The organism is Alteromonas sp. 009811495, from assembly GCF_028865455.1.
Lineage (GTDB): Bacteria > Pseudomonadota > Gammaproteobacteria > Enterobacterales > Alteromonadaceae > Alteromonas.
In genome coordinates this window covers 807,402-864,136 of sequence record NZ_CP113972.1, presented here as the reverse complement: position 1 = coordinate 864,136, position 56,735 = coordinate 807,402, and the positions used below count along the sequence as shown (strand labels likewise).

General features: G+C 43.6%; 63 protein-coding genes and 1 other RNA gene. 37 read left to right on the top strand and 27 right to left on the bottom strand.

Going from position 1 to position 56,735, the window contains the following annotated elements; all coding sequences use genetic code 11:
- Positions 1-305 precede the first annotated feature (305 nt).
- From OZ660_RS03940 to OZ660_RS03925, 4 genes are all read left to right on the top strand, one after another.
- A complete protein-coding gene (locus OZ660_RS03940; RefSeq protein WP_274742624.1) occupies positions 306-662 on the top strand; it encodes a VOC family protein in 357 nt (118 codons plus the stop codon).
- A gap of 286 nt (positions 663-948) precedes the next feature.
- Entirely contained in the window at positions 949-2,043 is a 1,095-nt protein-coding gene (locus OZ660_RS03935; protein ID WP_274742623.1) for an MBL fold metallo-hydrolase, read from the top strand.
- A 162-nt stretch (positions 2,044-2,205) separates the two neighbouring features.
- A complete protein-coding gene (locus tag OZ660_RS03930; RefSeq protein WP_274742622.1) occupies positions 2,206-2,763 on the top strand; it encodes a hypothetical protein in 558 nt (185 codons plus the stop codon).
- A gap of 104 nt (positions 2,764-2,867) precedes the next feature.
- Entirely contained in the window at positions 2,868-3,785 is a 918-nt protein-coding gene (locus tag OZ660_RS03925) for an alpha/beta hydrolase (protein WP_274742621.1), read from the top strand.
- A 101-nt stretch (positions 3,786-3,886) separates the two neighbouring features.
- Here the strand turns inward: OZ660_RS03925 and OZ660_RS03920 are convergent, their stop codons facing one another.
- Complete coding sequence (locus OZ660_RS03920; RefSeq protein WP_274742620.1) at positions 3,887-5,179, bottom strand: HAMP domain-containing sensor histidine kinase; 1,293 nt, start codon at positions 5,177-5,179, stop codon at positions 3,887-3,889.
- On the bottom strand, positions 5,176-5,874 hold the full coding sequence (locus tag OZ660_RS03915; RefSeq protein WP_274742619.1) for a response regulator transcription factor: 699 nt from the start codon (positions 5,872-5,874) through the stop codon (positions 5,176-5,178). Before OZ660_RS03915 ends, OZ660_RS03920 begins: the two co-directional genes overlap by 4 nt.
- Positions 5,875-6,022: 148 nt before the next feature.
- Between OZ660_RS03915 and OZ660_RS03910 the strand changes: the two genes are divergently transcribed.
- From OZ660_RS03910 to OZ660_RS03900, 3 genes are all read left to right on the top strand, one after another.
- Positions 6,023-6,742, top strand: coding sequence for a hypothetical protein (locus OZ660_RS03910; protein WP_274742618.1), 720 nt, complete (start codon positions 6,023-6,025; stop codon positions 6,740-6,742).
- Between the two features lie 18 nt (positions 6,743-6,760).
- On the top strand, positions 6,761-7,441 hold the full coding sequence (locus OZ660_RS03905; RefSeq protein ID WP_274742617.1) for a DUF2306 domain-containing protein: 681 nt from the start codon (positions 6,761-6,763) through the stop codon (positions 7,439-7,441).
- 133 nt (positions 7,442-7,574) lie between these two features.
- Entirely contained in the window at positions 7,575-9,149 is a 1,575-nt protein-coding gene (locus tag OZ660_RS03900; RefSeq protein WP_274742616.1) for a formylglycine-generating enzyme family protein, read from the top strand.
- A gap of 659 nt (positions 9,150-9,808) precedes the next feature.
- Here OZ660_RS03900 and OZ660_RS03895 read toward each other — a convergent pair.
- The 6 genes from OZ660_RS03895 to OZ660_RS03870 all read right to left on the bottom strand — a co-directional run bounded on the left by OZ660_RS03895 (position 9,809) and on the right by OZ660_RS03870 (position 17,134).
- Entirely contained in the window at positions 9,809-10,858 is a 1,050-nt protein-coding gene (locus OZ660_RS03895) for a DUF4365 domain-containing protein (RefSeq protein WP_274742615.1), read from the bottom strand.
- A gap of 522 nt (positions 10,859-11,380) precedes the next feature.
- Positions 11,381-11,732, bottom strand: an RNA gene (rnpB, locus tag OZ660_RS03890) — RNase P RNA component class A.
- 79 nt (positions 11,733-11,811) lie between these two features.
- A complete protein-coding gene (locus tag OZ660_RS03885; protein WP_274742614.1) occupies positions 11,812-13,275 on the bottom strand; it encodes a potassium/proton antiporter in 1,464 nt (487 codons plus the stop codon).
- 19 nt (positions 13,276-13,294) lie between these two features.
- Positions 13,295-15,838, bottom strand: coding sequence for a protein translocase subunit SecD (secD, locus tag OZ660_RS03880; RefSeq protein WP_274742613.1), 2,544 nt, complete (start codon positions 15,836-15,838; stop codon positions 13,295-13,297).
- An 86-nt stretch (positions 15,839-15,924) separates the two neighbouring features.
- A complete protein-coding gene (locus tag OZ660_RS03875) occupies positions 15,925-16,290 on the bottom strand; it encodes a hypothetical protein (RefSeq protein WP_274742612.1) in 366 nt (121 codons plus the stop codon).
- Positions 16,291-16,477: 187 nt separating this feature from the next.
- Positions 16,478-17,134, bottom strand: a complete 657-nt coding sequence (locus OZ660_RS03870) for an NAD(P)H-dependent oxidoreductase (protein WP_274742611.1) — start codon at positions 17,132-17,134, stop codon at positions 16,478-16,480.
- A 266-nt stretch (positions 17,135-17,400) separates the two neighbouring features.
- Here OZ660_RS03870 and OZ660_RS03865 point away from each other — a divergent pair, with 266 nt between their 5' ends.
- The 8 genes from OZ660_RS03865 (at position 17,401) to nrtS (ending at position 21,596) form a co-directional block, all read left to right on the top strand.
- Complete coding sequence (locus OZ660_RS03865) at positions 17,401-17,754, top strand: hypothetical protein (RefSeq protein WP_274742610.1); 354 nt, start codon at positions 17,401-17,403, stop codon at positions 17,752-17,754.
- A 341-nt stretch (positions 17,755-18,095) separates the two neighbouring features.
- Positions 18,096-18,572, top strand: a complete 477-nt coding sequence (locus OZ660_RS03860) for a YHS domain-containing (seleno)protein (protein WP_159623894.1) — start codon at positions 18,096-18,098, stop codon at positions 18,570-18,572.
- Positions 18,573-18,578: 6 nt separating this feature from the next.
- Positions 18,579-18,908, top strand: coding sequence for a thioredoxin family protein (locus tag OZ660_RS03855; RefSeq protein WP_159623895.1), 330 nt, complete (start codon positions 18,579-18,581; stop codon positions 18,906-18,908).
- Between the two features lie 10 nt (positions 18,909-18,918).
- Entirely contained in the window at positions 18,919-19,203 is a 285-nt protein-coding gene (locus OZ660_RS03850) for a BufA1 family periplasmic bufferin-type metallophore (protein WP_159623896.1), read from the top strand.
- A 30-nt stretch (positions 19,204-19,233) separates the two neighbouring features.
- Positions 19,234-20,142, top strand: a complete 909-nt coding sequence (locus OZ660_RS03845) for a DUF692 domain-containing protein (RefSeq protein ID WP_274742609.1) — start codon at positions 19,234-19,236, stop codon at positions 20,140-20,142.
- Positions 20,132-20,881, top strand: a complete 750-nt coding sequence (locus OZ660_RS03840; RefSeq protein ID WP_274742608.1) for an HvfC/BufC family peptide modification chaperone — start codon at positions 20,132-20,134, stop codon at positions 20,879-20,881. Before OZ660_RS03845 ends, OZ660_RS03840 begins: the two co-directional genes overlap by 11 nt.
- A gap of 15 nt (positions 20,882-20,896) precedes the next feature.
- The gene (locus tag OZ660_RS03835; protein ID WP_274742607.1) at positions 20,897-21,391 is read left to right on the top strand and encodes a TlpA family protein disulfide reductase; all 495 of its coding nucleotides are present in this window, start codon (positions 20,897-20,899) and stop codon (positions 21,389-21,391) included.
- Between the two features lies 1 nt (position 21,392).
- A complete protein-coding gene (nrtS, locus tag OZ660_RS03830; protein ID WP_274742606.1) occupies positions 21,393-21,596 on the top strand; it encodes a nitrate/nitrite transporter NrtS in 204 nt (67 codons plus the stop codon).
- Here nrtS and OZ660_RS03825 read toward each other — a convergent pair.
- The 3 genes from OZ660_RS03825 to OZ660_RS03815 all read right to left on the bottom strand — a co-directional run bounded on the left by OZ660_RS03825 (position 21,593) and on the right by OZ660_RS03815 (position 24,293).
- A complete protein-coding gene (locus OZ660_RS03825; protein ID WP_274742605.1) occupies positions 21,593-22,825 on the bottom strand; it encodes an alpha/beta hydrolase-fold protein in 1,233 nt (410 codons plus the stop codon). The genes nrtS and OZ660_RS03825 overlap by 4 nt on opposite strands.
- A 78-nt stretch (positions 22,826-22,903) precedes the next feature.
- Positions 22,904-23,362 carry a DoxX family protein gene (locus tag OZ660_RS03820; RefSeq protein ID WP_202263776.1) on the bottom strand — a complete coding sequence of 153 codons (459 nt, stop codon included), beginning with the start codon at positions 23,360-23,362 and terminating at the stop codon, positions 22,904-22,906.
- Positions 23,363-23,477: 115 nt separating this feature from the next.
- On the bottom strand, positions 23,478-24,293 hold the full coding sequence (locus OZ660_RS03815; protein WP_274742604.1) for an AraC family transcriptional regulator: 816 nt from the start codon (positions 24,291-24,293) through the stop codon (positions 23,478-23,480).
- Positions 24,294-24,397: 104 nt separating this feature from the next.
- Between OZ660_RS03815 and OZ660_RS03810 the strand changes: the two genes are divergently transcribed.
- On the top strand, positions 24,398-25,450 hold the full coding sequence (locus tag OZ660_RS03810; RefSeq protein WP_274742603.1) for a LysR family transcriptional regulator: 1,053 nt from the start codon (positions 24,398-24,400) through the stop codon (positions 25,448-25,450).
- A 7-nt stretch (positions 25,451-25,457) separates the two neighbouring features.
- Here the strand turns inward: OZ660_RS03810 and OZ660_RS03805 are convergent, their stop codons facing one another.
- On the bottom strand, positions 25,458-26,375 hold the full coding sequence (locus OZ660_RS03805) for a PhzF family phenazine biosynthesis protein (protein WP_274742602.1): 918 nt from the start codon (positions 26,373-26,375) through the stop codon (positions 25,458-25,460).
- Positions 26,376-26,465: 90 nt separating this feature from the next.
- Here OZ660_RS03805 and OZ660_RS03800 point away from each other — a divergent pair, with 90 nt between their 5' ends.
- From OZ660_RS03800 to OZ660_RS03785, 4 genes are all read left to right on the top strand, one after another.
- Positions 26,466-27,389 carry a LysR family transcriptional regulator gene (locus tag OZ660_RS03800; protein WP_274742601.1) on the top strand — a complete coding sequence of 308 codons (924 nt, stop codon included), beginning with the start codon at positions 26,466-26,468 and terminating at the stop codon, positions 27,387-27,389.
- Positions 27,390-27,548: 159 nt separating this feature from the next.
- A complete protein-coding gene (locus OZ660_RS03795) occupies positions 27,549-28,496 on the top strand; it encodes a DUF3034 family protein (RefSeq protein WP_274742600.1) in 948 nt (315 codons plus the stop codon).
- Positions 28,497-28,512: 16 nt separating this feature from the next.
- Entirely contained in the window at positions 28,513-28,938 is a 426-nt protein-coding gene (locus OZ660_RS03790) for a group I truncated hemoglobin (protein WP_274742599.1), read from the top strand.
- A gap of 127 nt (positions 28,939-29,065) precedes the next feature.
- Positions 29,066-29,407 carry a hypothetical protein gene (locus tag OZ660_RS03785; protein ID WP_274742598.1) on the top strand — a complete coding sequence of 114 codons (342 nt, stop codon included), beginning with the start codon at positions 29,066-29,068 and terminating at the stop codon, positions 29,405-29,407.
- Positions 29,408-29,471: 64 nt separating this feature from the next.
- On the opposite strand, the gene OZ660_RS03780 is transcribed toward OZ660_RS03785, so the two are convergent.
- Entirely contained in the window at positions 29,472-30,194 is a 723-nt protein-coding gene (locus tag OZ660_RS03780) for a YebC/PmpR family DNA-binding transcriptional regulator (RefSeq protein ID WP_274742597.1), read from the bottom strand.
- 243 nt (positions 30,195-30,437) lie between these two features.
- Positions 30,438-31,535, bottom strand: coding sequence for a cell division protein ZapE (gene zapE / locus OZ660_RS03775; protein ID WP_202263759.1), 1,098 nt, complete (start codon positions 31,533-31,535; stop codon positions 30,438-30,440).
- A gap of 263 nt (positions 31,536-31,798) precedes the next feature.
- Between zapE and OZ660_RS03770 the strand changes: the two genes are divergently transcribed.
- The 3 genes from OZ660_RS03770 to OZ660_RS03760 all read left to right on the top strand — a co-directional run bounded on the left by OZ660_RS03770 (position 31,799) and on the right by OZ660_RS03760 (position 35,032).
- Positions 31,799-32,236, top strand: coding sequence for a ZapG family protein (locus tag OZ660_RS03770; protein WP_159623910.1), 438 nt, complete (start codon positions 31,799-31,801; stop codon positions 32,234-32,236).
- A gap of 88 nt (positions 32,237-32,324) precedes the next feature.
- Positions 32,325-33,686 carry a DegQ family serine endoprotease gene (locus OZ660_RS03765; RefSeq protein WP_202265892.1) on the top strand — a complete coding sequence of 454 codons (1,362 nt, stop codon included), beginning with the start codon at positions 32,325-32,327 and terminating at the stop codon, positions 33,684-33,686.
- A gap of 275 nt (positions 33,687-33,961) precedes the next feature.
- Positions 33,962-35,032: a trypsin-like peptidase domain-containing protein gene (locus OZ660_RS03760; protein WP_274742596.1), complete on the top strand. Its 1,071-nt coding sequence runs from the start codon at positions 33,962-33,964 to the stop codon at positions 35,030-35,032.
- Between the two features lie 124 nt (positions 35,033-35,156).
- On the opposite strand, the gene murA is transcribed toward OZ660_RS03760, so the two are convergent.
- The 7 genes from murA to mlaF all read right to left on the bottom strand — a co-directional run bounded on the left by murA (position 35,157) and on the right by mlaF (position 39,863).
- Complete coding sequence (gene murA / locus OZ660_RS03755) at positions 35,157-36,419, bottom strand: UDP-N-acetylglucosamine 1-carboxyvinyltransferase (RefSeq protein WP_159623912.1); 1,263 nt, start codon at positions 36,417-36,419, stop codon at positions 35,157-35,159.
- Between the two features lie 12 nt (positions 36,420-36,431).
- Complete coding sequence (locus tag OZ660_RS03750) at positions 36,432-36,689, bottom strand: BolA family protein (RefSeq protein ID WP_159623913.1); 258 nt, start codon at positions 36,687-36,689, stop codon at positions 36,432-36,434.
- A 31-nt stretch (positions 36,690-36,720) separates the two neighbouring features.
- On the bottom strand, positions 36,721-37,029 hold the full coding sequence (locus OZ660_RS03745; RefSeq protein WP_274742595.1) for an STAS domain-containing protein: 309 nt from the start codon (positions 37,027-37,029) through the stop codon (positions 36,721-36,723).
- Complete coding sequence (locus tag OZ660_RS03740) at positions 37,026-37,703, bottom strand: MlaC/ttg2D family ABC transporter substrate-binding protein (protein ID WP_274742594.1); 678 nt, start codon at positions 37,701-37,703, stop codon at positions 37,026-37,028. The genes OZ660_RS03745 and OZ660_RS03740 overlap by 4 nt, the downstream gene beginning before the upstream one ends.
- Positions 37,704-37,806: 103 nt before the next feature.
- Positions 37,807-38,280 carry an outer membrane lipid asymmetry maintenance protein MlaD gene (gene mlaD, locus OZ660_RS03735; protein WP_159623916.1) on the bottom strand — a complete coding sequence of 158 codons (474 nt, stop codon included), beginning with the start codon at positions 38,278-38,280 and terminating at the stop codon, positions 37,807-37,809.
- A gap of 9 nt (positions 38,281-38,289) precedes the next feature.
- Entirely contained in the window at positions 38,290-39,066 is a 777-nt protein-coding gene (gene mlaE, locus OZ660_RS03730) for a lipid asymmetry maintenance ABC transporter permease subunit MlaE (RefSeq protein ID WP_159623917.1), read from the bottom strand.
- The gene (mlaF, locus tag OZ660_RS03725) at positions 39,063-39,863 is read right to left on the bottom strand and encodes a phospholipid ABC transporter ATP-binding protein MlaF (RefSeq protein WP_202263754.1); all 801 of its coding nucleotides are present in this window, start codon (positions 39,861-39,863) and stop codon (positions 39,063-39,065) included. The genes mlaE and mlaF overlap by 4 nt, the downstream gene beginning before the upstream one ends.
- Before the next feature lie 535 nt (positions 39,864-40,398).
- Between mlaF and OZ660_RS03720 the strand changes: the two genes are divergently transcribed.
- The 12 genes from OZ660_RS03720 to mgtE all read left to right on the top strand — a co-directional run bounded on the left by OZ660_RS03720 (position 40,399) and on the right by mgtE (position 49,792).
- The gene (locus OZ660_RS03720; RefSeq protein ID WP_202263752.1) at positions 40,399-41,355 is read left to right on the top strand and encodes a calcium/sodium antiporter; all 957 of its coding nucleotides are present in this window, start codon (positions 40,399-40,401) and stop codon (positions 41,353-41,355) included.
- Positions 41,356-41,357: 2 nt separating this feature from the next.
- Positions 41,358-42,338, top strand: coding sequence for a KpsF/GutQ family sugar-phosphate isomerase (locus OZ660_RS03715; RefSeq protein WP_274742593.1), 981 nt, complete (start codon positions 41,358-41,360; stop codon positions 42,336-42,338).
- Positions 42,339-42,887 carry a 3-deoxy-manno-octulosonate-8-phosphatase KdsC gene (kdsC, locus tag OZ660_RS03710; RefSeq protein ID WP_274742592.1) on the top strand — a complete coding sequence of 183 codons (549 nt, stop codon included), beginning with the start codon at positions 42,339-42,341 and terminating at the stop codon, positions 42,885-42,887.
- A complete protein-coding gene (lptC, locus tag OZ660_RS03705; RefSeq protein WP_202263738.1) occupies positions 42,884-43,462 on the top strand; it encodes an LPS export ABC transporter periplasmic protein LptC in 579 nt (192 codons plus the stop codon). Before kdsC ends, lptC begins: the two co-directional genes overlap by 4 nt.
- A complete protein-coding gene (lptA, locus tag OZ660_RS03700; protein WP_274742591.1) occupies positions 43,431-43,985 on the top strand; it encodes a lipopolysaccharide transport periplasmic protein LptA in 555 nt (184 codons plus the stop codon). Before lptC ends, lptA begins: the two co-directional genes overlap by 32 nt.
- Positions 43,986-43,987: 2 nt before the next feature.
- Positions 43,988-44,713, top strand: coding sequence for an LPS export ABC transporter ATP-binding protein (lptB, locus tag OZ660_RS03695; RefSeq protein WP_159623924.1), 726 nt, complete (start codon positions 43,988-43,990; stop codon positions 44,711-44,713).
- 73 nt (positions 44,714-44,786) lie between these two features.
- On the top strand, positions 44,787-46,283 hold the full coding sequence (locus OZ660_RS03690; RefSeq protein ID WP_274742590.1) for an RNA polymerase factor sigma-54: 1,497 nt from the start codon (positions 44,787-44,789) through the stop codon (positions 46,281-46,283).
- 29 nt (positions 46,284-46,312) lie between these two features.
- Positions 46,313-46,600: a ribosome hibernation promoting factor gene (gene hpf / locus OZ660_RS03685; protein WP_012517338.1), complete on the top strand. Its 288-nt coding sequence runs from the start codon at positions 46,313-46,315 to the stop codon at positions 46,598-46,600.
- Between the two features lie 13 nt (positions 46,601-46,613).
- Complete coding sequence (gene ptsN, locus OZ660_RS03680) at positions 46,614-47,057, top strand: PTS IIA-like nitrogen regulatory protein PtsN (protein WP_202263731.1); 444 nt, start codon at positions 46,614-46,616, stop codon at positions 47,055-47,057.
- 58 nt (positions 47,058-47,115) lie between these two features.
- Complete coding sequence (gene rapZ / locus OZ660_RS03675; RefSeq protein ID WP_202263729.1) at positions 47,116-47,961, top strand: RNase adapter RapZ; 846 nt, start codon at positions 47,116-47,118, stop codon at positions 47,959-47,961.
- Positions 47,961-48,233, top strand: coding sequence for an HPr family phosphocarrier protein (locus OZ660_RS03670; RefSeq protein ID WP_159623928.1), 273 nt, complete (start codon positions 47,961-47,963; stop codon positions 48,231-48,233). The genes rapZ and OZ660_RS03670 overlap by 1 nt, the downstream gene beginning before the upstream one ends.
- Before the next feature lie 200 nt (positions 48,234-48,433).
- Complete coding sequence (mgtE, locus tag OZ660_RS03665) at positions 48,434-49,792, top strand: magnesium transporter (protein ID WP_159623929.1); 1,359 nt, start codon at positions 48,434-48,436, stop codon at positions 49,790-49,792.
- A 19-nt stretch (positions 49,793-49,811) separates the two neighbouring features.
- Here the strand turns inward: mgtE and OZ660_RS03660 are convergent, their stop codons facing one another.
- Positions 49,812-50,549, bottom strand: a complete 738-nt coding sequence (locus OZ660_RS03660) for a response regulator transcription factor (protein ID WP_226432879.1) — start codon at positions 50,547-50,549, stop codon at positions 49,812-49,814.
- 208 nt (positions 50,550-50,757) lie between these two features.
- Between OZ660_RS03660 and OZ660_RS03655 the strand changes: the two genes are divergently transcribed.
- Entirely contained in the window at positions 50,758-51,573 is an 816-nt protein-coding gene (locus tag OZ660_RS03655; RefSeq protein ID WP_198814517.1) for a spondin domain-containing protein, read from the top strand.
- A gap of 11 nt (positions 51,574-51,584) precedes the next feature.
- A complete protein-coding gene (locus OZ660_RS03650; RefSeq protein ID WP_226432877.1) occupies positions 51,585-52,424 on the top strand; it encodes a spondin domain-containing protein in 840 nt (279 codons plus the stop codon).
- Positions 52,425-52,589: 165 nt separating this feature from the next.
- Here the strand turns inward: OZ660_RS03650 and OZ660_RS03645 are convergent, their stop codons facing one another.
- From OZ660_RS03645 to petA, 5 genes are all read right to left on the bottom strand, one after another.
- Complete coding sequence (locus OZ660_RS03645; protein WP_198814515.1) at positions 52,590-53,066, bottom strand: ClpXP protease specificity-enhancing factor; 477 nt, start codon at positions 53,064-53,066, stop codon at positions 52,590-52,592.
- Positions 53,063-53,695: a stringent starvation protein SspA gene (sspA, locus tag OZ660_RS03640; protein ID WP_012517332.1), complete on the bottom strand. Its 633-nt coding sequence runs from the start codon at positions 53,693-53,695 to the stop codon at positions 53,063-53,065. The genes OZ660_RS03645 and sspA overlap by 4 nt, the downstream gene beginning before the upstream one ends.
- A 111-nt stretch (positions 53,696-53,806) precedes the next feature.
- Entirely contained in the window at positions 53,807-54,541 is a 735-nt protein-coding gene (locus OZ660_RS03635; RefSeq protein WP_159623934.1) for a cytochrome c1, read from the bottom strand.
- Positions 54,538-55,803: a cytochrome b gene (locus OZ660_RS03630; RefSeq protein WP_159623935.1), complete on the bottom strand. Its 1,266-nt coding sequence runs from the start codon at positions 55,801-55,803 to the stop codon at positions 54,538-54,540. Before OZ660_RS03630 ends, OZ660_RS03635 begins: the two co-directional genes overlap by 4 nt.
- 1 nt (position 55,804) lies before the next feature.
- The gene (petA, locus tag OZ660_RS03625) at positions 55,805-56,437 is read right to left on the bottom strand and encodes a ubiquinol-cytochrome c reductase iron-sulfur subunit (RefSeq protein ID WP_159623936.1); all 633 of its coding nucleotides are present in this window, start codon (positions 56,435-56,437) and stop codon (positions 55,805-55,807) included.
- Between the last annotated feature and the right edge of the window lie 298 nt (positions 56,438-56,735).

The following is a 56,735-nucleotide window of genomic DNA, read 5'->3' as shown; positions in this document are numbered from 1 at the left end:
GACTCTCGTAATCCGAATATGTGAAGCTGTATTTTCGGCAGTCTAAACATAGTTAAATCACGACGGCCTAACAATCATCACAAAAATCCTAAATCCCCCCTCATGTAACATAACGTAACAATGAAATGTCTTCCGTTGTATTCGGAATCTCATCTCAGTAATCTCTTCCGGCGATATGCTACAACGCTGTTGATGTTAATACTCTCTTAAAATCAGAGAGATATGAAAAAGAAAAACATGGAAAATCACCTCAAAAACTTTGAATTAGCCATTTAGGTTAGTAAAACTCTAAGGAGCAAAAAAGAATGAAATTAGATTATTGTGTACTCGGGACCAATAACATGGAAGAGGCTATCCAATTCTATAGTGCTCTTTTTGCAGGAACAACTCTAAATCAAGGACTTAGAACTGACAGAATGGCATATTGGGAGAGTAAAGATTTTGCCTTCGCATTGGCGATACCTTTTGACAAGCAGCCAGCTACAAATGGAAATGGGACGATGCTCGGATTGAACGTAGGCACTGAAGATGAAGTAAATAGACTTTATGAAAAAGCGATGGCACTAGGCGGGAGTTGTGAAGGCAAACCTGGAAATCGAGGGCCGAAGTATTCAGCTTACATAAGGGATTTAGACAATAACAAGATCGTATTCTCAGCCTAATTAACGAGTAACCTTTACTCCTATACTGGCCGCTTTTTACTAAAGGGTTAGCGGCCAAACAATTAGTTGTGTGCTTGTCAGTATTCTCCGCTTTTTCGACTACTTATCATCTAGGCGAAGAAGTCATGAGGCTGTAATTCTGTAGAAAGTTTGAATTGCGACTCATTTTATACTTCCGCTAAACATTATGTGTGAGTAATGCTTTTAGACTCCACAGCTCTGGCGTGTACATTCCTTTTTTTACAATTACTGGATGTAAGAATTAATGGCAATAGCTAGGAAATTTGTGGCTCTTATTATCACTTTATTTTTTTGTTTCGGCTGTCAGCCCGACATTACGAGATTAGAAAACTCTCAATTCAAGAGGTCAGGCTCGAAATATCAAAATATATATGTCTCAAAATACCAAGGTAAAGGTCCGCACAATAAATACGACGAAATGGAGTTTTTGTTGCCTGAGGAGAAGAAAAAGGTAGAGAAATCTATCGTTGGATTTGCTTATTCGGGTTTCGATAAAACCGTAGGGTTTAGGTTTGACGATATGCTTTTTCCGAACATTGATATAGATGCAACCCAAGTGAACCGCGTCACTTGGTTAGGCCATGCGAGTTTTTTGATTCAGTTAGGTAATGGAGATGCATTGGTAACAGATCCAGTATTTGAAGAATTTGATGGTTTCGGGTGGCTTGGCAGTATTTTAGATGATTCACTCAAAAGACTGGGACCAGCTCCTATAAAAGCTGAACAGTTAGCATTCGTAAGTGGTGTGGCGATATCTCACAATCACTATGATCACTTAAATAGCTCATCTTTGGATGGATTTAATGATGGAACCCGACTTTATTTGCCGCTGGATAACGCCGATGACGTAAATTTTAATAAAGGCTCTATTATCGAAATGGATTGGTACACAAAAACAAGTCACAATGCTACGACAATCCACTTTTTACCAGCAAATCATATGTCAAACCGCAGTTTTTCCGATATTGATGAAAGCCTGTGGGGGAGTTGGCTGTTTGATGATGGTGTTACCCGTATTTATTTTGCTGGAGATTCGGGCTATAGCCCCATATTTAAAGACATAGCCCAACACATTGGCAATATTGATATATGCTTGATGCCGATAGTTGCCTATCCAGGACCAGCTAGGTATATGCACATGTCCCCAGAAGACGCAGTAAAAGCGGGACAAGACCTCGGGTGCAAATTATTTATTCCCTGGGGTTACGGTACTTGGTCTCTTGGGTATGAACATGTAAACGAACCCCTGAGACGGCTGGCAAAAGTTGTAGAAGATGTACAGCCCGATTTTATTATTCAACCTCTGAAAATCGGAGAGCATGTTGATTTTGTAGAGCAGTTTACAGGAGTTCGTAATTAGCGAGTCCGCCTACACTGCGATTAAGCAGTATTAATGTAAAGTCTCTTAACAAGAGAAATGTTGAAGAAGATACTCACATGTCTATCGTGATCTTCTCTTTAAATAGATCTTCTAGACACTGTGTGTAATTTAACATACATAGCAGATGAAACAGATTGTAAAATGAAAGTTATTGCTATAAGCGGTATTTCTGGAAGTGGTAAGACATCTTTAATCAATCAATTATCTAAAGAGTTATTCTGTGATAGCTTGTTTTTTGATGACTATGTCAGTGGTAATACATACCCTAAAGCCATGGAGTTATGGCTTGAAACGGGTATCGATTTTTCAGCGATTAAAACGCCGCCACTAACGGAGGAACTACAAGAACTAAAGAACTCTACCAACAGAGATTATTTGTTTATAGAAGAGCCATTCGGCAAGTGCAGGAAGGTCATGTCTTCACTAATTGATAATGTAGTCCTTTTAGAGCCTCCTATGGAAGTGTGTTTATCGCGAGTCATAACGAGGCATCTTAATTCCTCACCTTCTTACTCCACCGAATCCCTAGCGAACTACTTAAATAAATATAACGATTACCTTAGGGAAATCTACATAAAAGTAAATGATGAAGTTCGTCAAGATAGCGATTTGATTATCAAGAGCACTCAGCAAGTTGAATTTATTTCGATGCAAATTCAGCAATGGCTGAAAACATTATCTAGTCCAACTAGTATCTAGTGAAGCCTAAGAAGAAATCGGCCAGAGTTATGAGAGTCTTAATTTTTACCGCAAAAACTTTTGTTTCGACTACGATCAATACAATTTAATTAAGGATTTAATGAGTGAACGAAAAGTTAGAGGCAGGCATTAAAAGGTTGGTAGATGAATTTCAATCAAATGGGAAGCCTTGTGCATCAAAGCAGTCAGTTTACCAGCGACGCGCTGGCTATATCGCATCCTCGTATTTAGGTGGAGATAGCCCAAAATTAGAAAGTGAGTTTACTGATATTCTGAACGGCGTTCAGGTTAAGATATATAAACCTTCCAGCGGAGTCTGCCTCCCTATAATTATTTATTTTCATGGCGGTTGTTTTATAAGTGGCGGGATTGAAACACATCAACCACAGCTGCGACAGCTTGCCCGTCTTTCTAATTCCATTGTTGTCTGCATCAAATACAGATTAGCGCCGGAGTATAAATATCCAGCTGCACATGACGACGTTTATCAAGCGGTGATAGGTATCAAACAGCATGGAAACAAGTATGGTGGTAACCCACAAAAAATATCATTCATTGGTGACAGCGCGGGAGGCCATTTAGCTCTAGCCACGACTCTTAGACTAAGGCACTTTAGTAGTTGGCTACCGCGAAATTTGATTTTAATTTATCCTATGCTCGACCCAAAAGGCCGCTCACAGAGTTACAAGAAATTCGGTACGGACTATATCATTACCGCAAAAACGTTACTCTCTGGTTTTGAGCTATACTCAAATGTGGATTCAGATGTTATCGAACACGAGTTAGACTTATTAAAATGTGACTTTGGCGGACTCCCCTCCACCACTATAATTACTGCGGAATTTGACCCTTTGTGTGATGAAGGTAAACGACTATATCAACTAATGCAGTCACATGGTGTTGACGTTTGTTTAGACCATTATTTGGGCGTAATTCATGGTTTTTTTCAGCTCGCCGCTATATCTGATTCAGCTAAACATTGTATTAATAAAGTAGCAAAAAAAGTAAATCGATCCACTTGAAGTGACTGATACAAAGATCAGTCTAGCCTGAGATTACAAGTAACCAAATTGGAGTATGGATAGTGGTGCTATTTGAATTCTATTTGTTAACAAGCGGGCTATCAGTTAACTTTGACAGGTAATCGCACAGTAAACGTACTACCTTTTCCCAGTGCGCTTTGCACTTCAATAGCACCATTGTGAGCGAGTGTTATTTGACGGCATAAATACAATCCCAATCCTACTCCGCTGTTTGAACGATTAACTATATTTCCAGCCTGAGAAAATGGCTCAAATATCCTCTCAATTTCCCGCTCATCAATCCCTTTACCAAAATCTCTAATGCCTATTGCGAGCAAGTCGTTCTTTTCTGAGCAACTGATTAGTACAGGAGAATCCACTCCGCTGTGATTCAATGCGTTTTCAATGAGGTTTTTGATCAGAAACTTAAAGCGACCTAAATCTATTTGCAATGCTATTTCAGGTACGTGACCGTCTACTCGTACTTTGGGTTCTTCATTAAACTGGCGTAATATTTCAGACATAACGTTAGGTAAATAGTAGGTATCGATGTTAAGTAAATTTCCCGCATCCTTGAGGCGCTCGCTTTCCAATAACTGCTCTACGATCTCATCCATTTGGTTAATTTCTCTATTAAGCTTCGTTTCCACTTCTCCATTATCTAGTAGTGCCAGTAAAACTTTCATCCTTGCCATTGGTGAACGCAATTCATGGCTTACTGACAGCAATAATTCAGTTTTAGCCGCAAACAATTGCTCTATTTTTTCAGCCATTGTGTTTAACCCTCTGGTTAATGTGCCTAAATCATTATTGGGATGATTATCAATTCGGTATTTAAAATTACCTTCACTGATCTCTGATGCGCTGGTGATAGCTCGATTAATTGGCGCAAGTTGACTCCCCAATAACCAGTAACTGAATCCAAAGACAAAGATTACCCCAACCCAAGGCCAATATATTATCCAACCCGGGAAAACGATTAGGTTTGCTATTTTCGACGTTACAGTGATGCTGTAATCTTGCAAGTCTGCAGAGAGGAAGTAGTTTGAATTTTGCTTTTTAAAATACAACCTACCAATCCTTATCGCACCTTGCCTTAGCTCTTCGGGAGGAGGTAACACCGAGCCTGTACGCCAATACGCCCCATTCTGCTTAATTTGAATCTCTACGCGGTTTTTCTTGGCTTCCTCCGTCAATTTTTCGATATCCAATGGGCCCGAAACCAGGTTTGTCATCATCAGATGTAAAGATGCCTCCCTCTCTCTTATGATTTCCACTGCTTCATCTTCAGAAATCGCAAAACTTCCTAAAATGATTAAAATCGCCAGCGAAATAGTCGTAAAGGTAAATATCAGGAAAAAACGGGCATACAAATTAAGGTGTGAAAAGTTCATAAAGGCGTCCCAATAAAGGTATATCCAACACCTCTAATCGTCTTAATAAATCTGGGAGAGGCCGCTGAATCATTTAGTTTTTGACGCAGTCGACTCAATAATATGTCAACTGAACGCCCATATAAATCGACTTCAACGCCTCTTAAGACCCCTGTAATTTGCTCTCGATTAAACACTTTCTCAGGTTGCAATGCGAGAGCCTCTAAAAGATGAAACTCCATACCAGATAAGTGTATTTCGACTCCATCAATCTTCACAAGTTGCTGCTCACGATAAATCGTTATACCTGCATAGAACATAACGCCTTTCTGTTGAAGAGTGCTTTCCTCCCGAAGTGTACTGCGGCGTAACAAAGCTTGGACTCGTGCCAGAAGCTCGAGAGGCTCAAAAGGTTTGGGTAAATAGTCGTCTACACCTATCTCAAAGCCGTGCACTTTATCTTCAAGTCGTCCTCGGGCCGTTAGCATGATAATTGGAATACTGTAAGTCTTTCTGATTTGTTTACACAGTGTAAAGCCATCAACCGTCGGCATCGTGACATCTAACAATAAAAGCTTTGGCTCCTCGGCCTTTATTAATTCATATCCATCATGGGGGTCATTTGCGTAGATCAAACGATAATGGTGCTTTTGAAAAAAAAGTGAAAGGCTCTGTGTGAGACTTTTGTCATCATCAATCATCAAAAGTTTAGTCATGGGCGTTCAACGTAGCTGTTTGTCCAAAGCAATACTGACCTAGCATAGTGCCAATAACAAATAATAACGTGCGATTGTTACACTGTGTTACCCAGCCTGCATAAATAGTTAAGTATGATCATCTCAAACGAAATTGAGGAATGGTTGTATGTTTGACATATTTGAGCAAGATATATTTAAGAAGTGTACTTCATCTAAGGCCATCGGCTGCTTAATGTTATTGCAAATGGCTTTAGGATTATTATTAAATTTTTATTATCTCAAGCCTATTCTGGCCTATAACAATGAGACACCCATTGAGGTAATCAATACTATCTTGGGCGTTGCCACGTTGCTTGCGCTTGTAGTGAGTGCACTTAATTTAGTATTTGGATTATTCTTACCTAAACAACAAATTAAGCGTCAATTTCGAACTTTTCGAGTTTTGGTGCTATCAGCCACGGCTGGCATTGTTCTGTGTGCGAATGAATACGCACAGCTTTCGAAATACGTAACATTTTTAACAACAGTAATCGATCTTCAACCTGATACCTCTGCTTCCACACTGGAGCTAATTAGAACCTCAATCGCGGCAGGACGAAACGAAGCTCACTTTTTATCTATTTTTATTTCCAGCACAAGTTTGCTTGTTTTTTATATTTTCTTGCTAAGAGGTCGAATGATACCAACGGTTCTATGCGTATTTGCTATCGCTGCCGCCTTTGGCCAGCTTATCGCGGTAGGCCATACTTTTTTTCAAGCAGCGATTCCCAACATTATCCAACTCCCATTATCCATAACCCAATTGATCGTTCCCTTTTATCTGTTGATGTATGGATTTAAGTCAGATGAATTCCTGCTATCACCTGATAGCCAGTCAACACATTAACAGTCAAGGACGAAGAATATGATTTCTATAGCCGTAGTCATTCACATCTTAGCCGGCGCCATTGTATTGCTTTCTGGGTATGCAGTTATCTTGACTCGGAAGGGAGGCGCCTTACACAAAAAACTAGGTAAGCTATACGTGTCGTTCATGCTAATACTTGGAATAAGTGGGACGATTATAGCTGTCGTGAGAGAGGTTCCCATTTCAATCATGAATGGACTGGTACTTTGTTATTTTGTGCTATCGGCAATTAATGTCGTAAGGCAATCGGATAAGCAAACCAATTTGGTTGATAGATTATTATTTGGCTTTTCCATAATGCTTGTGACTGGTTTTGCCTGGTTTGCATACCAGAGCACCCTAAGTCCTGACGGGAAACTAGGTGGCTTTGGGATCTGGGCTTACCTTATTTTTGGTTGCGTACTGGCATTCTGTGCCATAGCAGATTTTCGCTATTTACAAGTAGGTGGGCTATGTGGGACTGACAAATTGGTGCGCCATTTATGGCGTATGTTTTTTCCACTTTTCATGTCTACTGCCGCTTTCTTTTTGGGACAAGCAAAACACTTTCCTGAAGCCATCAGAACAATTGAATTTCTGATTACTCCTGTAATTTTTGTCATTCTATCAGCAATTTATTGGGTGGTAAAAGTAAAGTGGCTATCGTATCGAAAAGCGTCGCAGCATCAAGCGAAATAACACAGTCGTCAGTCACTGCGAAATCTATTTTTTAATTTTCAATCAAAAACCCAGCCATTAGTCCTAATGACTGGACTATCTAGGAAATGCATTAGCAGATATCGCTGATGCCGCTATGTAAAAAGGAGAAAACGTGAGATCTTATCTATCCATTTTGGGGCTCCTAGCGAGTACTGCGGGTGTAAACGCACAGCACATAGAGCCAGTAATGATTCCTATTGTGAATGCCGAGAGCGGCATAAACATTCAGATGGGAAAATATGAAGTCACTGTAGAGGAATACAAACGCTTCATTGCTTCCACAGGATATGAAGTACCGAAGAAATGCATGCTTTTCAGCCCATCTAGTTGGCCTGATCCTGAAACACCTGCCAATTGGGATCATCCTGAACTTGTCGCAAACTCTTTCAACCCAGTCTCTTGTATTGGAGTTAAAGGAGCCAAAGCCTACGCAAGATGGTTATCAGAGGTCACCGGAAAACCCTATCGACTACCTCAACTTCATGAGTGGCAGTACGCAGCCTCTAAAGGTAAGCATAGTCGCTTTGACTTTGGTGAAGACTACTCGCAAACCGAAATATGCAAATACGAGAATACAGAAGACTTTGCTTCAGTAGCAGGAATTTTACGCGATCATGGTCACCGCTACGATATAAGTGCACAATGTAACGATGGCGCTGTATATCAGACAGTGGTAGGCATGTATCGCCCAAATTCACTAGGCCTGTTTGATATGATGGGTAATGTCAGAGAGTTACAAGAATCTTGCGTAAAGTGGGATAATGATCAGTCTGAAAACTGCTTAGAATATGATGTTGCGGGTGAGGCTTGGCATTGGCAAGCTCGCGGTGTGAAAGTCCCTGACACTATACTGGCTGATTTTTATGGCAGTATTGAAGGCTTTCGGCTAGTGCTAGACAGCACAGAAAGATATCCAATAAGCAAGCAAACGGAAATATTCTTGCAAGAGCTAGATGTTGCCCAAAAAAAAGCAAGAAAAACACACGAACAAATGATGACTTTGCCGAATGCACCTAAGCACGTAACAGGCACGATTGTCTCTGATACACAGACACGTATTGAGTGGCAAGAAACTCAACCTGAAGCTGAGCATTACAGTGTCTATCGCAGTTATCTGGACCCCAATGGAGAGCATAGTCGCGATTGGCAAAAAGTTGCAGACAAAATCAAGACTAATTTCTATGTTGATAACCTAGCTGGAAACGGGTTTGTGAGTTACAAAGTTTATGCAATCAACAACCAAGGTGAAAGCCCAGCTAGTAGGCAAGCGCAATTGGGTAATGCACCTGTCTTTTTAGTGGATCAAAAAATCGAAGCAGAGCAATATTTCGCAGAAAAATTTACTTGGATACAAGATAAAGATGATGCATCTGCGGTGGGCTTTATGCACAATCCAAAACACTACGTGACGGGCCAATTTCCGTTTTTGCCTGCATGGCTGAAGTTTGCCTTTACTAGTAAAAAGAGTGGCACTGGCATGATTGAAGTCCGCGTAAGAGGCGAGGATGGAGCAACTTTTGAAATCTGGCAAGGTCATCACCTAGTTGCCCGTATCTCCCTTTCAAACCAAGAGGGTTTTGCTAACATCCGTCAAAAAGCGTCATGGATTGAAGGAGACTATCCGCTAGAGATACGTGCAGCAAATCAAAAATGGTTTATGCTGGATTGGCTGATATTAAAACCCTAACCCAACTTCGGGTAACAACTCTTTTGTGGTAAGAGCATCTCAAAAAACTCCCCCTTCTTTTTTGGGGGGGAATGGGCAGGGCAGCAAGAAAGTCGGCAACTACAGAAGACAAAAGATCACCTGACATCTAGTTGGCCTTTCATAGTGAGGCGTAAGTATTTGCGATGAAGTGCCAATTGAATACTCTAGAAACTTCCTTAAAACAGGTTGAAAGTGAAGTTCAAGTTGATTTAGTAATCTCCATAGTACCCATAATTATAAAGCAATTAAGTGTCTAGAGAAGTCTGGTCGATTCAGCATGCTTAGTGCAACTCATAAGGGTAGCAACTGTTAATCCGTATTAACACGGAGCTACTTTGGTTTTTTACTCTGGTAAATCTGATTCGCTGTGGCTATTGTTAACAGCAACAAATTTCAGTTCTTTTTACTTTGAGTGAAATGACTCGATCTATAGTTAACCATTCATCCTCTTATATTCGAGTAGCTATTTTAAGCGAACTACTGATCTTCGAGTTTTCGACTAATTGCCTTAGTAATACTTCAATAGCAGAGATCTAATCATACGCACAGCTTATTCAGAAACTGATGTTAGAATGTTAGGTGGCTTTCATCATCAAGAAAGCTCATTACTCAGGCATAGATTGGGCTGGTGCATTGCCTCAGCTCTGTAGTTGCAGTCGTCTTGAAGCTGTCCAGAGCCTATCGAAAGATTCAATGTATTTTTTCAAAACTTCACTTTCTCTAATTTCGTAAGTGAATTCGTGATAGTCAGAGGATCTGCGAGCAAAGATATTTACAAATGTCATTGACGTTTCAAAGAGGACTACATTGTCTATTACGATACTCTTGATGTGCATGTCCGAGCCTGATCGCATTTCAATATCTTTTGAATTGACTTTAGGAGATTTGAAATAGCTTTCTATCACAGCTTTTGACGTGTCGTTCGTGATGAGCTTGACTGCCACGAATTGTGATAGTAAGCAAAGTAGTTCAATAAAGTCTTCATCTACAAACGGTGCGCATATATGAATGCAATGCTTGGCGTTTCGCATGCAGTTGAGCATTGGTGCGATCAGAAGCTCTGGCTCATCTAAGCTTGCTTTTGAAAAAAGTTCTCGTTGGTCAATCTCCAAATACGAATGAACTGACGCATCTTGTACATCTGTTGTCCAAGATGGGAAGTTGTGGCCAACAATTACACTATCGGAATTATTAACTACAGTTTCCTCTGCTCTTTGCAGAAGTTGATTGCGGGAGTCTATGGTAAGTCGGTTGGTAAATGGGACAACAACCTTCCATCCCTTCCCTGTATCCAAAACTGTTGACTGGTTTATATGTTGCCAAAATACGAGTTCATTTGTAGGGTGAACCAAAGTAACAATTGTTGGGAGACTGTGACCCAGCCAGTATTGCTTGTGCCAAGTGCTGAAACGGAAAACATAGCCGGTGCCATCAGTCTCTGTGAAGTAAGAATCACCTGTTTTTATCTGCACAGCAATCAGTTGACCCGTAGGTTCGCCCTCGTCCACCTCTTCAAAGTGCGCATCAATGCCATAGTCAGAAGTTGACTGTTCGCGAAAAATCCAGCCTAACTCACTAAAAACGATTTGACCTACTTTGAACACACCAATTCGAGATGTTTGGTCGCTACGAGCCCTATCATTCTTAGACTTTTCCATCGTCATATCCATTTTGTCGTCCTGAGCCATATGAGAGTTGCTCCTTTGATCTGAGTTTTATACAGCTTTTCGGTCTCTTGAGGAAGGCTGAAGTTGATAATGCGCAGCAACAACTCCAGCTCGAGCAGTATGAATAACGAGAGTGTTTTAGCATCCCGCGTTATAGCCTAGATGTAATTGATAGTTCCTTGGGTATCAAAGCCTCGGTGTTCAGACCGCAGTGAATCAGCGTTTTTGTATTATGACTATCTGCAATTGGCACATAGTTGCCTTTAACATTGGAGAGCATACACCAAATTCTTAGTTTTAAGTGATATTCGGATATCTGAGTATATTTTAGTGCTCAGAAAATTGAATCTAAAGTAGTAAGTTTGCTTTCGAAGGAATAGATAGTTGATTCTTTTTACAGCATTCATAAGTGCGTCAGTTCACCATGGTTCATGGTTTTCACTGGCATTTCATGAAGGCGCGTTTGTCACACAATTTGGCACACCTGTGCCAAATTGTGAATCCTACGCACTAAACCGCTTGTACCTCAAGCGGTTAGTGGAAGAATGGAGTCGGCCGGTAAGCCGGGTTCTGTCGTGGGCAACCATTCCTCTAGATCAGCAATCACTCACTGATTCAAGCAACCTACCCGATCCCCATGCGGGCCACACGTTAAGGGATCCTATTTGGTCTTGCTCCGGGTGGAGTTTACCTCGCCACACTCTGTTACCAGAGGTGCGGTGCGCTCTTACCGCACCCTTTCAGCCTTACCGGCATGCGAACATGCTTAGGCGGTCTTCTCTCTGCTGCACTTGTCGTCGGCTCACGCCGCCCAGACGTTATCTGGCACCCTGCCCTATGGAGCCCGGACTTTCCTCCCCTTTCTTACGAAAGCGACGGTTGCCTGGCCAACTCCGCGGCGCATTCTACATGAAGTACTTATTAATAGCGACAATCAAAAAACACTGCGTTGTGTTCATGCTCTAACAAGGCCGCTACTCTTGCCTAGTGAAAAAACACGATTCGACTGCACTTTTATCGGTTAATTTAGTAATGATAAACACATGATCCCCCTCTTTTAATTGGGTTTTGCCTTTTGGCACCAGCGTTTTTTCATTTCTAGCGATCATGGCAACAACGGTATCTGGTGGTAGCGCTAGTTCGCTTATACACTTGCCCAATGCCGTTGATTGAACGCCAAGCTCAATTTCAATTAACTCGCGTTTATTCTTCGCAATTTTGACAATTTCTAGTGTCTTAGAAGATTCGGCCTTTTGGGCTAACACCAAACCAAGTTTTCGGGCTGCAAGGGGTAATGTAGAACCTTGCAGTAGCGCCGATATTAGTACAATGAAGAACACGACGTTAAAGATGAGTTCCGCATAATCCATATTGAAGATGAGAGGGAAAATTGAAAGGATAATGGGTACTGAGCCTCTTAGCCCAACCCATGAAATTAAAAGCGACGCTTTGAAAGAAAATCGAGTAAGTAGTAGTAACGGCATTACAACCAATGGCCTTGCGATAAAAATCAATACAATCGCTATTAGTAGCCCTTCTTTCCAGTTAACAAAAAGCTCTGTAGGTGTAACTAATAGCCCTAGAATAACAAACATCGCTATTTGTCCAAGCCATGCCAACCCATCTAAAAACACAAAGGTGTTGCGTTGATAAGCAAATCGACTATTACCAACAATAACGCCGGTTATAAAGGTTGCCAAAAAGCCGCTTCCGTTTAAGTTAGCCGCCAAACCGAACGCTAATACGCCGAATAGCATTACAAAAACGGGATACAGACCAATTGCCATAAGTGTAATGCGCCGAAATAGCCATACTGCCAATCCTCCGATGGCAAAACCCACCACAGCCCCTACTCCCATTTGACTTACAAAAAGCACCAGTAAGTCGCTTGGCGTTGTACTGGTGTTTTGTATTAGGGAAATAAGTCCTATGGTAAGAAATATAGCCATTGGATCGTTAGACGCACTCTCAAGCTCCAAAGTAGATTTCACTTTTTCAGGTATGCGAATACCAGCATTGCGCAACACCGAGAATACCGCAGCGGCGTCCGTCGACCCCACTATGGCGCCAATTAGCAACCCTTTGTACAGGGGCAATTCAAGCACGTACATTGCCGTAATCCCTGTGATTACCGCAGTGCCCACTACGCCAAGCGTGGCCAACAATGCAGCGGGCTTCCATGCTTGTACAATCGACTTTTTGGACGTCTGTAATCCACCGTCAAACAAAATAAGAATTAGTGCAAATGTACCGATAGCATGAGCAGCATCAGCATTGTCAAAGAATATTCGCCCGATGCCGTCTTCTCCAGCAAGCATGCCAACGCCTAAAAAAAGCACCAGAACAGGTACCCCAAAACGCGGAGACAGCTTACTTGCCAGCACGCCAATGATGGCAAGTACCGCACTAAGTAATAAAATGTGATCTACTGCAAACATTTTGGGGACCTTTGCTTAACTATGGTATGTGCGCCAGTGACGCTTGAATCTCTTCTGACGTAGGTTTTAACTGTGCTTTTCCTTGTTGCTCGCGACGCACTCCTAACATGTACAGCAAAGTTGACGTGATAAACAATGTTGAAGAGGTGCCTATGACCACGGCAAAAACCATGGGTACGGCAAAACTTTCGACTGCATCGCCACCAAAAAGTGCCATAGGTAAAAGCGCAAGTAGCGTAGTGACCGATGTAAAAACGGTTCGACTTAGCGTACTGTTTACTGCGTCGTTGATGGTGTCTGCCAGTGGCTTTGTAGGGTCTATACGCAGCAATTCACGTATGCGGTCAAGCACGACTACTTTGTCATTAATTGAATAACCAATGAGTGCTAAAAGCGCAGCAACAGCGGTTAAATTAAACTCGATGCCTGTAAGCGCGAAAAATCCAACCGTTTTAGTAAGGTCGAGCAATACCGTTAACAGTGCCGCAGTTGCAAAGTGCGCCTCAAATCGCGCCCATAAGTAGACCAACATTCCCGCTCCCGCTATTAGCAGTGCCAAAATGGATAGCTCAGCAAACCCACCACTTACTTTCGGACCCACAACATCTACCTTATCGAACGAAACGTGACTGTCAGCGTTTTGTATCGCGGCTTTAAGTGAGTCAGTATAAGATACCTTGCTACCATCAACTTGCGTGTTACTCTGCGCCTCTGCTAGCGGTGCGCGCAATAAATAGTGATGCTCGCTGCCATACTCCTGGATTGCCACCTGTTCAAAACCGCTGCTTCTTATTGCATTGCGCAGTTCGTCAGTTGACAACTTAGGGGCCGTTAGCTCAATCATGGTACCGCCCGTAAAATCAACGCCATAGTGAAGCCCCGGTTTCGCAAAAAGGCCTATCGACGCCATCGTTAGCACAACAGAGAGTGTCAGCGCTATTTTGCGTTTCGATAAGAAGTTAATGCCTTTTAAACTGTCACTCATTCGTAGCAATGGTGATGAAAACGTTAAAGGCGTTCGTGTGGCCGGCTTACCTTTTCGGTACTTCACAACCCAGAGCATCAACATTTTTGTTAATGCCACTGCGGTAAATACGGAAGAAATCAAACCTAGCGCAATGGTGATGGCAAAGCCTTTTATTGGCCCGCTACCAAACATAAAAAGTAAACTTACTGCAATGAGGGTAGTAAAGTTTGAGTCCACAATAGTGGCAAAGGCTTTATCAAAACCGACATTGATAGCACTAGTTGCAGGGCGCCCTTTTCGGCTCTCTTCGCGGATGCGCTCATTTATGAGGATATTGGCATCCACTGCCATTCCCATTGTTAAAATAATCCCCGCAATACCAGGTAGTGTCAGTGTGGCACCAAATAAGGTGAGAGCGCCAAATACTAAGCCCATGTTAATACACAACGCAAAACTCGCAATAGCTCCCCATCGTCCATAAATCGCCACCATGAACGCGAGCACCAATAAAGCACCGGCCACACCACTTTCTACGCCAGTTTGAATAGCGTCACTGCCCAAATCGGGACCTACTGTGCGCTCTTCTACAATATCAAGTGGTACAGGTAGCGCGCCCGTTCTCAGCATAAGGGCAACATTATGCGCCTCGGGTAACGTAAAATTACCTGTAATTTCACCACGTCCCCCAGGAATCACACTATTGATAACGGGGGCTGTTACCACCTTGTCATCTAGCACAATAGCAAGCACTCGACCTATATTTTCCCGCGTCATGCTAGAGAACTGTTTCGCCCCTGTACTATCTAGCTTAAACGTAACTACAGGTTGGCCTGTTTCACTGCTGAGCACCCCGGCAGCATCAGTGATATGCTCACCTTCTAGAGCAACGCGCTGCTCTAGACGATAAGTATTGCCCGACTCATCTTGTTTTGTCATTGATGCTGTGGACTGGCTATTTGCTTGCCAGTGAAACGTCATTTGTGCAGTGGTACCCAATAGTTTTTTGACCTGAGTGGGATCCGACACCCCAGGCATTTGCACAAGTATGGCATCACTGCCTTGTAGCGTTACGCTTGGCTCTGTAAGTCCTGTTTCATTTAATCGTTTTCTCACCACCTCTACACTTCGATTAAGCGCATCTTTAAGTAGCTGCTGGGTATACAACTCACTTAGTGCAAGATGAACGTTAGCATTGTCGATGCTAACGTCTAACGCCCCATAGCCAGATGGTTGCGCAGATACCTGAAATGCAGTTTCTTTGACCTTTCGCGCATCATCACTATTACGAAGGGTAAAACTGATACTGTTTGATTGATCGCTAGACTTCTTTGAATAACGAATATTGGCGTCTCTTAACGCACTAAACAAATCGCTTGAGAAGCTATCGAGCTGCTTTTTGACAAGTGCATCGGCATTAGCCTCAAGCAGCAAATGAGAGCCACCCTGCAAATCTAAGCCCAAAGATAATGTATGTGAGGTGTACCACTGAGGTAATTGTTGGTTTATTGAATGTGGTAATAGGTTGGGTAATGCGCTAAGTAAGCCAAGTATGACAATAAGCACATACACAACACCACGAATAGGTGATCGTGTCATTGAAAGTCTTCCTAAATTTAATATACGGCACAACGACACTGCGAGTAATTGCACTATCGCCGATGGTGGTACCCGTGAAGTACCTTTTACGCGTTATGAAAATCTAGAAAGTGAGGAGGGCCCCTTGGGCGAGGGTAGTTATAAGACTGTTTGCCTTTGTTATGCGGTATTCCCGCGAAAGGCACTTCAACAATACGCGATGGCACATTGATAAACATGTAGGAAGGTAAAGCATCTACATCATCAGTGCTATCAAGCGTTTGGGCTGTAGCGATAAGCCTTAAGCCATTAAAGCGTAACGAATAGTTATTGCCAGAGTGGTTAAACTGAGCAAGCGGTGATTGAGTAGTAAACCCCACATCTTCGGCAATACTTTTACTTTGAAAACCAGCGCTAAATACTAGGCACGACAACACCCATGCCAAAACAAGCGGCATGTAGTGATAAAACATTGGACGTGAAGCATTTGGTTTCAGAGCAACTACTCTATAAATTTTTTATTGAGTGCGATTGATACTACGCATTAAATGTGGGGAATAAAAGACATTACTCAAGGTAAAGCATAACAATTTTCTTTACCGCCTAAAAAAGCCCTAGTTGTCTAGGGCTTTATATAATTGCCATAAAGCGAAAGCCTCATTATACGACGGCAATCACATCTTCTTTTGCTAATCGGGCTTTTGGCAAGCCATAATTCCAGTCTTCTTCTGTATCTGGGTAACCCATGGCGAGGGCTACTTCACAAACGTGACCATCTAGTTCGTCTTTAAACAGCTCGCCGATAAGGTCAGGGTCTACTCCTTCCATTGGTGTAGAGGCAATACCTAACCGAGCTACGGTGTGAAGTACATTACCCAAAGCCAGATAGACTTGCGCTTTTGTCCACTGTGCATTGTTGCCGTTGTCATCTGTATTCATTTCAGCAAAAGCATAAGCTCCCATGAAATTTTCACGCATAGATTCAGGCAAGTGACCTGATGACACTTCAGCATCTACACGTTTTACAAACTTTTCTTTAGTGAATTTAGGATCGTATGCAAACAAAATAATATGTGATGCTTCTTTTGCATGATGCTGATTGAATTGATGCTTGTTAGCAAAGGTATCATGCAAGCGCTGCTTCGCCTGCTCACTCTCAACAACCACGAACTTCCACGGTTGAGAGTTGATAGAAGACGCAGATAATCTCATTGCCTCAAGGATTACATTGAGGTCTTGGGCATCAATACGCTTGTTGCTGTCATACTTTTTGACCGTATAACGCTTGTTGAGATCTTCGATAATCGGATGAGACATAGCTAACTCCTCTCAATGTCATTTAAGGGTTTTGTAAACTGAGCGCTATGGTAATAAGTTTGTTTTTCAATGATAAGACGGGTAAAAGCGGAATCAGTTTCTGTCATTTTTTGAAAATAAAAACGCGCTGAGTGTCGCTTCTGCGACAGCCATTTATTAATGGCAGCTCGACCTTGAGACGATCAGTTTTATTTTTAGTACGAAATGCCACACACAGTAAACCATTTGCTAATACAGTGAATGATATTGTTCGACAAGAATTTCGTATGATGGAATTAAAAGATTTACATGACGCCACGGCTTTTATATTAAAAAACAAGCCAAGTATTTTTTGGTACAAAATTGCAAACCGAATTTTTAATGGCGCATTGATGGAAAAGATATCGCTATCATTATTCGCGAGCCTCTGTAAAAAGATATATACCGAAAATAACGACAGTACAGTGGTAATTACACTAAAAAAGCAAAAGCATGTAATTAGTCAGAAAGAGTTTATTTTGTTGTACCTTTCTAGTTACCAAGAATTGTGCACAAACCAGATATCAATCATTTTAAAGCAAGAAGTGAGCGATATCGAAACCACATTAGCCAGAACAAAAAGCAAACTTACGAATCAATAGCTTAAGCACTTAAGCCGCCAATTTAAATTTCACGTCAGCATTCACATCAACAATTCAATCATTTCTTTGCGTATGATACTTTCTGTTTTGTTACTTTCTGTGTTGCTACTTTCTGTCTTATTACTCTTTGTTTTTAGTCTCTCTTCTGACCCCGCGCCTTGCACTCATTTACAACACGCTTTTATCCAGCAGTCTCATTTTTTTATTTTCAACTTTGAACAATTTGTCGATCTTTCTAGATGATCGGTTTCATTCGCGCGTTTTGCATTTGCTTAAATATATTTCAGAGATTGAGGTCGTCTCTTCTCTCTAAATTTGACTGGTATATTAAGGAAACGAAAATGAAAGTATCTAAAACGCTTAAGTTAATTGGCGCAGCAAGCGCACTTATCTTCAGTAGCTTCACCTTCGCCTCTGCGGTTAACGTTGAACAGAACGACGTGGCAATCCACGGTTATGACCCTGTAGCTTACTTTGTTAGCAACAAAGCAGTAGAAGGTTCTGCGCAGTACACTGCAACGCACGACGGCGCTATCTACCGCTTTTCTAGTGCTAAAAACCGTGACCTTTTCAAATCAAACACCGATAAGTATGCACCTCAATTCGGTGGCTACTGTGCAATGGGTGTTGCGCTAAACAAAAAGCTAGACGTAGATCCAAGCGCCTTTTTAATCAAAGGTGACAAGCTTTACTTAAACCTTAACAAGCAAGTACAGAAGAAATGGATGGAAGACATTCCAGGTAATCTAAAAACGGCTTACCGCGTATGGGATGGCATCGAAACCCTTACTGTTGCTGAAGCGAACGCTGAGGACTAAGCCAACATGAATTTAGTACCTGATGATTCACATGCAGGCACTACTATCGCAGAGCCTGAATTGGTTCTGCTTTATTTCACTGCTCAGTGGTGTGCACCTTGCAAACAACTTGGTCCATCGATGTCAATGTTAACAGAAGCCTACAAAGCGAAAGTTCGCGTAGTGAAAATTGATGCTGATGAAAAGTTTGAAATGATGAGGGAGCTTGGGCTAAGAGCCATTCCCGCATTAGTGCTAATGCACAGCGATAAACGATTAGATGAACGAATTGGCCTGCAGTCGTATAACGACTTGACTCAATGGCTAGATTCACACATCCAGCTTTTGAAAAAATGAGGAAAAATCAATGGATAACAAGACTAAACTAGCCGCTGCGGCGCTTGCTGTAGTGCTTACAACGTCAATTACCGCGCCAGTGCAAGCTGCTGCAAAAGAAAAATGTTACGGCATTTCAGCAGCGGGCCAAAATGACTGTGGAAACTTAGCTGGCACACACTCATGTGCAGGTCAGTCAACTGTCGACAATGATCCAGGCGAATGGAAGTTGGTTGCAAAAGGTACATGCGAATCATTAGGTGGCATGCTCAAAGCGGAAGCGAAACGTCGCTACCAGCAAAACAAAGAGCAATAAGCGCAAGTTTAAAGGCGGTGGAGACTACTTATGTCAAACAAAGATGAAGCGCAAACTACATCAAATACTCTACCCAATTTTGGTGTTGGCTTGCGTCATCAGCATTATTCCGACGCGTTGAATGACAAAGTAGACTCCACCGACTTTATTGAAATACATGCAGAGAACTTTTTCGCTGAGGGTGGAAAACTTATTGATTATCTCGAGGCTGTAAACGCGCGATATCCAATGAGTATTCACGGCACCGCTATGGGTTTGGGCTCAGCAAGTGGTGTGCCTGTTTCCTATCTACGACCTTTTAAGCAACTCGTGGAGCGAGTAAATCCGATTCATATTTCAGATCATGCTAGCTTCAGTTGGGGCACGATAAACAACCAACCTGTGCATTCCGGTGATTTGCTTCCGCTCACCTTCGATAGGGCCCATTTAGATATACTGGTGAATAATGTTGATCACGTCCAACAAACACTCGGTAGAAAATTGCTGGTTGAGAATATTGTCAGCTACTTAGATCACGCTTACGACCCTATGTATGAATGCGACTTTTTATCTGAACTCGTATCAAGAACACAATGTGGTTTATTGGTTGATATTAACAATATAGTGGTAAATCAAAGAAACTTCGCACGTACTTCAAAAGACGTGATACCCGCAGCAACAAGATGGTTGTCTTCTATTGTGTCAGATGCAGTAGAAGAAATTCACTTAGCCGGCAGCAGTAAACCACCAGCAGGCGAGCTTATTGTTGATGATCACAGCCAACCTGTAGATGAAGAAGGTTGGATGCTGTACCGACACGCAACCACTTTATTTACCAACGCTTCAACCCTTATAGAGTGGGACAACGATTTACCATCGTGGCAGGAACTCAATGCTGAAGCGAAAAAAGCGCGAAAGTTCCATTCAACACTGAGCGAGTTAAAGGACGATGAAAAATAGCGACCTCACTCCACTGCAATACCAAAATGCACTGATCGACTCAATTTTTACAAATGAAGATACCGTGTTACTCAGCGATAAGGCGAAACGGATTTATCGTAGTAACCTCATTCATACTGCTCATAGAGCGTTATCGATAAGCTATCCTATTTTTGAATCGATGGTGGGTGAGCAAGTCACATTGACACTCGCTATACGACTACTCGCGCAGGAAAAGCCACGCCATGGAGATTGGGCACAATGGGGTTCTTCACTCTCTTTGCTTGTTGCAAATAGCGAGCTTAATGACGCCCACCCTTATTTAACAGATGTCATCGATGTAGAGTGGAAACTTCATACTGGCTTTAGAAAAGCACGGCGGCCATTTGACCGCGACAGCTTCAGCGCGTTAGCCAAAGACGATTTAGGCAACGTATTTATCGAGCTGCAAGACGGTGTTTCTATCATTCAAAGTCCATATGCGTTAGACAGCTTTAGGCGAATGCAAACTGACACAACCTATGAGCCTCAGCAGGACACGTTGCTTGCCCCGCAAGGTTTCTATTATTTTATTATTTATCAAGATGAAATGGGGTTAATGAGAGTAGAGCGTACGTCAGAGGTGACTTACTTGTGGCTGCACGACATTCAAAAAAGTCACTCTCTTGAATATTTGCTCGACAAGTATCCTTCATTCGACATGCCCAGTTGGCTTCAAGAAGCTATTCAAAAACATTGGCTTGTTTCATTAATATCATAGTATTGAGAACCCAACATGTTTAACTTAAAAAGTGTTGCTTTAATTTTCTTACTTATTGCTGTCGCATACCCATTCAGCACTTATGCAGAGGCTGAATTCCGCGCTCCAAACTTCACCGTCTCAACCATCAATGGTGAGCAGTTCGAGCTTAAGGACAAGTGGCTAGAGAAACCGACTTTACTCTATTTTTGGGCTACGTGGTGCCCATACTGTAAAAAAGCGACACCTTCATTAGTTACCATTCACACTGAGTTTTATGACGCTATCAATGTTATTGGTGTCAACGTGGGGATAGAAGATGAAGAAGCAGACATAGTCCGATATATGAGCGAATATGACATCGCGTTTCCCATCGTTTTTGATCAATCACACGAGATAAGCAATGCTTATCAAGTCATAGGGACACCCGTTATTGCTATTGTCTCAACCGAAGGTGAATTGTTATACCGCGGTCATACATTACCCGTAGGGTTTATTGATTACCTAAGAAGTATTAAAGAAGGTGACTAGCGTGTTTTCACACATAAGAGACAACTCACCATTGCTGCTTCGCGCCGCGAAAACCGCAATGGTGGTGGGTACAATCTTGTTAATCATAAATCAGTACGAAGCCTTAATTGGCGTAACACCGATTAACACGGTTAAAGCCGTACTGAGTTATTGCGTTCCGTTTTGTGTATTTCTATATGGCAGCAAAACTCGCGTCAATCCTTAAGGTAGCTGCGCCGCGTCGGTGAGCGATGTTTTCAACTGCTTTAGCTTTGTTCTATCTTCATCTGTGAGCGTGGCATTCAGCGATAGACCGGTATTTACCGCTTGCAGTGCCTGTTTGTACTTACCTAACTGTTGAAGTGCTAAAGCCTCGAGATAATAGGCTTTTGGCACCTGCGGTATTTTCTCACTTAACCATTGAGAAACCGACACCGCTTGATGCCAATGCTGTGCGTTTACAAGATATTCGATATGTCCGGTTACACTGTTTTGGGTCCAGTACCCATGAGTAAACGGGCGTATGTTGAATTTGTATTTTTGTTCAAGAACTTGATGAAATTGCGTTAAAAAGGTTAGCGATATTTCTGGTTTCTCGCGCAGTAGAGGGTAATTTGGCCGCCATAGCGACATAGGAAAGAGCGTAGACATGGCTTGAATAATTGCAACAGACGCGTGTTCATAGTGTTCGGTTTCATCATGAATAATGGCATGGAGGCCAAACTGACGTAACGATTTGTCTTTTTGAAGCTCATCGAAAGGGACGGCTCTTTCCGGCTCATTGTCTCGGTCTTCAGAAGCCAGGCTTAGATAGAGAAATCGTCCTTTGCTTTGTTTGGCTTTTCTGACTAGAAGCTTTTTAAGTGACGTCTCACTATGGTTGAATGAGGACGTTGCTAAAAAGTCTGCTGCCATAGCAATATGTGCAGAAAAAAGCGGTGATTCATGCAAATAGTCATAAATGACATTGGTCGATGTAGGTGAAAGACCAATAATCGCGCGATAGTCATTCACGTTAGTGAGGTTTTCAATATAGGGAATGAGCTCTTTGCGCATAAAGTTGTCGAAGACTTCGGGTTTGCTTTGTGAAAACACAACAGCATCCCCGGACAAACGTTTTAACGGCACTGCAAAACCGAATCGTTCATGAGCATCCCGCGCTCTTACTCCCACTATAACGGCTTTGGGGGCTAAACCTCTTTCCCAGCGCAGTTTCAACGTAGAAACCACAACATCAAACAATACGTTGCTGTCGAGAACATAAACCGTTGGCAAAGCGATGGGTGATGCATCTATGTCTTGTGGAATGTAGATGTCAATAACACGCTCTCCTTTCAAATACTCTGAAGTAAAAAGGAATTTCTCGCCCAGCAGGCGTGTTTGTCCATCTGCCAACGCATTGGTGCTTGTTACAAAAAGAAGTATCCCTAACCAAACTACGCTACGAATTTGCATTGTCTTCTCCATTAATAAAAAAAAGCGCAGCTTTCGCTGCGCTTAAAAAGGGAACGGCCTAAAAACAATCAGTCGCGCTTAGTCAAAACGACTGGCTTTTTTCTTAACAAGAAAATCCACAGACAACTTGCCCGCTCCCCAAAAAACGATGTGCAGCAAAATTACGCCCCAAATAATGTGCTCATTAAGTGCTGCTGGCGGCATATCTTCTAAACTCATCACCGCAACTACGTTAACAACACTTAGCGCTAATGCACTAAAACGACTCGCAACACCAAGTGACAGCAAAATTGGAAAAACAATTTCACCAAACGTCGCCAGATAAGCGGCAAGGGTAAAAGGCAGTAGAGGCACTTGGTATTCGTATTCAAACAAGAATAATGTTGATTCAAAGTCAGCAATTTTAGTAAGGCCTGAAGCCCAGAAAACCCAAGCTACATACAGCCTTCCTAGCAGACTAACTAATGACTGAGGCGTTGATAAAAGCGTCGATAGATTCTCGAACAATTGATATGAATTGGCAGTGAGTGACTTCATAAGTAATCTCCTAAACGTGGTGTTTGACTAACTGCGTGCTACCAACAAATATTACTTTTTTCGTTTCAACAAAATGAAACCAAGCGTACTTCGAAAGTGACAATTCGTTTAAATATCACGCATTTTTCAACCATTCTTTAGGCGATAACCCCAAGCGCTTTCTAAAAATTCTTGCCAGTGCAGAGGCATGCTCATACCCCACTTTATTGGCCACAATACTTACCGGCACATTATCTTTTAACATCTCCTTGGCAAGTGCTATTCGCACATCTGTAATATAGTCGTTAGGTGTAGTGCCTACCGTTTCACGAAACAAAGTGGCAAATTTTGAACGAGACATCGCGGCAACATCAGCCAAAGAATCAACGGTCCAACTTTGTTCAGGCGCACCGTGAATTGAGGCAATAACTTTTGATAATTGAGGGTGTGTTAATGCGGCAAGTACACCACCTTGTACCATTTGGTTGTCTAGTACGTAGCGCAACACTTGTAGTAAGAACATTTCACTAAGTTTGTCGATCATGGCAAGCCTAGCCACAGACTGGTTAAACGCTTCTTCAAATAACCAAGAAGCAGTGCGACCAATATCGTCATGCAGAGACAGCGGCAGCACCAAAATATCAGGTACTGCATCGAGCAATAGTTTTTTATCAACCGATTCAATAATAACGTTGGCACATACCAACTGTGGTGCGTCAACGTTGTCAGAGATTATCCTGTGAGTTGTGGGGCCAGGCATGAAAATAACCGAAGGTTTGTCGACAGTAATCTTTCGGTTATTGTCTAACACTAAGGTTAGCTTTCCGCTTTTCAGCAAGTGAAGATGCCCGTTATTATCTCCTTCGAAAGATTGGATGCCGCACAACTTACCACTGAAAAACACATCGGCTTTGATAGAAATTTTGCGAAGAATTGTAGCGATGTTTTCCATTGGATTAAGCACTCAAAAAGTAATGAGACCAAAGCGAAGACATTCACTTGGTCTATTGCACAATAGCGACAAGCATAGCGGTAAGTTTATTTTAGAATGAAACAATGCGTACAAAATACTTGTCCGAGAATACGCAATGTTGCTCATCGGTCTTCCCTAAACCTATAGATAGGATAGACTCAATAAAGGCAACACCGATCAGTAAATGGAGAATAACGTTGGACAGGCTAACGGCAATGCAGGTGTTTGTAGCAGTGTTTGAGAGCGGCAGTTTTTCGGCCGCCGCCAGAAAGCTCAACAAGCCCCAAACCACAATTAGTCGCCAAGTGAAAGATCTTGAAGAATACTTGGGTGTTCAATTGATTTTAAGGACAACACGCACGCTCTCGCTCACCGAAGCAGGCCGAAATTATCTCTCCTGTGCAAAAAAGTTGCTCGACTCATTAAATGAGATGGAACAAGAAGTGAAAGGGGAATTCAAAGAGCCCAAGGGTAATTTAACGATTACCGCCCCCATTATAATGGGAAGGATGCATGTATTTCCTTTGTTAGCTGAGTATATGAGCGCGTTTCCGGATGTATCGGTGAGATTGATATTGACCGATCATAACATGCATCTTTATGAAGACCTTGTCGATATTGCCATTCGAGTTGGTAACCTCCCCAATAGCGATCTTGTTGCAAAAAAAATAGGAGAGGTACATAAGATTTTATGTGCTTCGCCAGAGTATATAGAACGAAATGGTATGCCTGAATCGCCACAAGCTTTAAGTCATCACAGTGTAATTACCTTTGAGGGGCTCGATTCAACAACGCGATGGCGATTCAGTGAGCATGGCAAAGATATTGACGTGCCAGTTATGTCACGAATGAAAGCAAACTCTACTGATATTGCGGTACTCAGCGCCCGAGAAAGCCTTGGTATTGCGCGCGTTCTTTCATACCAAGCCTTACCCTACTTGATGAATAACGAGTTGGTGCGCATTCTCAACGAATATAATCCACCTGCGTTGCCGGTTAACTTACTCTTTATCAGGCATGATCCACTGCCTATTAAACAACGTAGTTTTATTGATTTCATGGTACCTAGACTGCAAGCGCGATTAGCCGACGTTGCGCGCGATTGGCATTCCCTTGACCAGCAGAATGCCAACTGATGATAAATCAAAGTTCTATCTCAATGTCTTGCTGAACCTTGCCTTTCCCGCCGGCCATTAGCCCCGTAATTTTACCGTTTGAGGTAGTAAGGTCCACACTAATCAAACTCGGCGATGGCGGTGCCATGAATTTGCCCTGCTCTATCTGAAATGTTTGCTTCTTTATACCTACAATATCATGCAATACACACGCTAAAGGCCCTGCTGCCATGCCCGTTGCAGATTCTTCTTTTATGCCATAGCGCGGCGCAAACATTCTGGTTGTCGCATCTTTATCTGTAGCACCGGGATTGGTGGTAAAAAGGTAGTAACCAACAAGATCCAGTTTATTACTGATAGTCTCTATTGCATCAAAGTTGGGCTCGAGTTGTTGTAACCTCGTTCCTTCTTTTACACCAATAACGATAAAGCTATTACCGGTGTTAACCAGTAGTGGGCTTACTGTCACGTCCAAGTCTTTTGTCGAAAGTCCAACTGAGTCAAGAACGCTATCTAGCGTAACCCCTTGTTTCAGCCAGTCTGAGGGGGCAGTATACCTTGGGCTTAGTTGCTCCATAAACGCCATTGTACCTTTAATTGAAATAGCTCTTGAGCCATCAACCGTCTCTTTCGATGTCATGCCCTCTTGTACTATCCCCTTCTCAGCCATGTAAGCAAAGGCCGCTACCGTGGCGTGTCCACAATGAGCAATCCGACGCACGGGGGTAAAGAAGTCTAACTTAAAGCCATCACTTGTCGAATTAGAAACAAAAGCGGTTTCAGATAGGCCTAATTGCGCTGCAACTTTTAGCATTTGCGCTTCGCTTAGCGCGTCTGCATCAAGCACCACGCCAGCAGGATTTCCTCCTATTCCGTTGTGAGTAAAACCACTAACAATGTGTGCAGAGATTGTATTTCCCTGCGCCTTAAAATGAGAAATTTTCATTATTTTCACCCTTCACAATAGATTAAAGTCGTTACAGAGAATATGCTTATTTATGTTAACTAAACACTCATATAAACATGTGAAAAACTCATGAATAGAACTCATGTCGATTTGGCCAAACTGGTACAAAGCGCTCCTTTGCTCGCAGCAATTCATAGCGAGAGAAGTTTTACTAAAGCAGCCGAAAAGCTTGGTATTGACCAGTCAGCGGTAAGCCACAGAGTAAAATCAATTGAAGCGTCGATTGGCTTTGCCTTGTTTAGTCGCACAACTCGGCAATTAGCCCTTACTGATGCCGGACGCATTTTATGTGAGGCAGCAACATCGTCTGTTGATCTGTGGACGCAGGCTTTAGCACAGTTAGAGAGAATAAATAAAACTGAACAAATTCAACTGTCTGTTTCTTCCTCTCTAGCAATGAAGTGGCTTATTAAAACACTACCAAGTGCTAAGCAATACGGTATCAGCGTTGCACTTAATGTTGATGATGAGCTTGTTGAGTTTGAGCAAAGTGGCATTGATGCCGCAATACGGTTTGGTGTAGGTCCCTTTCCTGGTCATTATGCTGTGCGTATTTCAAAGTGTGCCTTACAACCTGTAGTAAGTCCCCACTACGCCTCTTCTATCCTTCAGTCGGAGGAAGAAAGTTCAACGCTGTTATTAAACAGCAATACTGTGTTCCTTGCAGACCGAAAAGGAGAGCATGACAAAACGCAGTACAACTGGGAAACCTACATTAAAAAAGCGAAGCTATCGATTGACCACTTCGGTGTTTCTTACGAATTCGACCGAGCGGACTTGTTGCTACAAAGTGTCATTAGTGGCTTAGGTGTAGGGCTAGGCCGCACACTGCTCATCGAAGATGATATTAACCGTGGCTTTTTAAAGCCTATTGGAAAAGCGGTTTCAATTGACGCAAGTTACTGGCTAGTATGCTCTGCAAACTTTGCTCAAACTGAGCGTTTTGAAAACTTACAGCGCTGGCTTAGATCGCTTGTGTGCACAACCAACTAACACTAACCAGTAACAGCCAAATATCACTCTTATGACTATAGGGATCATAATGGGTTGTCATAATGGGGAATCATTGCGGGTAGTCATAGCGTACATAACAACGTACAGTAGACACTCGTTCTACCCACCAGAAAAACAAATATAAAAGGAATGGCGAACATGAAGAAATACGTTTTAGCGCTCGCTGCACTAAGTGCCCTAACAGTGAATGCTGATACGGGCTCGCGGCTTATTGCTTCAGGTGGCATTACTTCGATAGAGGGCGTTGCAGGTGGTGGTATCACGCCTTGGGCTTTTATCGGCGGGTACGCGAGCAAAGAAGAAATCTCTTACAATGCAAATTTGCAATACTTAAGTTTAAACGACTATTCGCTCACCACTGCGGGAGGGAGTATTAGTTTCTATGATCGCGTTGAAGTAAGTCTTCAGCGACAGAAATTAGAAATAGCATCAGGGTTAACCAGCAATGTATTTGCATTACTTACTGACGGCGCTATTACCAACGCTAATTCAGCCACCATTGAGCAAGACATTTTAGCCGTTAAAGTGAAACTATTTGGTGACGGTGTCTTTACTCAAGACTCTTGGATGCCGCAAGTTTCTGCCGGTGCACAGTATAAGAAAAATAACGATTTTGACAGCTCGCTAAGCCTGCCAGATGGCAGCGTACCGCTACCTAATATTGGCGTACCTCAATTACTCGGCGCCAAAGATGACAGCGGTACGGACGTATATATCACGGCCACCAAGCTTTGGTTAGGTGCAGTAAATGGCTACAACTTGCTAACGAATGTAACCGCTCGATACACCAAAGCAAATACACTCGGCCTATTAGGTTTTGGCTCGCAAACTGATGACGACGCAACTTTGGAATGGGAAGGCTCGCTTGCACTTCTTATAAGCCCGACCACTGCAATAGGCGCTGAATTTCGAACTCAATCCAACCGCCTTGGTGGGCTCGGGGAAGAAGATACGATTAGCGATATCTTTGTTGCTTACTTCCCCAATAAATCCATGTCACTAACCGCTGCTTATGTCGATATGGGAAACTTGCCGCTGCAACAAAGTTCAAGTGGTTTTTATCTTACCTTCAATGCCAACTTTTAATAGGGAGGTAAAGACAATGACTTTTCGAACTTATGTACTTAGCGCCTTGCTTCTAGTAGCAATCTTAGGGTGTGCATCAACGTCTCGTCAAAGTCTGTACGATGAGATTGGTGGCCATCAAACCCTAAACACCATTTTTGGTGTATCGATAACCCGTATTTATACCCACCCTGAGATTGGCCACCATTTCAAAGGCGTTCCGAAGCAGCATTTGCGTGAGCAATTAGTAGCACAAACGTGCGAACTCATTGGTGGGCCTTGTGAATACGACGGAAAAAGTATGTTGGAGTCACATAAGGGCTTAGATATAAAAGAACGCGAGTTCTATATTCTTGTTGAAATTGTACAAGGCGCTATGAGAGATGTTGGGCTCACTTACCAACAGGAAAATCAGATTTTAGAAAAGTTAGCTCCCATCAAATACCAAACTATCAATCTGTAGCATTGGTTAAGAAAAAGCATCGAAAAAGCGTCACAAAAAATTTAACTAAAACGCTGAACAAAATATAGCCAAAGCGTAAATTTTAGACTAGCATGATGTTGCAAGTTTGCATCTTTAAAGGATTGATATGAAAAAGTTTATGTTTACGTTGATGGCGAGCGCGACCTTGGTCGCTGGAGTAAATGCACAAGAAGGCACAGGAGGTGCAGATACCAATGGTAGTGGCGCTATTAATGGTAGCTATATCGCTACGGGCCTAGTGGCTGCTGGTGTCATTGCAGGTATCGTCAATAATAACTCAGCAAATGCCCCTGTAACGCCTCCTGGCCCAACACCTCAACCCTCATGTGAAGGCGACGACCCACTTGATGGCGATGTGTGCGTTGGTACAACGATTACGGTTACCGTTTCTGGTACAACAACAATAACAGTACCAGTAACCTTTACCTACGCACCGACAGTTCAATAATTGAATATTAACAACGAAAAAGCCCTCTTGATGAAGAGGGCTTTTTTTATCGCTTATTGCCTAATTAATTAGGTGTAATAGCGTTGTGATATACGTCCTGAACATCATCGCAGTCGTTCAACATATCCATAAACTTTTCGAACATTGGCATGTCTTCTTCACTGATCTCTGTTTCAGTTTGTGGCAACCAACTCATTTCTTCTGCAATAAAGCTAATGTCTGGATAAGCCTCAGTTAATGCCGTTTTCACTTGATAGAATTCAGTGTGCGGCGCGTACACAGTCACTTTGCCATCTTCAACTTCAACGTCAGTAACATCGACATCAGCTTCCATTAGAACTTCTAAAATAGCGTCTTCGTCGTCGCCTTCAAACTGAAATACAGCTTGGTGATCGAACATGTGCGATACCGCACCTTGGGCACCTAGCTTGGCATTTGTTTTTGTAAAGCAATTACGGACTTCAGTGATAGTGCGGTTAGCGTTATCTGACAAGCAGTCAACAATCACCATACAATTACCCGGTCCAAAACCTTCGTAGCGCATAGGCTGGAAATCTTCACCCGCACCACCGGCAGCTTTATCAATCGCTTTTTCAATTACGTGGCTTGGAACTTGGTCTTTCTTCGCCTTTTCCATTAAGCGGCGAAGTGAAAGGTTAGTGTCTGGATCGGTACCACCATTTTTCGCGCATACGTAAATTTCTTTACCGTACTTAGAATACACTTTAGTTTTTTGGCCGGCAGTTTTTGCCATGGCGTTTTTACGTACTTCGAATGCTCTTCCCATCTTAAAATTCTCTTTCTCGCAATACAGAATGCTGCGTTGGGGTTGATTTCAGTTTATTTCATACTCTGAACTATCAAGTGAACGAAAGCATTGAACAGCCCGTTTGTCATGCAAACGCATGGGATAGCGCAGAAAAAAGTGGCGAAATTCTACCTTATTTTATACCCAACAATACAGCCCCAATTCGCTTTTGTTGCTCTATTGCGCCACTTGTAGGCTGATACACCAATTCAAATAGCACTTTTAAGGCAAATGCTCCGTTGCTAAGTAATCGTGCGATTGCATCTCTTTTAAACGGCTTAAACAGCGTCTAAATTCGAAATTCAACAGTCCTTCTGTGTACAACTTTTCCAACGCAACTTCTGCAGAAATAATCAGCTTTACATTGCGCTCGTAAAACTCATCAACCATTGCAATAAAGCGCCGTGCTACATCATCGTTGTGCTGCCCCATCTCTTTTACATTGGCTAGCAGTACAGAATGATAGCAGCGGCTAAGCTCTATATAATCACTTTGACTGCGCGGGCCGCCGCAAAGATCGCTAAAATCAATCATAAGCACACCATCGGCATTGCGCAGCGTTTTGATCTTCCGGTTATTCACATCTATCTCTTCACCTGACGTACCTTCTTCCGGTGCCAGTTGAGCAAAATAGCAATGCAGGTTTTCTGTTGCTTTATCATCCAATGGAAAGTGATAAATCTCTGCTTGTTCGAGGGTACGAAGCCGATAATCAATACCGCTGTCGACATTCACAACACGCGTGTTTTGGTTGAGCAGGTCAATGGCGGGCAAAAACCGTGCGCGTTGTAAACCATTCTTATACAGGTCATCTGGTACAATATTTGACGTGGCCACAAGCACAATACCGTGACCGAAGAGCTCTTCCATCAAGGTACCTAAAATCATCGCATCGGTAATATCTGACACGAAAAACTCATCGAAACAGATAACTCTCGCCTCTTTCGCAAGCTTTGCAGCAACCAGCTTCAGCGGATCTTGGGCGTTTTTCAGCTGCTTAAGTTCATCGTGAATACGATACATAAAACGGTGAAAGTGAACGCGCATTTTCTTTTCAAACGGCAGACAATCGTAAAAGGTATCAACTAGGTAAGTTTTTCCGCGACCCACGCCGCCGTAAAAATAGATACCCTGAATACCAGGTTTAGCATGGCCCTTTCCGAACGCCGCTTTTAACTTCACCCGCCATGTCGTTTTCTTTTCTGGCTGGGTTAACTCATCGTACAAGCGCTGCAACTCTTTAACCGCGTTTTCTTGCGCTGCATCATAATGAAAGTCAGACGACTGTAAATCTAGCTGATATTTTTCCCATGGCGTCATCGCCGAAACCACTCCGTACAAAAGTCAATAGCGGTACTTGCTGCACCGACCTGCTTGAATTTCTCAATTATGACCTTAATTTTACTGGAAATCACGGTAGAATCGCACCTTGAAAATAGACATACACTGTTATCATTGCAATAAATGTCAGTATGTATGCGCTTTTCGGGTTCGACCTTGCTATATTCAAAGTGTGGTCGAAAGCAGCGTTCTGATCGTAATAGTTAGGTCAGCTGCAGATGTTGATTGATTCGGAGAATATAATGGAATTGTTAGTATCTCTTGCTTTATTAGTAGTTGGCCTAATTATTGGCTTTTTTGTAGGTCGCTTTTTTCAGCAAAAGCAAGGTGCAGGTAACACCGCACAAACTGAGAAGCAGGTGAAAGAAATTCTTGCACAGCAGGCGCAACACCATATTCATCAGACCCGTCAAAGCTTGGAAAGCATTGAAAACCAGTGCGACGTGCTTAAACAACAAATTGAAGAATATGAACTGTTGCTAGCGCAAGGCAGCGATGAAGAAGATAGCAAGGTTCCTTTTTACGGGGAACAAGCAACGACTTACTTACGAAATAATCTTAAGAAGTCTGATAAAGCTCGCGTGAAACGCGTATCTGATACGCAACCGAAAGACTTTGCAAATTCTGGTTCAGGGTTATTCGTCGGACGTTCTGAGCAGAATAACGCAGAAAAACAGTAACATCGGGAACTTTTCACAGGCCTCAGACTCTTTTAGTGAAACCATGCTATGTCGCATATAACATGAAGGAGTGTAAGCGAACATGAAAATGTCTTTCCGCCATTGTCTATTGGCGTCTGCCGTTGTTGTTAGTTCATTAGGCTTTACTGCTAGCACACAGGCGGCGTTACCGTTTTTCTCAGACAGCAAGGACGAAGTCCCCTCTCTCGCCCCTATGCTAGAAGAAGCGACGCCTGCTGTAGTCAGTATCGCTGTCGAAGGAACCCAAACCTCAAGACAGCGTGTGCCTGAAATGTTCCGTTATTTCTTTGGTGCGCCTCAAGAGCAAGTGCAAGAGCGCCCATTTAGAGGATTAGGCTCAGGTGTCATTATTGACGCCGACAAAGGTTATGTTGTTACTAATAATCACGTTGTAGATAACGCTGACGAAATCACTGTTAAGCTTACTGATGGCCGTGAATTCAAGGCCAAAAAGCTTGGCGCTGACGAACAAAGCGACATTGCCTTGCTTAAAATCGAACCTGATGACTTAAAAGCATTGCCACTTGCTGACTCTGATAAGTTACGCGTAGGTGATTTTGTGGTGGCGATTGGTAACCCCTTTGGTCTATCACAAACTGTCACCTCAGGTATTGTTAGCGCATTAGGCCGCTCTGGTTTGAGTATCGGCGGTTACGAAGACTTTATTCAAACCGATGCCGCTATTAACCGAGGAAACTCTGGTGGTGCATTGGTAAATCTGCGCGGTGAATTGGTTGGGATAAACACCGCTATATTTGGTCCTAATGGCGGTAACGTGGGAATTGGTTTTGCCATTCCTGCTAACATGATGAAAAGCTTGGCCGACCAAATCGCAGAATATGGTGAAGTTCGCCGCGGTCTTTTAGGTATTTTGGGCAACGACATAGATGCTGGTCTTGCAGAAGCAATGAATGCCGAGGTCAATATTGGTGCGTTTGTGAGTGAAGTACAGCCTGACTCAGCTGCTGAGAAAGGTGGTCTTCAAGCAGGTGATATCATCACCGCTATCAACGGTAGACAGTTAAATAGCTTCCAAGAACTACGCGCTAAAATTGCTAGTATGGGCGCAGGCGCTGAAGTAGAACTGACCGTTATGCGCAAGGGTAAGAAAATGACCGTTGATGTTGTCCTTGATGATGCAACAGATACAACGGTAACCGCTGCACAAATCCATCCTGCCTTAGAAGGTGCAACCTTAACAAATGGCGAAGATAATGCGGGTAATACTGGTGTAGTTGTGTCTGAAGTAGAACGCGGTGCACCTGCAGCACGAATTGGTCTACAAGAGAACGATGTGATCATCGGTGTTAACCGAGTACGCACATCAAGTGTTGCTGAATTTAGGAATGCGTTAGACGAAGCCAAGGGCGTAATTGCACTTAACGTGAAGCGTGGAAATTCCACACTCTACTTGGTAATTCGTCAATAGTTTCCTACTAGAAACCGTTAGCGAAGATAAAAAACAAACAGCGCCCAAATGTGGCGCTGTTTTTTTTACCATTTCATACACAATAAACGGCAAATGCTTACCACAAAATTTGTGCATCATTACGGTAGTTTATTAAATAAAGTGATATCCTCTTATCAATAGTGTAGAGATACTCTACAAAAACTAACAATGTTGCACTTCGCGATTGTGGTGTCGTACTGCTAGCATATAAGTACGAATCGAGTAGATGTGACAGACAACAAGAAAGTGTATTTGTGACTGGCCGTTCAACCTTAAACTTCATACTAAAATCAATCTTCCTTGGCATCACTGTAGCGGTGCTTTTGTTGCTCTTTTTACCAGATTTGCGGCAAGGCAACGGCCTGGCCACCAGCTGGTTTGCAACACCGTCTGTAAGTGCAAATCGAGAAAGTTACTTTGGTGCATTAAGTCGCTCAGCGCCTGCGGTGGTGAATATATACAGTGTCAGTATCGAAAACGACACTGGCTTGTTTAGAAATCAGCCTCGTGAGCGAACAAGTTTGGGGTCCGGTGTAATTATGACCGAAAATGGTTATATATTGACTTGCCACCATGTCGTTCAAGATGCTGATAGCATATACGTAGCGGTTCAAGATGGGCGTGTGCTTGAAGCTCAAATTGTGGGTACCGACCCACTCACCGATTTGGCGGTGTTAAAAGTCACTGCTGATAACCTACATATTATTCCACAGGTTTCGGAGCCAGATACTCACGTGGGCGACGTGGTTATGGCTATAGGCAACCCTTTTGATCTTGGCCAGACCATTACTCAGGGTATCGTCAGCCGTGCAGGTCGTAATGGGCTGTCTAACTACGTCGACTTTATTCAGACAGATGCGGTACTTAACCAAGGCAATTCAGGCGGCGCCTTGGTTGACAGTAACGGTATTTTGCTCGGTATCACTAATGCGAATTTTCAAGTACGTGACTCGCGCAATCGCGTTCGAAATGTAGATGGTATTAACTTCGCTGTACCTTACGAACTCGCTAAGCGAGTGATGGACGAAATTATTAGCAATGGGCGTGTTATTCGAGGTCAACTTGGTTTTATAGGCAGTGAGAATCGCAATAGGCCAGGTATAGATGTGACGGCTGTCGCCAAAGGTAGTCCGGCCGATGTGGCGGGCCTTCAACCCGGCGATATCATTGTTGCGATTGATGGTGTGCAGCTTGAGAGTGCATCGAAAACCCTTGATATGATTGCAGAAACCACGCCGGGAACAGAACTAGACATTGAAATAAGTCGCGATGGACGCTCATTGTCAATAAAGGCTACCGTTGCCGAGTTAAGAACAAATCAGTAACGGCAATAGTACGCAGCACGTCAGCAAGTACAAAAAAAGCGCCCGATGGGCGCTTTTTAGTTGTTGGCTATTTGCTCGTTAATTCACTAAGAATTAACGTAAATTAAGCTGTTTTGGAACGCTTTTATTCTTTTACGCGTTGAATATTAGCCCCTAGCGCACCAAGCTTTTCTTCAATGGCTTCATACCCTCTATCTAAGTGATAGATTCGATTTACGTGGGTTTCACCTTCTGCAATAAGTCCAGCAATAACCAAACTAGCAGATGCTCGCAGGTCTGTTGCCATTACAGGCGCACCTTTCAGTTTTGAGCTTCCTTTTGAAACCGCAGAGTTTGCCTCTAGCGCAATTTCAGCGCCCATACGTTGCAACTCAGGCACATGCATAAAGCGATTTTCGAAAATAGTTTCGGTGATAACACCCGTGCCCTCTGCAACACAATTAAGGGTCACAAACTGAGCTTGCATATCAGTGGGAAACGCTGGGTGTGGCGCTGTTTTTACGCGCACAGCCTTGGGCTTGTTTCCTTGCATATCAAGCTCAATCCAGTCATCACCAGTGGTAATTTTTGCACCGGCTTGCTCAAGCTTGTCGAGCACAGCGTCAAGAGTATCAGGCGCTGCATGGGTACATCGAATTTTACCGCCCGTTGCGGCAGCCGCAACAAGGAACGTCCCCGTCTCAATACGGTCAGGTAACACAGCATAATCACAGCCAGACAGTGTTTCTACACCTTCAACCGTAATTTTATCACTACCAGCGCCGCTGATCTTCGCACCCATTTGAATTAAGCAATTTGCCAAATCTACAATTTCAGGCTCACGTGCTGCGTTCTCTAGTACAGTGGTACCATCAGCAAGCGCTGCAGCCATCAGTAGATTCTCGGTGGCTCCCACGCTTACCATATCCATGAATATGCGTGCGCCTTTTAACCTACCATCAACTTCAGCGCGAATATAACCTTCATCAACTTCAATCTTGGCGCCCATTTTTTCTAGGCCTGTAAGATGCAGATTCACCGGTCGTGCGCCAATTGCACAGCCGCCAGGTAATGACACATTTGCCTTACCTTGTTTTGCTAGTAGCGGACCTAGCACAAGAATAGAAGCTCTCATTGTGCGAACAAGATCATAAGATGCTGTTACACTCTCTAGCGTACTTGCGTCAATTAAGATGTCATTCGGCGCTGGTTGAGCAACCTCCACGCCCAGCTCTCTTAGCAAAGCCATCGTGGTATTTATATCGCGCAGACGCGGTACGTTTGTGTATCGACAAGGAGAGTCTGTTAACAGGCTTGTCATCAACAATGGAAGGGCAGCATTTTTCGCGCCGGAGATTCGCACCGTACCTTCTAATGCCGGGCTCTTCTTTATAACTAGTTTATCCACGTATACAGCCTATTATTGAGGGATATTGAACTGGCGCTCACGCTCCCAGTCTTTAACTGAAAACGTCTTAATCGTAATTGCATGCATGCTGCCATCGGCTATTTTATCTGCAAGTGGTGCATATACGGCTTGCTGGCGCTTAACGCGGCTCATGTCGTTGAACACGTCACTTACAGCGATAATATTATAATGCGACCCCTCGCCTTTCACGTGAACTTCGTGAAGGTCTAAAGCGTCCTTCAAAATTTTTTCGATTTCAGACAATTCCATAACTTACTTCTTATATTCGCTAATGTGGGCTCTATTCTACTGGCAAAAAGCTATCTGCGTCGCTAATTTTTGCAAGCTTGTGCAGCTTCTCAGGCATTTTGTGCAGGGTCATGCTAACACCGTTTTGACCTGCATCCCTAACCGCATTAATTAGCCATGCTAGGCCAGCACTATCCGCGCGCTCTACATCGCTAAGGTCAATTCGACACGCACCACTATTGATTAATCGTTCCCGCTCTTTGCTACTCAAGCATTCCCAAAAGTTTTTGGACAGCGTGTCACGGTCAAGGTGACCGTGAACAACAATATTGCCTTTGTCGTTTACCTCAAAAAGGCTCACTCAGACTCTCCCTCAGCTTCGCCTGAAATCTCAACCGCTTCGCCTTGGTTAAGCTCTACCGGCTGGCCAATCTTGTCACGCATAAGTGCAATAACTGAGTCGATACCATCTTGACGTAAGATAGATTCAAATTCACTACGCTTGCTATTTAGCAGGCTAATACCCTCTGCGACCATGTCATACGCTTTCCATTCATTTGTCTTGCTGTCTTTGCGTACTTTGAAAGCAATTTTGATTTCTGGACGATTTGGATCCTGTACTACGGCGCGCACTGTTACTGATTTCTTGTCATCAAAGCTCGACTCAGGTTCAAATACAACAGTTTGATTGTCGTAGTATCCCATTGCAATAGCGTAGGTAGTAATTAGGTATTGGCGAAAAACACTGATGTATTCACCCATCTTTTCCTGTGGTACTGACTTAAAGTGCTTGCCCAAAACCATAAACGCAGCAAACTTATAATCAATATGCGGTACAAGCTCTTCTTCCATAATGGTACGCAGCATTTCTGGATCAGCTTTAATTGCTTCTTGGTTTGCCTTAATACGCTCAAACGTTCTATTTGCAACGTCTTGAACGAGTGCATACGGGTTCTGCTCATTCACTTCCTGTGCGCTGACCGACCCTACTACTGACATCATCATTATGCCAATTGCTACCATTAACTTTTTCAAAGTAACTCTCCTAAAACAATCTCACTTATGCAGACCCGTTGATACACTGTTTAGTTTCAACGAACCGCATCAAATCTTTATATCTATGCGTTTATTTACGCAATTAGTCTTCGTCACTACCGCGGTTAAATAAGAATTGGCCAATCAAATCCTCTAATACCAATGCTGACTTAGTATCTTGGAGGTAATCACCATCTTGTAAATTCGCCACACCATCGAAAGAGAAACCAGGCTGAAACCCAACATATTGCTCTCCAAGAAGACCTGACGTCAAAATGGATACCGAACTGGTTTCTGGAAAACCGTTGTATTCTTTAAGAATCGATAACTCAACAACTGGCGTGAAGTCTTCCTGATCTAAGGTAATCGAAGATACTCGCCCCACTGTAACGCCACCAACCTTGACGGCAGAACGGGGCTTCAATCCACCAATGTTGTCAAATTTTGCATATAGCGTGTAGGAATCGCCTTCTGTTGCAACCGTTTGGTTAGCCACTTTTAGCGCCAACAACAACAGTGCGCCGATTGTCAGCATGACAAACACACCAACCATGACTTCCGTTTTATACTTGTTCATTCCGATCCCCTACTCGATACCAAACATAAGGGCGGTAAGTACGAAATCCAGCCCTAATACTGCTAATGATGAATACACTACTGTTTCAGTAGTGGCTTTGCTGATCCCTTCCGATGTTGGAATAGAATCGTACCCTTTAAATATGGCAATCCAGGTCACAACCAAGGCAAAAACGAGGCTTTTTATTACACCGTTCACTACATCTTGGTTCCAATCTACTGTGGACTGCATAATTGACCAATAACTTCCTGCATCAACGCCTAACCAGTCAACGCCCACTAAGTGCCCGCCTAGTATACCAATTGCGCTAAAAATGATCGCAAGCATTGGCATAGCTAACATACCTGCCCAAAAGCGCGGAGCAACAATACGGCGTAGTGGATCGACAGCCATCATTTCGAGGCTACTTAACTGTTCGGTCGCTTTCATTAGTCCTATTTCGGCAGTTAATGCTGAACCCGCTCGCCCTGCAAAAAGTAGTGCAGTAACAACAGGCCCAAGCTCTCTTAATAACGAGAGCGCTACCATGGGACCTAGGCTACCTTCTGCACCATAATCCACCAAGATAGTGTAGCCTTGAAGCGCCATTACCATGCCAATAAAAAGTCCTGACACCATTATGATAAGCAGTGATTGAACACCAACCACGTAAAGTTGCCTGATAATCAGCGGGATATTTTTAATACGAGGTACGGCGATTAATGCACCAAATAGCATAATGGCGGCACGGCCAATTGCCGTAATTTTACCTATGGTGTTCGCACCGACGGATTGTAAGAAACTCATTTACCCGCCCCCAGAAAGCTCGTTTTCAGATCAGATGCCGGATAATGAAATGGGACAGGGCCATCAGCTTTTCCTTTCAGAAACTGCTGTACTAACTCACTGTCACTTTCTCTAATTTGTTGCGCACTTCCTTCACCAATTACCCGCTTATCAGCAAGAATATAAATGTAATCAGCAATGGTTAATACTTCCGTGACATCATGGGTTACCACTATGCTGGTAAGATTTAATGCGTCGTTCAGTTCACGTATGAGTTTAACAAGAACCCCCATTGAAATAGGGTCCTGACCTGCAAAGGGCTCATCATACATAATTAAGTCAGGGTCAAGAGCGATTGCTCTGGCCAAGGCTGCGCGTCTCGCCATACCGCCTGACAATTCACTTGGCATTAACTTCGCTGCCCCGCGTAAACCTACAGCCTGTAGCTTTAAAGCGACAATAGTAGCGATCACATCTTCTGAAAGTTGGGTGTGCTCACGCAGCGGGAAGGCCACGTTGTCAAACACGCTCATGTCAGTAAAGAGCGCGCCACTTTGAAATAACATGCTCATTCTGCGTCGGGTCTGATATAGCGACTTCCTCGACATAGAGACAATGGAGTCCCCGTCGAACTTCACATCACCTTCATCAGGTGTTAACTGGCCGCCGATAAGGCGCAGCAGTGTGGTTTTACCAATACCACTTGGGCCCATTACCGCAGTAATTTTTCCCTTGGGCACTTTAAGCGAAATGCCATCGTAAATAATACGATCGGCACGCTTAAAGGTAAGGTTGTCTATTTCAACTAAATGATCCATAGCGTGTTTAATGTCGACCCTTGACCTAATGAAGCCGCCAGTATTTACATCGGCGGGCTTTATAAAAATTTATTTAACATCGAGAACATTCAAGTTCTATGCCTTCGATTACTTTCACAGTAAAGTTTACTGGGCAGTGTAATCTAGTGACATTCTACGCTTTTTCAAGGGCGGCGCCAAAGTCAAAAAGTTACAAGTTATGTTCGATGAATACGAATGATTAAGCCTGTCAGCCCAATCGCTGTTTTAGTTGTCTTATTCGAAAAGCCCTATAACACTTATCTGGGCACTAAAATGGTAGAGTATTTTTTATTAACTGAAACTGAACGAGCTCATCGTAACGCCTGATTTTACAGTAAATTTCGCTAAAATCTGGTCGCTTGTCGTGTGTTAAAGGCAATGCAACATGTTTATAGAGTGTGGTAACGCCCAAAACAGATACTTTATCGGTACAATAAAATAAAACGCACTTCCCATATGCAAATGGCACTGTTTTTGCGACAATCTAGCGAAATACTTTTTATTACAGGTTGTTGTGCTTTTAAACATCGTAATTTTCATCGTAGGACTAGTGATTTTAAGTTGGAGTGCCGATCGCTTTGTATACGGTGCATCTGCACTGGCGAAAAACATCGGAATATCGCCGATGATGATAGGTCTCACTATTGTGGCGATGGGCTCATCAGCCCCTGAAATCGTCGTATCAGCGATTGCCTCAGCAAACGGAAATATGAACACTGCGGTAGGTAACGCATTAGGGTCTAACATCACCAACGTCGCATTAGTGTTGGGTATCACCGCGTTAGTTAAACCTCTTATCGTTTCCTCAACAACGCTTAAACGTGAACTCCCGGCGCTACTCATCATCTCGCTTATCGCAATAGGCTTTATGTTTGATGGCGAATTAAAATCCTACGAAGGCATTATTTTGCTAGGTCTTTTTATTTTTGTTTTAGCGATGATGGCGTGGCTCTCGCTACAAGTTGATAAAGAAGACCCTCTCGTTGCCGAAACTGCCGATGAAATCCCTAAAGATGTGTCGAACACGTCTGCTCTTATTTGGATTGGTGTTGGTCTTGTTATTTTGCCTTTAAGTGCCCATTTCTTAGTAAATTCCGCTGTAGAAATCGCGCGTTATCTTGGTATTTCTGATTTAGTTATTGGATTAACAATTATCGCACTTGGAACAAGCTTACCCGAACTTGCAGCCAGCATTGCCGGCGTGCTTAAAGGTGAGGATGATTTAGCATTGGGTAACATTATCGGCTCAAATATTTTCAACCTACTCGCCGTGTTGGGTATGCCAGGTCTAATAGCACCAGGGCTACTGGACCCTGATGTTTATAATCGCGACATGTACGTCATGCTTGGCTTGACCTTGCTACTATTCCTGTTTAGTTTCGATCTGATTGGCAAACGCACTATTTCTAGGCCCAACGGATTTTTATTGCTTGCCTGTTTTATCGGCTATCAATTCTGGCTGTTTGGATAATCATGAATAACGAATTACAAAACACCTACATTGCCTCTGCAAAACGCGTTATCGATATTGAAGCTAGCGCTATCGAAAATCTTGCCAGTCGCTTAAATGAAAATTTTGAGAAAGCCTGTGATATTCTGTTTTCCTGTACGGGTAAGGTCGTTGTTTCAGGAATGGGAAAATCCGGTCATATTGGCAATAAGATTGCTGCAACACTTGCCAGCACAGGTACCCCCTCTTTTTTCATGCACCCTGGCGAAGCAAACCATGGTGATCTAGGCATGTTGAGTAAGGGCGATGTATTGCTCGCTATCTCCAATTCGGGCGAGACGAGCGAAATTGTTAACTTGCTGCCCGTGGTGAAACGCTTAGGAATAAGAGTTGTCGCCATGACAAACAGTGCACAAAGCTCGCTAGGCCAATACGCTGATATCGTACTCGATATTAGTGTCGAGCAAGAGGCATGCTCACTAGGCTTAGCGCCAACCTCTAGCACAACAGCAACATTAGTTATGGGGGATGCACTCGCAGTAGCATTGTTAGACAAGAAAGGATTCACATCTGACGACTTTGCGTTGTCACACCCAGGTGGAAGCTTGGGCCGAAAGCTACTGCTTAAAGTAGGCGACATAATGCTCTCGGGTAGCGATATTCCGCTAACAAAGTCAGATGCAACCGTTGCCGAAGCACTCCTTGAAATTTCTAAAAAAGGATTAGGAATGACAGGCATTATTGATAGTGCCGGAATTTTGCTTGGCGTGTTTACAGACGGAGACTTGCGTCGTATTTTAGATGCGCGAGTTGATTTACATAGTGCCCAAGTTATTGACGTTATGACACAAGGCGGAAAAACAACCACTCAAGAAGAGCTAGCGGTTGAAGCATTGAACCTAATGGAAAGCCATAAAATTAGTGCATTGATGGTGGTTGACAGCGATCGCAAACCTATCGGCGCCTTCAACATGCATATGCTATTAAAAGCGGGGGTGCTGTAAATGGCGACAACGTTATATACCGATTTAGATGACACGCTCTTTAAGCGTCTTGCAGATATTAAACTGCTGGTATGTGATGTAGATGGTGTTTTTTCTGATGGGCGCATTTATCTGGGCAATGATGGTGAAGAGCTCAAAGCATTTCACACCCGAGATGGCTACGGCGTTAAGGCCTTAGTGAGTCATGGCGTTGACGTTGCAGTAATTACTGGGCGTCGCTCTACCATTGTGGAAAACCGCATGAAGGCACTCAACGTAGCCCATATCATTCAAGGCGAAGAAAATAAGTCTGCCGCACTACAAGCCCTAATGACTGAATTGTCATTGCGCCCTGATAATGTTGCCACTGTAGGCGACGACATGCCTGACACAGGTATGTTTGCCCATGCAAGTGTAAAAATTGCAGTTTCAGATGCCCACCCTTTTGTCGCTAAACAAGCTAACTGGAAAACTACGCTCCCTGGTGGATTTGGGGCTGTGCGCGAAATTTCTGACACAATCCTGCAAGCCAAAGGGGTTGAACAAGGTATTTTTGGAGCGAGTGTATGAGCCAATTTGGCTTCAATCGACTGGGGCTGAGCATTTCTGCGCTATTTATATTGGCGCTGCTAATGTATTTACCCACGTGGATGGAAGAGCCGCCAGAAGTAAGAAATAGCGGCGAACTTGATGCATTGAAACCCGCGTATAAGGCAAAAAATCTTACTACAACTCTTTATAATCAAGACGGACAGCTCAACCATAAGGTGTTTGCTGAATCGATGGAACACTACGATCAACTTGGCTTTGTATTGTTCCGTGCGCCACGCTACACACTTTATACTGATAACGCTACGTCACCGTGGGTCGTTACCGCTGTGGAAGGAACATTGTACAACAACGAGCTGATTCAGCTTGAAAATAATGTACAAATAGAGAACCAAACTACAGATGACTTTGTCAAAACCATTACGACACAATACATTCAGATTAATTTAGACAACAAGCAGATGACATCTGATCAACCAGTAGAGATACTGGGGTCGCAATATGTCATTCAAAGCAATGGGTTTAATGCGAATTTACGCACCCAAGAATATGAGCTTATCGATCATGTACAAACCACTTATTCCCCTAGCAACTAGCTTAATTTTAGCGTTGGCTAGTGGTTCCGTTTTCGCTAATGAAGATGACTTTTCTAAGCCAATTAAAGTCGATGCTAAGTCACAATTTGTTGATGGAAAAAATAAAACATCGTTGTTTAAAGATGATGTTCTAATTACTCAAGGCTCGCTTGTGATTAATGCCGACGAAGTTGAAGTTATCGCGACAGCGGGCGAAGGTAGAGAAGTGTTTGTCGCACGCGGTAACCCTGCGAGCTATACGCAAGAGTTTGAAGATGGAACGCCAGTATCCGCTAAGGCGAATGAAATTCGCTACGAAGTGATTAATCGGGTGATATCGCTTACAGGGAAGGCTGAACTAAAACAAGACACCAGTATGGTAAAAGGTGACAGTATTACCTTTGATATGATTACCGAGCAACTGCTTGCAACCGGTGGCGATGACGACAACGGTGAAGGGAGAGTGACAACTGTTTTCACTCCTGAAGCGATTCGCAAGACGAATGCTAAGGACAACGAACAAGATAACGAGGGCAACCAATAGCAATGGCTACTTTGAGCGCAAGAAACCTTGCTAAGGCGTATAAATCACGCCAGGTTGTCCGAGATGTCAGCCTCAGTGTATCGACAGGTCAAATTGTAGGGCTGTTAGGCCCAAATGGTGCTGGTAAGACCACAACATTTTATATGATTGTTGGGCTTGTTCCCCTTGATAAGGGCGCCATTGAAATTGACGACAACGAGTTAACACATCAGCCCATGCATGAGCGTGCACGCCGCGGAATTGGCTATCTCCCGCAGGAAGCATCTATATTTAGAAAGCTCACTGTGCATGAAAATATCATGGCAATTTTACAAACCCGTAAAGATTTAAATTCACAACAGCAGGAAGAAGAAGCCGATGCGCTACTTGATGAATTTAATATTAACCATATACGTAATAGTACGGGGATGAGTTTGTCAGGGGGAGAACGCCGCCGAGTGGAAATTGCGCGCGCCCTTGCTGCTAAACCACAATTTATTTTATTGGATGAACCCTTTGCTGGTGTTGATCCAATATCAGTAAATGATATAAAGAAGATTATTCAACATCTTCGAGATAGGGGTATCGGTATCCTTATCACTGACCACAACGTACGAGAAACATTGGATGTTTGTGAAAAAGCGTACATTGTGAGTCATGGCGAGCTTATTGCGCAAGGAACTGCGGAACAGGTTTTAAGTAATCAAAAAGTAAGGGATGTATACCTAGGCGAACAATTCAGGCTATAGTTAGTGTAACCGGATTGTCATTTTTCAATCTCGCTCAGGTATATTCAATTTAGAGCATTTAAATAAGACGTAGATGAAACCATCTTTACAGCTAAAATTTAGCCAACAACTCACCATGACACCTCAGTTGCAGCAGGCCATTAAACTGTTGCAGCTTTCTACGCTCGATCTTCAACAAGAAATTCAAGAAGCGTTGGATTCAAACCCGCTATTAGAAGTTGAAGAAGGCCACGACGAGCCTCAGCTTGAAAAAAATAACATCGATAATGATGACAGTGGGGTAGAAGCTTCTGCCACTGCATCAAGTGATACTTTGGAAGCTGGCGACGCACTAGAAAAAAATGATCTTCCGGACGAATTGCCAATCGATAGCACATGGGATGAGTATTATTCAGCATCGTCAGCGCCGGCACCAGGACCTGCCAGTGACGACGAACAAATTTTCCAAGGTGAAACGACTGAGGACATACAAGAACATCTATTGTGGCAGATGCGCCTCACCCCTTTTTCTGACACTGACCGCGCCATTGCAATGGCTATCATTGATTCCATTGATGAGTCAGGGTATCTAACCGTTACTCTTGAAGAGATTTTAGAGGCGGTTAACGCGCAAGAAGTCTCTGGCGAAGATGAAGAGGAACTCATTGAAATGGACGAAGTAGAATGTGTATTAAAGCGCATTCAAATGTTCGATCCCATTGGTTCTGGTTCGCGCACCCCGCAAGAGTGCTTGATGGTACAGCTTCGCCAATTCGCAGATGATACACCATGGCTTGCCGAGGCAAAGCAGTTAATAGAAGACTATTCTGATTTGCTGAGCAGCAAAGATTACCGCACCTTAATGCGCAAGAGCCGATTGAAAGAAGATCAGCTTCGCGAGGCTATGCGTTTGCTGCAAACCTTGAATCCTCGCCCAGGTAGTGCTTTAGTTACTAAAGAACCTGAGTACGTTATTCCAGATGTATCGGTTACCAAAAAGAATGGCCGTTGGGTGGTTGAGCTGAACCCTGATAGCCTGCCAAAACTTAGCGTCAATCAACAATATGCCGCAATGAGTCGCCGTGCAAAGAACAGTAGCGATTCACAATTTATCCGCTCACACATGCAAGAAGCCAAGTGGTTTATCAAAAGCCTAGAGTCGCGTAACGACACACTGATGAAGGTAGCAAATTGTATTGTGCAGCAACAAATGGGCTTTTTTGAGCATGGCCCAGAAATGATGAAACCAATGGTATTAAATGATGTCGCAGAAATGGTAGATATGCACGAATCGACTATTTCACGTGTGACAACACAAAAATACATGCATACCCCTCGTGGCATCTTCGAGTTGAAGTATTTCTTCTCTAGCCATGTTGCAACGGAGTCAGGTGGTGAATGTTCATCAACCGCCATTCGTGCATTGATCAAAAAACTAGTGGCAGCTGAAAAACCCAGTAAACCACTAAGTGATAGCAAGATTGCTTCATTGTTGGCCGAGCAAGGCATTAAAGTTGCCCGGCGGACAATAGCAAAGTACCGGGAATCGTTATCGATCCCGCCGTCGAACCAACGCAAGAGCCTTATTTAACGGGCTTAATAATATAAGGAAGACGAAATATGCAAATCAACCTTACTGGTCATCATGTCGAAATCACCGACTCTTTGCGTAATTATGTCGATACGAAGTTCAGCAAACTTGAACGTCACTTTGATCACATTTCTAATGTGCATGTCATCCTGAACGTTGAAAAATTAAACCAAAAAGCAGAAGCGACAGTTCACTTAAGTGGCGCTGAAGTATTCGCATCCTCAGAAAATACCGACATGTATGCGGCGATTGACAGCATGGTTGATAAACTCGACCGGCAGGTAATCAAGCATAAGGAAAAACTTAAAAAGCACTAGTAGTTAATTAAGTATGGATATACAAGCCATCGTAAGTCTGGACCGCACTGAATGTGCGGTTCAATGTAATAGTAAAAAGCGTATTTTAGAGATCATTGCTGATATTGCTGCGAAGAACAACGCGCATATCGACCAGTCGACGGTACTGAATAGTTTGTTGGCGAGAGAACGAATGGGTAGCACAGGTATCGGAAACGGCATTGCCCTTCCCCATGGTCGCTTAGCTGGCCTTGATAGAGTTATTGCCATTGTTGTTACCAGCACACCAGCTATTGATTTTGATGCGCTAGATGAAAAACCTGTCGATATTTTCTTTGCACTATTAGTACCTGAAGAACAAACCGAAGGCCATCTACAAACACTAGCCACAGTCGCTGGCAAACTGAGTAATAAAGACACTATTAAGGCAATAAGGCGTGCTACCACAAGCGATGACATTATAAATGCGTTAGCGTAACTCGCTGCTATACAACATTACTGCATTAAGCGCTTATCAGTGTAAAGGGAGAATATAAGTGAAGCTGATTATTATCAGTGGTCGTTCGGGCTCAGGAAAATCAATTGCACTGCGCGCTCTTGAAGACTTAGGGTATTACTGCGTTGACAATATTCCGGTTAACTTGCTCCCTACGCTAACGCACACAGTGGTTGATGAATACGACCAAGTCGCCGTTAGCATAGACGTACGTAACCTGCCTAAAAATCCAGACGATTTAGTAGAAATACTTGATTACCTGCCTTCGTCTTGGTCGATGACCATTGTGTATATTGATGCTAGTGATGATGTGCTCGTTAAGCGTTTTAGCGAAACACGCAGATTGCACCCGCTGGCCAAGCTCAACAAGTCTCTCTCTGAAGCCATTCGCGCAGAGTCAGCGCTGCTGGCCCCTATTGTCGAGCGAGCCGATCTCTATTTGGATACCGACAAACTCACTATTCATCAACTCGCTGAGCTAATACGCGAACGTATTCTTGGTAAGAAAAGCTCGCGATTAGTGCTTGTTTTTGAGTCATTCGGCTTTAAGCACGGCATTCCCAAAGATGCAGACTATGTATTTGATGCACGGTTTTTGCCCAACCCTCATTGGGAACCAGATTTAAAGCACTTGACTGGGCTAGACGCGCCTGTTGAAGTATTTTTAGGGTCTCAACCTGTAGTAACAAAATTTATTTGGCAAATACAGAACCTGATCACAACGTGGCTTCCACATTTAGAGCGCAATAATCGCAGTTATGTCACCGTGGCAATTGGTTGTACTGGCGGACAGCACCGCTCGGTATACATCGCCCAAGCGCTATCAAAAACATTTTTGGAAATTCATCCAGACGTTCAAATCCGTCACAGAGAGTTGAACCAGTAATGATTATTGAGAAAACACTCACAATCGTTAATAAATTAGGGCTTCATGCTCGTGCTGCCACGCAACTTGTACAACTAGCCAACCAATTTGACGCCAAAATTGTGCTTAAAAAGGGTGACAAGGAAGCTGACGCAAATAGTGTGCTGGGACTAATGATGCTTGAAAGTCATCAAGGTGAACAGGTCAACGTTGTCGTGCAAGGCAGTGATGCCGAAGAAGCCATGGCAGCCATTGAGCAACTTATTGAAGGTAAATTCAACGAGGCCGAGTAAGTGCTCCCGCCCAATACAAGCACTTGAATTGGCGAAATAAACAACACTTAGTCATAATAACGTCATTATGCTCGCAATTGTCATGACAGCTTCATCACAATTGCGATATTCTACTGCATAAATCCCAAATTGCCCTGTAGACAAATTGGGATGAGCTCGTTTCATCTAATCTCAGTTTAGCTTAGTAGGACTCGCTACTTATGGCAGAAGCGCTTGTTTCCAAATACGTACAGACTCAGCTTCGTGCATTAAATGGTGCATTGAACAACGGTCAATTCGTGTCTGTGCGTAAGCTTCTGCTAGAACTTCCCCCGTCTGATGTTGCTCATATTCTTGAATCCAGCCCCAGCCGTACTCGTGATGAGTTGTGGGAGCTAATTGATGGCGATTTCCACGGTGATATATTAGAAGAACTTTCTGATGACGTGCGTAATGGCATCATCGCTAAAATGCTTCCAGCTAATGTTGTTGATGCATTGGAAGAGATGGACACGGATGACTTAGCCGAAACGCTCAGTAGCCTTCCAGAAACCGTTTTACAAGATATTCTCGACTCCATGGACGCCCAAGATAGGGTGCGTGCCGAGCAAGCACTATCATACGGTGAAGAGACCGCTGGTTTCATTATGAACACGGACACAATTACGTTGCGTCCAGATGTTACCATTGATGTTGTTCTACGCTATATACGCTTAAAAGGCGAGCTGCCTGAGAATACCGATACCTTTTATGTAGTAAATCGCACCGATAACCTTGTTGGTATTGTCCCCGTTACTCGCTTACTTACCGCCGATACAGATGACAAAGTGTCTGACGTAATGGATACAGAGTCAGAAGCAATACCCGTTAATATGCCTGATGATGAAGTGGCAAGTCTCTTTGAGCGATATAACTGGTTATCAGCACCTGTGGTAGATGAAAATAATCGTCTCGTTGGTCGTATTACTATTGACGACGTAGTCGATATTATCCGTGAAGACGCAGAGCACTCGATGATGAGTATGGCGGGCCTTGACGATGACGAAGATACTTTTGCACCCGTCATGCAAAGTACTAAACGTCGTTCTGTTTGGTTAGCGGTTAACTTAGTCACTGCCCTTATGGCGGCAATGGTAAGCGATTTATTCGAGGCAACCTTAAGTCAATTGGCCGTGCTGGCGATTCTAAATACTATTGTGCCAAGCATGGGAGGTGTTGCAGGTAACCAAACACTTACACTGGTCATACGCGGTATGGCACTTGGTCACGTCAACGCGAGTAACTCCCGCTGGTTAATTAGTAAAGAGATGTCCATTGGCTTTTTAAATGGGGCTATTTGGGCAGTACTGATTGCCTCGGTAATCGCGCTGTGGAAACAAGACTATATGCTTGGGGTAATTATCGCCTTTGCAATGCTAGTCAATATGATTGCAGCAGCGTTAGCAGGCGCAACCTTACCTATGATTATGAAACGCTTAAAAATAGATCCTGCATTAGCAGGTAGCGTTATCCTGACTACCATCACTGATGTTGTAGGTATTTTTGCCTTCTTGGGTACCGCTACCCTTTTCCTTATCTAACCTTTCAGCGAAATACACATTACGCACTGAGTGCTTTGTCGACGTAGCCGGTTAAATTTAACTTATATCCTACACCCCACACGGTTTCAACGAGCTGTGCGCCGTTATCTATACTGGCTACATTATCTAACTTATTACGCAATCGATTGATGTGGGTGTTAACGGTATGCTCATACCCTTCATGGTTGTAGCCCCATACGTCACTCAACAACTGATTGCGCGAAAAAACCTGATTTGGGTGACGGCAGAGGTAGTTAATAAGGGTAAACTCTCTGGCAGTTAACGATAGGGCTTGTCCGTTTAACGTAACGCTGTGATAGCGTAAATCAACTTTAAAGGGCCCAGCTTGAATGCTGTTGTCTGCGTTTTTTTGAAGGCTTGTGTCAAGGCTTGGCATACTCCTTCTCATATGCGAACGAATTCGAGCAACAAACACACGCTCGTTGAATGCGCCTCCAAGGTAATCATCGACGCCCACCTCAAAATAATCCGCTTCATCAGCACTCACGTTAGTTACTTGCTGACCGTCAACGGCCATAATCCAACTGTCTGGGTTTTGTAATACCAAACGTTCAATACGGTCTAAGCAAGACTGTTGCGCGTGGGACTGTACGATGACGAGTGAATAGTGCTGAGCATCAAGTAATGACAGTGCAGCTTGATAATTTGAAACCACATCATGCAAGAATCCGTGCTTGCTCAAGCTTTGCGTAATGATTTGCTGAAACTGGTTGTCACTATAGATTACAAGGATCATAGCTAGCTCCTATTTTGCCCTTAATAATCAAGACCGGAGGTTGCTTAAAATTATTCCACTTTCTATTAAAAAATTGTTCATTCTACTTTAATACTTCGTTTTTAAGACGACAGAGATCTGTGTCCTTTTTGTAATACTTCTGTGATGAATTGCGCATTTTGCTGACCTACATTTTTATGCGCTTTTAGGTCAAAACAAGGACAAAAAAATGAAATTCACCAAACTTGCTAGCGCTACCCTGCTATCGTTAGCCGCGGCTTCATTCAGCCACGCAGTGACTGTCGATGTTGAAATTACTAATTTAACGCAGGCACAAAGCTTTACCCCTCGACTGGTTATTGCCCATGACGACACGGTAGATGCGTTTGAAGTGGGTCAGCCTGCATCAACTGCATTAGCGTGGCTTGCAGAGGCTGGCGTTATCGACGATGAGCAAAATGCAGATTCAAGTGGTGCTAACTTTGAAGCGCTTCTTGGCCCTGTAGACACAGATAATGGCTCAAATACATGGCACCGTTTTGGTGGTCTTCTGGCGCCTAGTGCGACACTTAGCTATCCGTTCGATACTATGGACAAGCCATACCTTTCGTTATTGGCGATGTTGATCCCAACTAACGATGCATTTGTTGGTATGGACAGTATAGAAATCCCCACAGAGCCTGGCACTTATACTTACTATCTTAATGCCTATGATGCAGGTACAGAGTTAAATGATGAGTTGAACAGTGCACGCACTGATGTAGTTGAAGCGGGTACAGGCAACGCGTTAGGTGGCTATGGTCTGCCTGGAGTAGCGGGTGGTGGTGCCCCAACTCGTATTGTTGATTTGGGTACCGGTGGTACAGGCGTAGGTGCACAAGTTGTTAATGGGGAAGTTGAAGATGGTGAAGACGGCCCGGTTCATATTCACAGAAACGCGCTAGGTGATACTGATAACGCTGGCGGCGCTAGCGACCTTGATTCTACGGTACACCGCTGGTTGAACCCTGTTGCACGTGTTGTTATTACGGTTCCTGCGTCGTAAGGAGCGTTAGAATGAAAAATCCAATTGTAAAACTCAGTACGCTGCTAATCCTCTCTGCACTAGTCAGTGCGTGTGGCGATGATGGCGATACAGGACCCCAAGGGCCTGCTGGTCCGCAAGGTGAAGCGGGTGTCGATGGCACAGATGGACAAGACGGCGCAGATGGCCAAGACGGTATTAACGGTAATTCCGCAGTATATACCGTCCAAATTACCAATCTTACCTATGCACAGCCGTTTGCCCCAGCAGCCATTGTTCTTCATGAATCAGGCTACCACGCTTTTGCAGAGGGCGAAGCGGCGAGCATGGGCATAGAAGTTATGGCCGAAGGCGGTAACCCAGCTATGGTGATTGAAGAGGCTATGGACTCTACCGATTTCTTGGATGCGCAGAACTCGGGTGGAATTTTAGGACCTAAAACAAGCAGTGACATGTTCACCTTAGTGGTTCCTGAGCTCGATGCTGACGATTTGCGTTTAACGGTAACCACGATGCTGGTAAACACCAACGATGCCTTCACAGGGCTAAATGCAGCCGATGTTAGCAATATGTCGGTGGGTGACAGTAAAACCTTTATGACAGTAACATGGGATGCTGGAACAGAGGCAAATACTGAAACCGCAGCAACCATGCCTGGGCCAGCAGCGGGTGCAGCAGGTGGCGGCGGCGAGGCCGCGGGTTATGATCCAGTACGAGACGACTTAGCGGATGTTGTGCGTTTGCATACAGGTGTTACTACCAATGCTAATGCAACCGATCCCAGCCGTGAAGGTTTAGCGACTTCGGTTTTAACTGAAGGGCATCGCTTTGATTTTCCGACAAGCAGAGTTGTGATCACTCGAACGCGCTAATTGTCATTAGTTTGCTTAGCAGATTATGACATTTGTGTATGACAAGGGCGCCCTCGCACTACGTGCTATGGGTGCTTTTTTATAGATAGATAGACATTGCGAAACAGAAAAGTGGCGATGCAATGAGCTGGCTTCAACATAATATTGAAACCAGTCTACATCGATTTATTTGATCACCTTAAGGGTAGGCTTACCTTTTTTAGGTGGCACAGGTGCATCTGCTTTGTCTGCTGCATCTGCGTCTTCAAGTGACGTAGGGCCACTTTGAGGCTGTGGTGCATCAGACTCCTGCTGTTGACGCTCCTCTTGTGCACGCGCAATATCCTCTTCTGTGGCAAACACAGTTCCGGCACCATTCTCACGTGCATATATGGCCATTACCGCTTCGCAGGGCATGCTCAAACGACGAGGTTGGCCACCAAATCGCGCTTGAAATGACAAGCCTTCCACATCAAGTGAGAAGTTTACACATGCGCTTGGGGATACGTTTAAGACAATTTGTCCGTCTTTAACGAATTCCTGCGGCACTTCCACCAACTCATTGGTTGCATCAACTACAATGTAAGGTGTTAAATCGTTATCAACAATCCACTCATAAAAAGCCCTAAGTAAATAGGGCTGGTTTGACGTCATAGATGTCATAGCGGGTTGTGGATCTCACGCTCTTGGTCCGTCAAAGACGCTTTAAATGAGCTGCGCGAGAAAATACGGTTCATATACGCGTTAATCTCTTTACTGCCAGCACCATTTAGCTCAATACCTAGCGCAGGAAGACGCCATAGTAGCGGAGCAAGATAGCAATCAACTAAGCTGAATTCTTCACTCATGAAGTAAGGCATTTCACCAAACACAGGCGCTAAAGAAAGTAGCGCTTCACGCAATTCATTGCGCGCTGCTTCAACATCGCCTTCACCACGGAAAATACGTGCTGCCAAAGAGTACCAGTCTTGCTCAATGCGATGCATCATAAGACGGCTTTGACCACGCGATACTGGGTAAACCGGCATAAGTGGTGGATGTGGGAAACGCTCATCAAGGTATTCCATGATGATGTGTGACTTGTAAAGTACAAGTTCACGATCAACAAGAGTTGGAACAGTACCGTAAGGGTTTAGCTCCAACAGATCTTCAGACAGGTTGCTAGGATCTGTGTAGCTGATTTCAACACCCACACCTTTTTCTGCCAACACAATGCGCACCTGGTGGCTATAAATATCAATTGTGTCAGAGAACAACGTCATAATAGAACGTTTATTCGCGGCTACGGCCATTCAATTTCCTCCGTCGAGAAACAAGTTTATGCCCACTAAAATGAGCGAATTACAAATGCCAAAAAAGGGGGCGAGAAGCCCCCTTTTGGTATTATACATAAATCTGCGCGATTAGTGCACTTCTCGCCAGTATTCTTTCTTCAGTAAGTAAACAAATACAAACAATACTGCGATAAAGATAAGTACCCACTTACCGATTTTGTGAGACTCAAGTTTTGAAGGCTCACCTGTGTACTCAAGGAAGTTCACAATATCGGCAACCGCTTGGTCGTACTCGTCAGGAGACATCGCGCCAGTACCATCTGACTTAATGCCTACGTAACGCTTAACCATTTCACCGTCAACCATTTGCTCTTCATAGGTGCGCGTTGGCGTACCTTGAAGTGGTTGAAGTACGTGTGGCATACCCACTTCAGGGAACACTGTGTTGTTCACACCAAACGGACGGCTCTCATCAACATAGAAAGAGCGAAGGTAAGTGTAAATCCAGTCTTCTCCACGAACACGAGCAACAAGCGTAAGGTCTGGTGGCGCCGCACCGAACCATGTTGCAGCCGCCTCTTCAGGCATAGCACGGGTAATATAGTCAGAAACCTTTTCACCCGTAAACTGCAAATGCTCTTGGCCCAATTCATCAGGAATACCCAAATCTTGGAATGAACGCTGATAGCGCTGATACTTCATAGAGTGACAGCCTAAACAGTAGTTCATGAACAATTGTGCACCGCGTTGTAAAGACGCCTTATCGGTTAAATCGATAGGCGCTTTATCAAGGTGTACGTTTCCACCTGCCGCAAGCGCTACGCCAGGTAGGAAGAAGGCTAAAAAGCACATCAATTTTTTCATTTAGAAATCCTCTCTGGCACAGGTTTAGTGTTTTCATTTTTGCTGTACAAGAACAGTGCAATGAAGAAACCGAAATACATTACTGTCGCGATTTGAGATGCAATGATTTTCCAGTTTTCTTGTGGCGTACCACCTAGGTAACCTAGGAAGATAAACACAATAGCAAACACAATAAGGTTTACTTTGTGTAGACCACAGCGATAGCGCCATGACTTAACACGTCCGCGATCAACCCAAGGCAGAGCGAATAGCGCTGCAATTGCGCCAAACATTGCTAATACCCCGAATAGCTTATCCGGTACCGCTTTCAAAATGGCGTAGAACGGCGTGAAGTACCACACTGGGAAGATATGCTCAGGTGTCTTCAGCGGGTTAGCAATTTCAAAGTTAGGGTGCTCTAGGAACTTACCGCCCATTTCTGGCGCAAAGAACAACACATAGGTAAACAGCGCTAAGAATACACAGAACGCCACTAGATCTTTAAGCACGATGTGCGGGAAGAACGGTAGTACATCGTCAGCAATATCGTACTTGCTTGTGTAGTACTCGTGAATTTCGTATTTAGTCTTTTCAGACTCAGGTAGTGATCCCTTCTTATGCTTGATAGCGATACCATCAGGGTTGTTTGAACCCACTTCGTGAAGCGCGATAATGTGAAGGAATACAAGAATTACAATAACCAATGGCAGCGCAATAACGTGTAGTGCGAAGAAACGGTTTAGCGTTGCGCCAGAGATAACGTAGTCACCCTGTAGCCAGATTACTAGGTCAGGACCAACAACAGGTATAGCGCCAAACAGCGATACGATTACCTGTGCACCCCAGTAAGACATTTGTCCCCAAGGAAGTACATAACCCATGAATGCTTCTGCCATAAGCGCAAGGTAGATAAACATACCAAACACCCATAGGAGCTCACGTGGCTTCTGATAAGAACCGTAAATCATGCCACGGAACATGTGCAGATATACCACAATAAAGAACGCTGACGCGCCAGTACTGTGCATGTAACGGATAATCCAACCGTAGTCGATCTCACGCATGATGTATTCAACAGAAGCAAACGCGCCTTCTGAAGAAGGAACGAAGTTCATGGTCAACCAAATACCAGTAATAATTTGGTTAACTAAAACGATAGTTGCCAAGAAACCGAACACATACCAAAAGTTCATGTTCTTTGGCGCAGGGTATTGAAGAGCGTGCATATTTGCTACGCGCATCATTGGGATGCGTTCTTCAATCCAACCTAGGAAAGCATTCATATTAAACAACCTCCGCTTCTGAGCCGATAATAACAGTTGTGTCATTAACGAACTGATAAGGCGGCACAACTAGGTTTAATGGTGCCGGTACGTTTTCAAATACACGTCCTGCCATATCAAACTTAGAACCGTGGCAAGGGCAGAAGAAACCATCTGGAACCCCTTCAACTACCTCTTCGAAAGCGCCATCTTTAAGGTGCTGTGGAGAGCATCCAAGGTGCGTACAAATACCCACTAGAATGAGGTATTCTTCTTTCATTGAACGGAAACGGTTTTGAGCAAAAGTAGGTTGCTGCTCAGCTTCAGAGTTAGGATCTTTCAGCTTATCTTCGTGCGTGCCTAGTTCTTCAAGAATTTCTGGCGTGCGGCGTACAATCCATACAGGCTTGCTTCGCCACATTACACGTACTAACTGTCCAGGCTCAATCCCGCTGATATCTACTTCAACGTCAGCACCAGCCGCTTTTGCTTTGGCGCTTGGATTCCAGGACGCAATAAAAGGCACAGCAGCACCAACAACACCTACACCACCAACTACCGACGTGGCAACGGTCAAGAACCGACGACGAGTGTTGTTTTCTGGCTGGTTATCGTTTTGTGCAGACTCTGTTGCATCTACAGATACATTGCTCATCCACATTTCTCCAGGTTTGGATAATTATGATGTGTAACACAAGCTTATACTGGTTTTATCTCGCTTGTGTCGTAGCATCATATGGCTTGTCATGAAAGCGACGTAACAGTGAATTTTCACTAGCTTACGAATTCACGAAATTTTACAAAATTTTCGACCGCAAATGATAAAAGAAAAGCCCTTATAAACACAAGGTTTTACTGATATTTAAGCGACAATTTAATTGAAAACTTTATTTAGGATCAAAGTGGGAAATACCGCAAATCAAGGTTTTGCTGTTGTTTTGAGGTAAAACACG

What these genes read in the sequence shown, in the direction of transcription:
- mlaE (WP_159623917.1), bottom strand. Translation starts at nt 39,066, where the DNA reads ATGAGTTTCTTACAATCCGTCGGTGCGAACACCATAGGTAAAATTACG.
- OZ660_RS03790 (WP_274742599.1), top strand. Translation starts at nt 28,513, where the DNA reads ATGACTTTTCGAACTTATGTACTTAGCGCCTTGCTTCTAGTAGCAATC.
- lptB (WP_159623924.1), top strand. Translation starts at nt 43,988, where the DNA reads ATGGCTACTTTGAGCGCAAGAAACCTTGCTAAGGCGTATAAATCACGC.
- OZ660_RS03825 (WP_274742605.1), bottom strand. Translation starts at nt 22,825, where the DNA reads ATGCAAATTCGTAGCGTAGTTTGGTTAGGGATACTTCTTTTTGTAACA.
- zapE (WP_202263759.1), bottom strand. Translation starts at nt 31,535, where the DNA reads ATGACGCCATGGGAAAAATATCAGCTAGATTTACAGTCGTCTGACTTT.
- OZ660_RS03785 (WP_274742598.1), top strand. Translation starts at nt 29,066, where the DNA reads ATGAAAAAGTTTATGTTTACGTTGATGGCGAGCGCGACCTTGGTCGCT.
- OZ660_RS03635 (WP_159623934.1), bottom strand. Translation starts at nt 54,541, where the DNA reads ATGAAAAAATTGATGTGCTTTTTAGCCTTCTTCCTACCTGGCGTAGCG.
- OZ660_RS03805 (WP_274742602.1), bottom strand. Translation starts at nt 26,375, where the DNA reads ATGAAAATTTCTCATTTTAAGGCGCAGGGAAATACAATCTCTGCACAC.
- OZ660_RS03645 (WP_198814515.1), bottom strand. Translation starts at nt 53,066, where the DNA reads ATGACATCTATGACGTCAAACCAGCCCTATTTACTTAGGGCTTTTTAT.
- OZ660_RS03770 (WP_159623910.1), top strand. Translation starts at nt 31,799, where the DNA reads ATGGAATTGTTAGTATCTCTTGCTTTATTAGTAGTTGGCCTAATTATT.
- OZ660_RS03920 (WP_274742620.1), bottom strand. Translation starts at nt 5,179, where the DNA reads ATGAACTTTTCACACCTTAATTTGTATGCCCGTTTTTTCCTGATATTT.
- OZ660_RS03865 (WP_274742610.1), top strand. Translation starts at nt 17,401, where the DNA reads ATGATGGAATTAAAAGATTTACATGACGCCACGGCTTTTATATTAAAA.
- OZ660_RS03885 (WP_274742614.1), bottom strand. Translation starts at nt 13,275, where the DNA reads ATGTTTGCAGTAGATCACATTTTATTACTTAGTGCGGTACTTGCCATC.
- OZ660_RS03795 (WP_274742600.1), top strand. Translation starts at nt 27,549, where the DNA reads ATGAAGAAATACGTTTTAGCGCTCGCTGCACTAAGTGCCCTAACAGTG.
- kdsC (WP_274742592.1), top strand. Translation starts at nt 42,339, where the DNA reads ATGGCGACAACGTTATATACCGATTTAGATGACACGCTCTTTAAGCGT.
- OZ660_RS03940 (WP_274742624.1), top strand. Translation starts at nt 306, where the DNA reads ATGAAATTAGATTATTGTGTACTCGGGACCAATAACATGGAAGAGGCT.
- OZ660_RS03650 (WP_226432877.1), top strand. Translation starts at nt 51,585, where the DNA reads ATGAAAAATCCAATTGTAAAACTCAGTACGCTGCTAATCCTCTCTGCA.
- OZ660_RS03820 (WP_202263776.1), bottom strand. Translation starts at nt 23,362, where the DNA reads ATGAAGTCACTCACTGCCAATTCATATCAATTGTTCGAGAATCTATCG.
- sspA (WP_012517332.1), bottom strand. Translation starts at nt 53,695, where the DNA reads ATGGCCGTAGCCGCGAATAAACGTTCTATTATGACGTTGTTCTCTGAC.
- OZ660_RS03875 (WP_274742612.1), bottom strand. Translation starts at nt 16,290, where the DNA reads ATGTTTTATCACTACATGCCGCTTGTTTTGGCATGGGTGTTGTCGTGC.
- OZ660_RS03840 (WP_274742608.1), top strand. Translation starts at nt 20,132, where the DNA reads ATGAAAAATAGCGACCTCACTCCACTGCAATACCAAAATGCACTGATC.
- OZ660_RS03845 (WP_274742609.1), top strand. Translation starts at nt 19,234, where the DNA reads ATGTCAAACAAAGATGAAGCGCAAACTACATCAAATACTCTACCCAAT.
- OZ660_RS03800 (WP_274742601.1), top strand. Translation starts at nt 26,466, where the DNA reads ATGAATAGAACTCATGTCGATTTGGCCAAACTGGTACAAAGCGCTCCT.
- OZ660_RS03630 (WP_159623935.1), bottom strand. Translation starts at nt 55,803, where the DNA reads ATGAATGCTTTCCTAGGTTGGATTGAAGAACGCATCCCAATGATGCGC.
- OZ660_RS03815 (WP_274742604.1), bottom strand. Translation starts at nt 24,293, where the DNA reads ATGGAAAACATCGCTACAATTCTTCGCAAAATTTCTATCAAAGCCGAT.
- mgtE (WP_159623929.1), top strand. Translation starts at nt 48,434, where the DNA reads ATGGCAGAAGCGCTTGTTTCCAAATACGTACAGACTCAGCTTCGTGCA.
- ptsN (WP_202263731.1), top strand. Translation starts at nt 46,614, where the DNA reads ATGGATATACAAGCCATCGTAAGTCTGGACCGCACTGAATGTGCGGTT.
- OZ660_RS03660 (WP_226432879.1), bottom strand. Translation starts at nt 50,549, where the DNA reads ATGATCCTTGTAATCTATAGTGACAACCAGTTTCAGCAAATCATTACG.
- mlaD (WP_159623916.1), bottom strand. Translation starts at nt 38,280, where the DNA reads ATGAACAAGTATAAAACGGAAGTCATGGTTGGTGTGTTTGTCATGCTG.
- OZ660_RS03915 (WP_274742619.1), bottom strand. Translation starts at nt 5,874, where the DNA reads ATGACTAAACTTTTGATGATTGATGATGACAAAAGTCTCACACAGAGC.
- lptC (WP_202263738.1), top strand. Translation starts at nt 42,884, where the DNA reads ATGAGCCAATTTGGCTTCAATCGACTGGGGCTGAGCATTTCTGCGCTA.
- secD (WP_274742613.1), bottom strand. Translation starts at nt 15,838, where the DNA reads ATGACACGATCACCTATTCGTGGTGTTGTGTATGTGCTTATTGTCATA.
- OZ660_RS03810 (WP_274742603.1), top strand. Translation starts at nt 24,398, where the DNA reads ATGCGTACAAAATACTTGTCCGAGAATACGCAATGTTGCTCATCGGTC.
- hpf (WP_012517338.1), top strand. Translation starts at nt 46,313, where the DNA reads ATGCAAATCAACCTTACTGGTCATCATGTCGAAATCACCGACTCTTTG.
- OZ660_RS03835 (WP_274742607.1), top strand. Translation starts at nt 20,897, where the DNA reads ATGTTTAACTTAAAAAGTGTTGCTTTAATTTTCTTACTTATTGCTGTC.
- petA (WP_159623936.1), bottom strand. Translation starts at nt 56,437, where the DNA reads ATGAGCAATGTATCTGTAGATGCAACAGAGTCTGCACAAAACGATAAC.
- OZ660_RS03780 (WP_274742597.1), bottom strand. Translation starts at nt 30,194, where the DNA reads ATGGGAAGAGCATTCGAAGTACGTAAAAACGCCATGGCAAAAACTGCC.
- OZ660_RS03870 (WP_274742611.1), bottom strand. Translation starts at nt 17,134, where the DNA reads ATGTCTCATCCGATTATCGAAGATCTCAACAAGCGTTATACGGTCAAA.
- OZ660_RS03860 (WP_159623894.1), top strand. Translation starts at nt 18,096, where the DNA reads ATGAAAGTATCTAAAACGCTTAAGTTAATTGGCGCAGCAAGCGCACTT.
- mlaF (WP_202263754.1), bottom strand. Translation starts at nt 39,863, where the DNA reads ATGGATCATTTAGTTGAAATAGACAACCTTACCTTTAAGCGTGCCGAT.
- OZ660_RS03765 (WP_202265892.1), top strand. Translation starts at nt 32,325, where the DNA reads ATGTCTTTCCGCCATTGTCTATTGGCGTCTGCCGTTGTTGTTAGTTCA.
- OZ660_RS03670 (WP_159623928.1), top strand. Translation starts at nt 47,961, where the DNA reads ATGATTATTGAGAAAACACTCACAATCGTTAATAAATTAGGGCTTCAT.
- OZ660_RS03850 (WP_159623896.1), top strand. Translation starts at nt 18,919, where the DNA reads ATGGATAACAAGACTAAACTAGCCGCTGCGGCGCTTGCTGTAGTGCTT.
- OZ660_RS03930 (WP_274742622.1), top strand. Translation starts at nt 2,206, where the DNA reads ATGAAAGTTATTGCTATAAGCGGTATTTCTGGAAGTGGTAAGACATCT.
- OZ660_RS03715 (WP_274742593.1), top strand. Translation starts at nt 41,358, where the DNA reads ATGAATAACGAATTACAAAACACCTACATTGCCTCTGCAAAACGCGTT.
- OZ660_RS03895 (WP_274742615.1), bottom strand. Translation starts at nt 10,858, where the DNA reads ATGGCTCAGGACGACAAAATGGATATGACGATGGAAAAGTCTAAGAAT.
- lptA (WP_274742591.1), top strand. Translation starts at nt 43,431, where the DNA reads ATGTACAAACCACTTATTCCCCTAGCAACTAGCTTAATTTTAGCGTTG.
- OZ660_RS03690 (WP_274742590.1), top strand. Translation starts at nt 44,787, where the DNA reads ATGAAACCATCTTTACAGCTAAAATTTAGCCAACAACTCACCATGACA.
- OZ660_RS03750 (WP_159623913.1), bottom strand. Translation starts at nt 36,689, where the DNA reads ATGGAATTGTCTGAAATCGAAAAAATTTTGAAGGACGCTTTAGACCTT.
- OZ660_RS03910 (WP_274742618.1), top strand. Translation starts at nt 6,023, where the DNA reads ATGTTTGACATATTTGAGCAAGATATATTTAAGAAGTGTACTTCATCT.
- OZ660_RS03855 (WP_159623895.1), top strand. Translation starts at nt 18,579, where the DNA reads ATGAATTTAGTACCTGATGATTCACATGCAGGCACTACTATCGCAGAG.
- OZ660_RS03655 (WP_198814517.1), top strand. Translation starts at nt 50,758, where the DNA reads ATGAAATTCACCAAACTTGCTAGCGCTACCCTGCTATCGTTAGCCGCG.
- OZ660_RS03905 (WP_274742617.1), top strand. Translation starts at nt 6,761, where the DNA reads ATGATTTCTATAGCCGTAGTCATTCACATCTTAGCCGGCGCCATTGTA.